47 protein-coding genes and 9 pseudogenes are annotated in these 54,316 nt (G+C 41.5%); 29 read left to right on the forward strand and 27 right to left on the reverse strand.

The features are described 5' to 3' along the window. Positions 1–177: 177 nt before the first annotated feature. Both FTV29_RS12975 and FTV29_RS12980 read right to left on the reverse strand, forming a co-directional pair. A complete protein-coding gene (locus FTV29_RS12975) occupies positions 178–720 on the reverse strand; it encodes a cysteine hydrolase family protein (protein WP_180075587.1) in 543 nt (180 codons plus the stop codon). An 84-nt stretch (positions 721–804) separates the two neighbouring features. Next, positions 805–1,689 (reverse strand): MBL fold metallo-hydrolase, encoded by an 885-nt coding sequence (locus FTV29_RS12980; protein WP_180075588.1) that lies wholly within the window; start codon positions 1,687–1,689, stop codon positions 805–807. A 132-nt stretch (positions 1,690–1,821) separates the two neighbouring features. Here FTV29_RS12980 and FTV29_RS12985 point away from each other — a divergent pair, with 132 nt between their 5' ends. The 8 genes and pseudogenes from FTV29_RS12985 (at position 1,822) to FTV29_RS13020 (ending at position 7,782) form a co-directional block, all read left to right on the forward strand. Then, positions 1,822–2,799 (forward strand): GlxA family transcriptional regulator, encoded by a 978-nt coding sequence (locus tag FTV29_RS12985; RefSeq protein ID WP_180075589.1) that lies wholly within the window; start codon positions 1,822–1,824, stop codon positions 2,797–2,799. A 127-nt stretch (positions 2,800–2,926) separates the two neighbouring features. After that, positions 2,927–3,208 (forward strand): annotated as a pseudogene (locus tag FTV29_RS12990) (helix-turn-helix domain-containing protein); the annotation flags it as partial. After that, positions 3,202–3,565, forward strand: a pseudogene (locus tag FTV29_RS12995) (IS3 family transposase); the annotation flags it as partial. The pseudogenes FTV29_RS12990 and FTV29_RS12995, both read left to right, overlap by 7 nt. 195 nt (positions 3,566–3,760) lie before the next feature. Next, on the forward strand, positions 3,761–4,222 hold the full coding sequence (locus FTV29_RS13000) for a DIP1984 family protein (RefSeq protein WP_004733111.1): 462 nt from the start codon (positions 3,761–3,763) through the stop codon (positions 4,220–4,222). A gap of 728 nt (positions 4,223–4,950) precedes the next feature. Further along, the gene (locus tag FTV29_RS13005) at positions 4,951–5,334 is read left to right on the forward strand and encodes a transposase (protein WP_004762545.1); all 384 of its coding nucleotides are present in this window, start codon (positions 4,951–4,953) and stop codon (positions 5,332–5,334) included. After that, on the forward strand, positions 5,331–5,666 hold the full coding sequence (tnpB, locus tag FTV29_RS13010; RefSeq protein ID WP_004691519.1) for an IS66 family insertion sequence element accessory protein TnpB: 336 nt from the start codon (positions 5,331–5,333) through the stop codon (positions 5,664–5,666). Before FTV29_RS13005 ends, tnpB begins: the two co-directional genes overlap by 4 nt. 74 nt (positions 5,667–5,740) lie before the next feature. Next, complete coding sequence (locus FTV29_RS13015; RefSeq protein WP_180075590.1) at positions 5,741–7,345, forward strand: IS66 family transposase; 1,605 nt, start codon at positions 5,741–5,743, stop codon at positions 7,343–7,345. A 101-nt stretch (positions 7,346–7,446) separates the two neighbouring features. After that, positions 7,447–7,782, forward strand: coding sequence for a LysR substrate-binding domain-containing protein (locus FTV29_RS13020; protein ID WP_282549714.1), 336 nt, complete (start codon positions 7,447–7,449; stop codon positions 7,780–7,782). Between the two features lie 40 nt (positions 7,783–7,822). On the opposite strand, the gene FTV29_RS13025 is transcribed toward FTV29_RS13020, so the two are convergent. From FTV29_RS13025 to FTV29_RS13040, 4 genes are all read right to left on the reverse strand, one after another. Then, complete coding sequence (locus FTV29_RS13025) at positions 7,823–8,623, reverse strand: sulfite exporter TauE/SafE family protein (protein ID WP_159138862.1); 801 nt, start codon at positions 8,621–8,623, stop codon at positions 7,823–7,825. 41 nt (positions 8,624–8,664) lie between these two features. After that, the gene (locus FTV29_RS13030) at positions 8,665–9,159 is read right to left on the reverse strand and encodes a flavin reductase (RefSeq protein WP_005093807.1); all 495 of its coding nucleotides are present in this window, start codon (positions 9,157–9,159) and stop codon (positions 8,665–8,667) included. Between the two features lie 98 nt (positions 9,160–9,257). Then, positions 9,258–10,301, reverse strand: coding sequence for a methionine synthase (locus FTV29_RS13035; protein ID WP_004733166.1), 1,044 nt, complete (start codon positions 10,299–10,301; stop codon positions 9,258–9,260). Between the two features lie 50 nt (positions 10,302–10,351). Further along, on the reverse strand, positions 10,352–11,335 hold the full coding sequence (locus tag FTV29_RS13040) for a putative oxygenase MesX (protein ID WP_159138861.1): 984 nt from the start codon (positions 11,333–11,335) through the stop codon (positions 10,352–10,354). A gap of 522 nt (positions 11,336–11,857) precedes the next feature. On the opposite strand from FTV29_RS13040, the pseudogene FTV29_RS13045 reads away from it, so the two are divergent. The 6 genes and pseudogenes from FTV29_RS13045 to FTV29_RS15245 all read left to right on the forward strand — a co-directional run. Continuing rightward, positions 11,858–12,148: pseudogene (locus tag FTV29_RS13045) on the forward strand (IS481 family transposase); the annotation flags it as partial. A 312-nt stretch (positions 12,149–12,460) separates the two neighbouring features. Beyond that, the gene (locus FTV29_RS13050; protein ID WP_159138860.1) at positions 12,461–14,617 is read left to right on the forward strand and encodes a TonB-dependent siderophore receptor; all 2,157 of its coding nucleotides are present in this window, start codon (positions 12,461–12,463) and stop codon (positions 14,615–14,617) included. Between the two features lie 71 nt (positions 14,618–14,688). Beyond that, a complete protein-coding gene (locus FTV29_RS13055; RefSeq protein ID WP_005093768.1) occupies positions 14,689–15,300 on the forward strand; it encodes a DUF4198 domain-containing protein in 612 nt (203 codons plus the stop codon). A gap of 42 nt (positions 15,301–15,342) precedes the next feature. Then, positions 15,343–15,624 carry a hypothetical protein gene (locus FTV29_RS13060; protein WP_004281957.1) on the forward strand — a complete coding sequence of 94 codons (282 nt, stop codon included), beginning with the start codon at positions 15,343–15,345 and terminating at the stop codon, positions 15,622–15,624. 3 nt (positions 15,625–15,627) lie between these two features. Beyond that, positions 15,628–17,187, forward strand: coding sequence for a PepSY domain-containing protein (locus FTV29_RS13065; RefSeq protein WP_004733135.1), 1,560 nt, complete (start codon positions 15,628–15,630; stop codon positions 17,185–17,187). Continuing rightward, on the forward strand, positions 17,184–17,456 hold the full coding sequence (locus FTV29_RS15245; RefSeq protein ID WP_100358270.1) for a hypothetical protein: 273 nt from the start codon (positions 17,184–17,186) through the stop codon (positions 17,454–17,456). The genes FTV29_RS13065 and FTV29_RS15245 overlap by 4 nt, the downstream gene beginning before the upstream one ends. Before the next feature lie 13 nt (positions 17,457–17,469). On the opposite strand, the pseudogene FTV29_RS13070 reads toward FTV29_RS15245, so the two are convergent. Both FTV29_RS13070 and FTV29_RS13075 read right to left on the reverse strand, forming a co-directional pair. Then, a pseudogene (locus tag FTV29_RS13070) lies at positions 17,470–17,880 on the reverse strand (transposase family protein); the annotation flags it as partial. 37 nt (positions 17,881–17,917) lie between these two features. Continuing rightward, positions 17,918–18,322, reverse strand: a complete 405-nt coding sequence (locus FTV29_RS13075) for a transposase family protein (protein WP_152872730.1) — start codon at positions 18,320–18,322, stop codon at positions 17,918–17,920. A 341-nt stretch (positions 18,323–18,663) separates the two neighbouring features. On the opposite strand from FTV29_RS13075, the gene FTV29_RS13080 reads away from it, so the two are divergent. After that, complete coding sequence (locus tag FTV29_RS13080; protein ID WP_004733137.1) at positions 18,664–19,836, forward strand: iron-containing alcohol dehydrogenase; 1,173 nt, start codon at positions 18,664–18,666, stop codon at positions 19,834–19,836. Between the two features lie 505 nt (positions 19,837–20,341). Here the strand turns inward: FTV29_RS13080 and FTV29_RS13085 are convergent. Continuing rightward, positions 20,342–21,523, reverse strand: a complete 1,182-nt coding sequence (locus FTV29_RS13085) for a hypothetical protein (protein WP_004647792.1) — start codon at positions 21,521–21,523, stop codon at positions 20,342–20,344. Between the two features lie 201 nt (positions 21,524–21,724). On the opposite strand from FTV29_RS13085, the gene FTV29_RS13090 reads away from it, so the two are divergent. Continuing rightward, positions 21,725–23,236, forward strand: coding sequence for an aldehyde dehydrogenase family protein (locus FTV29_RS13090; protein ID WP_005093765.1), 1,512 nt, complete (start codon positions 21,725–21,727; stop codon positions 23,234–23,236). A gap of 177 nt (positions 23,237–23,413) precedes the next feature. Here FTV29_RS13090 and pnuC read toward each other — a convergent pair whose 3' ends face one another. The 11 genes from pnuC to FTV29_RS13145 form a co-directional block, all read right to left on the reverse strand. Then, a complete protein-coding gene (gene pnuC, locus FTV29_RS13095) occupies positions 23,414–23,983 on the reverse strand; it encodes a nicotinamide riboside transporter PnuC (protein ID WP_074382699.1) in 570 nt (189 codons plus the stop codon). A gap of 28 nt (positions 23,984–24,011) precedes the next feature. Further along, complete coding sequence (locus FTV29_RS13100) at positions 24,012–26,201, reverse strand: TonB-dependent siderophore receptor (RefSeq protein WP_180075591.1); 2,190 nt, start codon at positions 26,199–26,201, stop codon at positions 24,012–24,014. A gap of 51 nt (positions 26,202–26,252) precedes the next feature. Next, complete coding sequence (locus FTV29_RS13105) at positions 26,253–27,446, reverse strand: phosphotransferase enzyme family protein (RefSeq protein WP_180075592.1); 1,194 nt, start codon at positions 27,444–27,446, stop codon at positions 26,253–26,255. 258 nt (positions 27,447–27,704) lie between these two features. Further along, positions 27,705–28,394: a GntR family transcriptional regulator gene (locus FTV29_RS13110; protein ID WP_005093757.1), complete on the reverse strand. Its 690-nt coding sequence runs from the start codon at positions 28,392–28,394 to the stop codon at positions 27,705–27,707. 207 nt (positions 28,395–28,601) lie between these two features. Then, positions 28,602–29,222: a class I SAM-dependent methyltransferase gene (locus tag FTV29_RS13115; RefSeq protein ID WP_005093755.1), complete on the reverse strand. Its 621-nt coding sequence runs from the start codon at positions 29,220–29,222 to the stop codon at positions 28,602–28,604. Positions 29,223–29,250: 28 nt separating this feature from the next. Continuing rightward, a complete protein-coding gene (locus FTV29_RS13120) occupies positions 29,251–29,586 on the reverse strand; it encodes a carboxymuconolactone decarboxylase family protein (protein ID WP_005093752.1) in 336 nt (111 codons plus the stop codon). 49 nt (positions 29,587–29,635) lie between these two features. Beyond that, positions 29,636–30,031 (reverse strand): rhodanese-like domain-containing protein, encoded by a 396-nt coding sequence (locus tag FTV29_RS13125; protein ID WP_035337430.1) that lies wholly within the window; start codon positions 30,029–30,031, stop codon positions 29,636–29,638. A 99-nt stretch (positions 30,032–30,130) separates the two neighbouring features. Continuing rightward, positions 30,131–30,913 (reverse strand): sulfite exporter TauE/SafE family protein, encoded by a 783-nt coding sequence (locus FTV29_RS13130; RefSeq protein WP_074382697.1) that lies wholly within the window; start codon positions 30,911–30,913, stop codon positions 30,131–30,133. Between the two features lie 68 nt (positions 30,914–30,981). After that, a complete protein-coding gene (locus FTV29_RS13135) occupies positions 30,982–31,854 on the reverse strand; it encodes an MBL fold metallo-hydrolase (RefSeq protein WP_053579072.1) in 873 nt (290 codons plus the stop codon). Between the two features lie 2 nt (positions 31,855–31,856). Next, the gene (locus tag FTV29_RS13140) at positions 31,857–32,273 is read right to left on the reverse strand and encodes a DUF6691 family protein (RefSeq protein ID WP_053579073.1); all 417 of its coding nucleotides are present in this window, start codon (positions 32,271–32,273) and stop codon (positions 31,857–31,859) included. A 1-nt stretch (position 32,274) separates the two neighbouring features. Next, positions 32,275–32,691: a YeeE/YedE family protein gene (locus tag FTV29_RS13145; protein ID WP_016659403.1), complete on the reverse strand. Its 417-nt coding sequence runs from the start codon at positions 32,689–32,691 to the stop codon at positions 32,275–32,277. A 120-nt stretch (positions 32,692–32,811) separates the two neighbouring features. Between FTV29_RS13145 and FTV29_RS13150 the strand changes: the two genes are divergently transcribed. Then, the gene (locus FTV29_RS13150; RefSeq protein WP_005247061.1) at positions 32,812–33,120 is read left to right on the forward strand and encodes a metalloregulator ArsR/SmtB family transcription factor; all 309 of its coding nucleotides are present in this window, start codon (positions 32,812–32,814) and stop codon (positions 33,118–33,120) included. A gap of 8 nt (positions 33,121–33,128) precedes the next feature. Here the strand turns inward: FTV29_RS13150 and FTV29_RS15250 are convergent. The 4 genes and pseudogenes from FTV29_RS15250 to dsbD form a co-directional block, all read right to left on the reverse strand. After that, positions 33,129–33,440 (reverse strand): annotated as a pseudogene (locus FTV29_RS15250) (DUF202 domain-containing protein). A 64-nt stretch (positions 33,441–33,504) separates the two neighbouring features. Continuing rightward, positions 33,505–34,245, reverse strand: coding sequence for a thiol:disulfide interchange protein DsbG (gene dsbG / locus FTV29_RS13160; RefSeq protein ID WP_016659404.1), 741 nt, complete (start codon positions 34,243–34,245; stop codon positions 33,505–33,507). A gap of 19 nt (positions 34,246–34,264) precedes the next feature. After that, on the reverse strand, positions 34,265–35,113 hold the full coding sequence (locus FTV29_RS13165; RefSeq protein WP_180075593.1) for a TlpA disulfide reductase family protein: 849 nt from the start codon (positions 35,111–35,113) through the stop codon (positions 34,265–34,267). Continuing rightward, the gene (gene dsbD, locus FTV29_RS13170) at positions 35,110–37,047 is read right to left on the reverse strand and encodes a protein-disulfide reductase DsbD (protein WP_074382695.1); all 1,938 of its coding nucleotides are present in this window, start codon (positions 37,045–37,047) and stop codon (positions 35,110–35,112) included. The genes FTV29_RS13165 and dsbD overlap by 4 nt, the downstream gene beginning before the upstream one ends. A gap of 108 nt (positions 37,048–37,155) precedes the next feature. Here dsbD and FTV29_RS13175 point away from each other — a divergent pair, with 108 nt between their 5' ends. Together FTV29_RS13175 and FTV29_RS13180 are read left to right on the forward strand one after the other, a co-directional pair. After that, complete coding sequence (locus FTV29_RS13175) at positions 37,156–37,830, forward strand: response regulator transcription factor (protein WP_005093734.1); 675 nt, start codon at positions 37,156–37,158, stop codon at positions 37,828–37,830. After that, a complete protein-coding gene (locus FTV29_RS13180; protein ID WP_074382694.1) occupies positions 37,823–39,205 on the forward strand; it encodes an ATP-binding protein in 1,383 nt (460 codons plus the stop codon). The genes FTV29_RS13175 and FTV29_RS13180 overlap by 8 nt, the downstream gene beginning before the upstream one ends. Here the strand turns inward: FTV29_RS13180 and bioD are convergent. From bioD to FTV29_RS13190, 3 genes and pseudogenes are all read right to left on the reverse strand, one after another. After that, positions 39,183–39,629, reverse strand: a pseudogene (gene bioD, locus FTV29_RS13185) (dethiobiotin synthase); the annotation flags it as partial. The gene FTV29_RS13180 and the pseudogene bioD overlap by 23 nt on opposite strands. A gap of 452 nt (positions 39,630–40,081) precedes the next feature. Continuing rightward, positions 40,082–40,270: pseudogene (locus FTV29_RS15185) on the reverse strand (hypothetical protein); the annotation flags it as partial. A gap of 444 nt (positions 40,271–40,714) precedes the next feature. Continuing rightward, positions 40,715–41,884 (reverse strand): replication initiation protein, encoded by a 1,170-nt coding sequence (locus tag FTV29_RS13190; RefSeq protein ID WP_005093725.1) that lies wholly within the window; start codon positions 41,882–41,884, stop codon positions 40,715–40,717. Between the two features lie 903 nt (positions 41,885–42,787). Here FTV29_RS13190 and FTV29_RS13195 point away from each other — a divergent pair. The 10 genes and pseudogenes from FTV29_RS13195 to FTV29_RS13235 all read left to right on the forward strand — a co-directional run bounded on the left by FTV29_RS13195 (position 42,788) and on the right by FTV29_RS13235 (position 54,199). Continuing rightward, entirely contained in the window at positions 42,788–43,573 is a 786-nt protein-coding gene (locus FTV29_RS13195; protein WP_035337428.1) for a ParA family protein, read from the forward strand. A gap of 18 nt (positions 43,574–43,591) precedes the next feature. Beyond that, positions 43,592–44,491 (forward strand): ParB/RepB/Spo0J family partition protein, encoded by a 900-nt coding sequence (locus FTV29_RS13200; RefSeq protein WP_005093722.1) that lies wholly within the window; start codon positions 43,592–43,594, stop codon positions 44,489–44,491. Between the two features lie 109 nt (positions 44,492–44,600). Next, on the forward strand, positions 44,601–46,187 hold the full coding sequence (locus FTV29_RS13205; protein ID WP_180075594.1) for a sensor domain-containing diguanylate cyclase: 1,587 nt from the start codon (positions 44,601–44,603) through the stop codon (positions 46,185–46,187). A gap of 289 nt (positions 46,188–46,476) precedes the next feature. Further along, a complete protein-coding gene (locus FTV29_RS13210; RefSeq protein WP_180075595.1) occupies positions 46,477–48,045 on the forward strand; it encodes a type I restriction-modification system subunit M in 1,569 nt (522 codons plus the stop codon). Next, a pseudogene (locus tag FTV29_RS15315) lies at positions 48,045–48,542 on the forward strand (restriction endonuclease subunit S); the annotation flags it as partial. The gene FTV29_RS13210 and the pseudogene FTV29_RS15315, both read left to right, overlap by 1 nt. 36 nt (positions 48,543–48,578) lie before the next feature. Beyond that, positions 48,579–49,274: pseudogene (locus FTV29_RS15320) on the forward strand (restriction endonuclease subunit S); the annotation flags it as partial. Positions 49,275–49,284: 10 nt separating this feature from the next. Further along, on the forward strand, positions 49,285–50,196 hold the full coding sequence (locus FTV29_RS13220) for a DUF5655 domain-containing protein (protein ID WP_180075597.1): 912 nt from the start codon (positions 49,285–49,287) through the stop codon (positions 50,194–50,196). Positions 50,197–50,224: 28 nt separating this feature from the next. Beyond that, entirely contained in the window at positions 50,225–53,101 is a 2,877-nt protein-coding gene (locus FTV29_RS13225; protein ID WP_180075598.1) for a type I restriction endonuclease subunit R, read from the forward strand. A 179-nt stretch (positions 53,102–53,280) separates the two neighbouring features. Further along, positions 53,281–53,715 (forward strand): arsenate reductase (glutaredoxin), encoded by a 435-nt coding sequence (gene arsC, locus FTV29_RS13230; RefSeq protein ID WP_005093706.1) that lies wholly within the window; start codon positions 53,281–53,283, stop codon positions 53,713–53,715. A gap of 286 nt (positions 53,716–54,001) precedes the next feature. Continuing rightward, positions 54,002–54,199, forward strand: a complete 198-nt coding sequence (locus FTV29_RS13235; RefSeq protein WP_257223556.1) for a hypothetical protein — start codon at positions 54,002–54,004, stop codon at positions 54,197–54,199. Positions 54,200–54,316: the final 117 nt, after the last annotated feature.

Consider the following 54,316-nt stretch of genomic DNA (forward strand, 5'->3'; position numbering starts at 1 on the left):
GTTGAATTTCTTTGTCAGACATAGTGATCAGCATCTATATTTTATATCCAGTCCATGGTGATAAAAACCATCATAAACCAGACATTTTTATTGGTGAGAATATAGACACTTTAAATGGGTTCTAACACAAGTATTTCGTATAAGGTGTATTATGTTAATTTTAGAAAATCTTAATCTTTAACTAACATAATCTTCAGTTGATATCACTTGAGCATATGCAAATTCAAAAGCGGCCATTAATGTTGCATGGACATGACCAGCAGGTACTTTAACGCCATTAAATTCCAAGTCTAGTGTTGCACAAGCATCATGAATAACTTTTACCTTATAACCAAAATCAGAAGCAGCACGAACAGCAGCATCAATACACATATGGCTCATAGCACCAATCACGACTAACTCAGTCACTTGATTGCTATCTAAAATTTCTTTGAGATTCGTGTTTAAGAACGCATTGATGTGATTTTTAATGATCACAGATTCATCTTCTTGCGGCTTAACTGTGTCCTGAAATTCAATACCATTTGAGCTAGGTTCAAATATAGGAGATTCAGCATCAGCAATATGTTGGACATGAATCACTTGAGTACCCTGTTTACGGGCCTTCGCAATTACTTTCACTGCATTAGCAGCAGCTTGTTCAATATTTACCAATGGTAATTTACCTGTAGGTAGATATTCATTTTGTAAGTCGATAACTAATAAAGCTGATTTTGACATATCTATTCCTTTACTTAACTAATATTTGTTTTGTTCTGCTTAGGATTTTAAAGAAGTGGAATGCTTCCACTTCTTTAAGTTACTTTAGAAAGAAAGCGTTTCACCATCGATAGGAATTAAAACCTTATCTTGAATCCCTTTGTCTTCTACATATTCTGCAAGTTGAGCACGTGTTACCGACATATGATTAATGGCATCCATATGAACCGCGACAATTTTAGCATTAGGTGCTTTTTGGGTTGCGTGATAAGTATCTTCTTTCCCCATAATGATGGACTCTTTATATCCATCCATTAATGCATTACCTGTATTTAATACAATTACATCAGGTTTAAATGTTTGAATTGCCTGATCAACTTCAGGACGCCAAATGGTATCTCCTGCAACATAAACTGTTTCATGGCCTGCTGCTTCAAAAACCATACCCATCGCTTCACCTAAGCCAGCTTTAAGTTCAGCATTACGATACATTTCGTCAGTACCATGTTGACCACCAGTTTTAGTTAACTTAACACCTTGGAAAGTAGTTACAGTTAATACACGAACATCTTTGAAGCCTTGTGCTTGGATGATTTTTTGATCTGCTTTATTCTGTACAAACAAAGGCATATTTTTTGGAATAGCCGCTTGGGCTGCATCATCCCAATGATCTAAATGGGTATGTGTCACAATTACCGCATCTACACCTTCTAAAACCGTTTCAGGCTTGATAGGTAAATCAACTAATGGATTGCGTAAATAACTGCGATGACTATTAGGGAAACCCTCATAAAAGCCTTTTTTCGCAAACATTGGGTCAATTAAAAAAGTTGTATCCGCATAGGTTACTTTAATCGTTGCATTGCGAATTTCTTGTATATGCGTCACTTTAGAGGTATCTCGCTGAACTACTTTATCATTCGCATATAAATGGACTGAAGCCATTGCCAGAGAGAGTGCAATAACAGAGCTACTTAAAATTTTATTCATGTTCTAGATCCAATCATTTAGTCATACTTGAATCATGATAGAAATCATCAAACAAAAAAATTGTCCTTAAGGACAATCATCGAAACTATTGGGACAATATGCTATATTTATTATTTTAGAGAGGTAGATCGAATGGCTATACCAGTGATTGGATTGTTCGTTTACCCCAATATAAATCCATTTCACTTCTCTATCCCCCATATCATTTTCAATATCAAGATTGAAGATAAACGCCTATTTGATCTGAAAATTTTTTCTATAGATGGCCAACCCGTAAAAACAGAACAGTCTATGATGATTATCCCTGATGGTGGGATTGAACTCATTAAAGAGTCGGATCTTATTATTATTCCTGGATGGGATGATTTTAATCATGAGCCTGAACAAGTACTTATCGATGCCCTAAATTGTGCATATCAGACTGGAATTAGAATTGTAGGGTTATGCTATGGAACTTATGCATTAGCATATGCTGGTTTACTTGACCATAAAAAAGCAGCTACGCACTGGATGGCTGAACAAGATTTCAGTGAGCGATTTCCACAGGTTCAGCTTGATCATGATGCCTTGTATGTAGAAGACCAAAGGATCGTAACCTCTGCTGGAACAGGCGCAGCGTTAGACTGCTGTTTGTACTTGGTACGTGAAATCTATAATGCACAAATTGCGAATAAAGTCTCTAGAGTAATGGTAATTCCGCCTCACCGTGAAGGTGGGCAAGCTCAGTTTATTGAACAGCCAGTAGCAGAATCGAGCCAAGATTCACAAATTAACCTATTACTTGATTTTTTAAGAACGAATTTAGCTGTACAACATAATATTGAAAGCCTAGCTGAACGGACACATATGACACGCAGGACATTCACACGGCATTTTAAGAAAGCGACAGGCATGACCCTGGTTGATTGGCTGAATACTGAAAGAATCAGATTAAGTTGTGAACTCTTAGAAACAACAAACTTGTCTATCGAAAAGATAACCGAGCTTTCAGGTTTTAATAATACAGTGTCATTTAGAAAAAATTTTCGTGAAAAATATGGTACAAGTCCTCAAGCGTGGAGAAAATCTTTTGGGATCATTAATGAGAATAATCCGCCTCATTTAACATAATGGATATTATACGAAATTGAAATGTTAGAACCCATTTAAAGTGTCTATATTCTCACCAATAAAAATGTCTAGTTTATGATGGTTTTTATCACCATGGACTGGATATAAAATATAGATGCTGATCACTATGTCGGATAAAGAACTTAAACGATTGTCGGTCTTGCAGGAAATCTGCGATCAACGCATAACTCAATCCCAGGCTGCTCAGCTACTTCTACTTCATATTTCAGAATGTCAGGTCAGACGCTTACTGCAGAAATACAAAGTTCAAGGTCCAGCTGCATTAGCCCATACGGGTCGTGGCCAAACCAGCAATTCCAGGCTTTCTTAAGAACTCAGACTCAAGTGCCTCAATATTGTTTCTGATCAACTGCGTGGTTTCGGACCAACCTTGGCGCATGAAAAGCTTATTCAACAGGAGTTATGGTTCATTCTGACCAAGGCAGTCAGTACTGTAGTCGTGCTTTTAGAGCACTATTATTGACGAATAACTGTATTCAAAGTATGTCACGCAGTCTTGCGCAGTACACTGCTCATGTTGGGACAATGCAGTGACTGAAAGCTTCTTTCATACATTGAAAGGTCATGTAATCCATGGCGTGTGTTTGCCACTCGAAAAGAAGCGAATGCTGTCTTGTTTGACTATATCGAGATTTATTACAATCGAATCAGAAGACATTCTGCAAATGGCTGGTTAAGTCCTGAAGCCTTTGAACAAAAATATTGTAAGAATTTAGAGGGATCGACTGTCCACAATACTGTCTAGGATCAGATAAAGGATTCTGCATCTGAAAAAGGCCTTTAGCTTAATTCTGAGCTTCGACTAATGACAAAATATAAGACTTCTACCTCTGAAAATTATAAAAAATCAATTGTTTTGATCTTTAAAGAATGAGGATATAGTATTTGTGAAATTACTTAGCTGCTTAAAACTTAATTCTAATTGGTTAATAGGTGAAAAATGAAATTAGCAGAAGCTCTCTTACTTCGAAGTGATCAACAAAAAAAAATTATTTCACTAAAACAACGTATCAATGCAAATGTATTGGTACAAGATGGTGATAAACCATCTGAAGATCCTAATGAACTATTAAAACAAGTATTTTCTTTAATTCAAGAATTTCAAAAATTAAGTTATGCAATTCATGAAACTAATGCTTTAACAAAATTAAATGATGGTCGTTCTCTACTTGCTTTATTGTCTTTGCGTGATGAATTTGTAGAACAGCACAAAACCCTAACTGCAGCAATAAGTAATACATCTCGTGAATCTGATCGTTATAGTACGCGGGAAATAAAGTGGCATAAAGTTATTCCAGTTTCATCATTACAAAAACAAGCTGATGATATTAGTCTTAAATTACGTGATTTAAATGTGTTAATTCAGTCGAATAATTGGAAAATTGATTTGATTGAAGCCTAATAGTCCTTTAGATATAATCAAGTTGAACATACTGGGCGAGTACAAGATCCCTTACTTCCACAACATAGGATTGTAAATAAAGTGTAGTGGCTTGCAAAGCAAGTGGATAAGCTTAAAATTTTAAGTACAAATCAATCCATCACTTGGCAGAACTCAAATCTTTGTGCAAACAAAGTTACACGTTACTTATAACTACCATGTACTGACAGTATGTTCACCTCAATTACTAAAAATAAAGAAATGAGCAAGCATCAGCTGAAGCACATTCCTATTTTTAATTCGGTTCGGCTTTGTTGCATAACGAGCTGAAAGACAGATTTTGAAAATAGCGGATTCAAATCACAAGTGCGACACATTTGTAGTTAGGTGAAAAAGTTAGGTGTATTCGTAGAATCATTAGACTTTTTCAACTCGCAATTGGAAAGCACGCAATGAAGAAATACACCCAACTCTCTCAAGATGAAAGTAAGCATCCGCTGAGCCCCACTTTTCCTCACTCATGAATACCACGATAGTGTCCACTAAACTTTAAGTGGACACCTATTTATGGATTTAAAGACAGTTATAGACAGCACACCAATGCTAAAAAAGCCCCGTCGAACCTTCACGGCTGAATTTAAACATCAACTTATTCAGCAATGCGTAAGCGTCCGCTGAACACACCTTATGAATTCATCCTATAAGCCTTAATTTAGTCCCCACTTAAAAACAAGTGGGGACTAAAATTTATGACTACAAATCACCAGACATCCATCGCATCTCTTGCGAAAAAACGAAGAACATACAGTGCTGAATTTAAACAGCAGATCGTTCAGGCTTGTAAAGCACCGGACGTTTCAATTGCTTCGGTCGCTTTGCAACATGGATTGAATACAAATCTTGTATCCAAATGGATTCGCTTAATTGATGGTAAGCCAGGGAATGATCGCTCACCACTACCGAATAAACCTGCATTTATTGCCTTATCTTGCTCTGCACCATTAGATCCTACTCCTACTGACATGTTAACGGTTCAAATTACTTTACCCCACTCAAAAGCAGAAATTGGCTTGAAATGGCAAGTATCAGAAATATCTGCTTTAGCAGAATTACTCAAGGCACTTGCAACATGATCCGCATTGATGAAATCTGGCTTTCTACCCAACCACTGGATATGCGAGCAGGGATGGATACTATCATGGCTCAGGTGGTGAGAGCCTTTGGCTACATTAAACCGCATTGTGCTTACCTGTTCTGTAATAAACGTGGCCATCGCATGAAAGTGCTGGTACATGATGGACTGGGCATCTGGCTGTGTGCCCGGCGGCTGGAACAGGGAAAATTCCACTGGGCGCAGGTTCACCAGGGTGAAAGCATGGCGATCAGTCCGGAACAGTTACAGGCACTGATCCAGGGTTTACCTTGGCAGCGCATTGGACGACAGCAAGTGGTCACAATGCTCTAAACTAGCTTGGTCCATTCTGCTATTCTCCAAACGTTCTATTTCCTCTGCGTCATGACCTCAGGCATACTGCGGTCATGAATACGCTGCCAGACTTAAGCCAACTGACCCATGAACAACTGCTGGAATTTACCAGACAGTTGGCAATGCAGCATCAGTCTCTGGCACAATCAAATCAAGAATTAGAAAAATCAAACCAGCAATTGGATGCCAAAGTTCAACATCTTTCCATTCTCACGCAAAAATACGAGCATGAGCTCGCACTATTTAAACAGCACAAATTTGGCAGTAAAAACGAACATCTCACCGCAAAACAAATCCATCTGTGGGACGAAGCGGTTGAAGAGGATATCGCAGCAGTTGATTTGGAACTGGAGCGGCTGAATGCAGATAAAACCGATGCAGCGACAGAGAAAGCCACAGTCAACAAACCTAAACGTCGACTGCTGCCGGATCATCTACACACCATCCGTATTGAGCATGAACCTGCATCAACCCAATGCAGTTGTGGCTGCCAGTTACGTCGTATCGGCGAAGATATCAGTGAAAAACTGCATTTCAGACCGGCACAGTTCTATAAGGAACAGCATGTGCGTGGCAAATGGGTCTGTGATCAGTGTGACACCCTGACTCAGCAAGCGATGCCCGCCTATGTGATTGATAAAGGCATTGCTTCACCTGAACTGCTCAGCCATGTGCTGGTATCGAAGTATGCCGATCATTTGCCGCTGTACCGTCAGCGCCTGATCTATCAGCGGGCGGGCATTGATCTGTCCAGATCTACTTTATCTGACTGGATAGGTCGCTGCGGTGTAGAACTGGAGCCTCTGGCCAATGCCTTAAAAGAGGTGGTGCTGCAACAGCGGGTGATCCATGCCGATGAAACGCCGGTCACCATCATGCGGATGGGTGATGATGAGAAAAAACCGAAGAAAGGTTATGTCTGGGCCTATGCCACTACACAGTACAATCCAGTTCAAGCGGTGATCTATGACTTTCAGGATAGCCGTTCAGGTCAGCATGCTGCAGAGTTCTTGAAAGGCTGGCAGGGCCATCTGGTCTGTGATGATTACAGTGGTTATAAAGCACGCTTTAAATCAGGCGATGTCATTGAGGTGGGCTGCATGGCGCATGCACGTCGTAAATTCCATGAGCTACATGTGACTGGGAAAAGTCAGATCGCTGAACAGGCATTACTGATGATTCAGAAACTGTATGCGATAGAAGCAGAACTCAGGAAAAAGACCGATAGTACAGCAGAACACCGCCGCGAATACCGACAACAGCACAGCCAACCGGTGATGCAACAACTGTATGAATGGCTCAACCAACATTATCTGACGGTGCCATCGAGTTCTCCAACCGCCAAGGCCATCAATTACAGTCTGAAGCGTTGGCCAGCCTTAAGCCGCTATCTGGATGATGGCAATCTACCCATTGACAATAACTGGGCAGAGAACTCAATGCGCCCCTGGGCATTGGGCCGTAAGAACTGGTTGTTTGCAGGTTCGCTGCGCAGTGGACAGCGAGCGGCAAATATCATGACTTTAATCCAGTCAGCAAAGCTGAATGGGTTGGATCCGTATGCCTATCTCAGTGATGTGCTGAAAAGGCTGCCGACGCATAAAGCGACCCAAATAGAAGAATTACTACCACATCGCTGGAAATCCAACTCAAATTAAAAAATAGGCATGGGGTTCAGCGGACGCTTACAGCAATGCCAGCAGCCAGATACATCAGTGGCTAACTTAATCGCTGCACTGGTAAACCGAATGAACTTGTAATAACGACTTTCGCAAGAGGTCTATTTTATACAGATGATTTCAGTTTAACCCCCATCATATTAAGTGAAGCTCAAAAAGCAGGATTTGAACCTAATATTGTCTGTAAAAGTAGCCAATGGGATTTCATAGTAAAAATGGTAGAGGCAAATATGGGCATAGCTATTCTTCCAGAAATTTACTGTAGAAAATTTAGTAACTTAAAAAAAATATACTTCAATAGTGATGATATGACCTGGCAATTACATATGGCTTGGCATAAAGGATTAGAGATCTCTCATGCAACAAAAGCCTGGTTAAATTTAGTAAATAAATATAGTCATGAAATAAGTCTTTAAAATTACATTTAGCATAAAATCTCTTATGCGAAGTCCAATATTAAATTAATCCCTTCACAAGGAAGAAGCTTGCTACAATGACCAATAAAACTGCAAAGCATTTCTTTAACATTGCTGGTGATAAAGCATGTGCCGCCTTCGCACCAAACTTAGCCGTAATGAAACTCATGATGCTAATGCCAATAAATGCATAAATATGCACATAACCAATGGTATTAGGTACATTAATCTCAGCATTTATACCAAAAATAATAAAACCTAATGCACCAGCAACAGCAATGGGGAGTCCACATGCCGCAGATGTTCCAACCGCCTTCTGCATGACCACACCATAGCGATTCAGGTACGGAACCGTCAGGCTACCGCCACCAATCCCAAAGATTGCTGATGCAACTCCAATCACACTACCAGCAGCAATTTGTTGACCTGATGAAGGTAAATTTTTCGTTGGATCAATTACTTTTTTGGCACCTGTAAACATGGTATAGGCAACCCAAATCAGAAATAAGCCAACAATGATTTGTAGATGTAATCCTGATATCAAACCTGCAATACCCGCCCCAAAAAAGCAACCAATCGCCATGGGTGGTGCTAGATTTTTAAATACCGACCAAATCACAGCCCCATTTTTATGATGCGCCATCAATGAGCTAATCGAAGTAACAACAATGGTTGCTAAAGATGTGCCTAATGCGAGGTGCATAACCACATCGGGGTCATAACCCACTTGAGTAAAGACAATAAAAAGCAGTGGCACAATAATCGTACCACCGCCGACACCAAACAGCCCTGCTGCAAAACCAGCAAAAGCACCGATGACTAAAAAGGTTATAAGTTCCACAATAGACTAACTTTAAAAAATGAAAGGATTAAGGCGTTGAATTAAGCGTGTTCCAACTGACCCACTTGATGATAAGCACGGTTAAAATACACCAGGCTTTCTTCTTGATCGCTTTGTTGAACTTGAAGCACACGACACATGAAAATACTGTGTGTACCCACTTGCTGAATGTCCTGAATTTCACAGTCAAAACTGACCAAGGCATCTTGCAAAATAGGTGAACCAGTTTCCAACGCACTCCACTCACCTAAGTTGAAACGCTCTTCAGAACTGAATTTACTTGAAGCAAAAGCATTTGAAAGCTGTTCATGCTGAGTACTTAGTACGTTTACAGCCAAGACTTTATTTTCAACAAAATGGGCATGTGAACGGGAGGATTGATTCATACAGACCAATAACGTTGGCGGTGTATCCGTCACGCTACATACGGCAGATGCAGTAAATCCATGCATACCTGCTTTACTCGCAGTCGTAATAACATTCACTGCTGTGGTGAGTAAAGACATTGCATTTCTAAAGTCTGTTGCTTCAATCATCTCTTTCATCTCAAATGTACATATCACGTGCTCGTGCTTTAAGTAGAACAAATCATCTTGCAATAATTTGCCCCTGCTTCGCACGAGACTACGTTTGATTAAGCTTCTAGCTCTTTACGAACAATGGCAGCACCTGCGCTTAAAGCCTCAAGCTTGCCACGTGCAACTTGGCGAGAAAGTGGTGTCATACCACAGTTGGTTGAAGGATAGAGTTTATCTGCATCAACAAATTGAAGTGCTTTACGTAAGGTATTCGCCACTTCTTCTGCAGTTTCAACTTTGCTAGTTGCTACATCAATGGCACCCACCATCACTTTCTTACCACGGATCAATTCAATCAAATCCATTGGTACACGTGAGTTTTGGCATTCAAGTGAAATAATATCGAGCTTAGATTGTTGTAGTTTCGGGAATGACTCTTCGTATTGACGCCATTCATTACCTAAAGTTTGTTTCCAATCTGTATTGGCTTTAATGCCGTAACCATAGCAAATATGAACTGCAGTTTCACATTTTAGACCTTCAAGTGCACGTTCTAAGGTTGGTACACCCCAGTCATTCACTTCATCAAAGAATACGTTAAACGCAGGTTCATCAAATTGGATAATGTCTACGCCTGCTGCTTCAAGTTCTAAAGCTTCTTGGTTCAAAATTTTGGCAAATTCCCAAGCCAGTTTTTCACGGCTCTTGTAGTGTCCGTCAAAAAGTGTATCAATCATGGTCATTGGACCAGGCAACGCCCATTTAATTGGCTGACTGGTTTGGCTGCGTAAAAATTTCGCATCGTCTACAAACACTGCTTTTTTACGAGAAACTTCACCCACAACTGAAGGTACACTTGCATCATAACGATTACGAATACGCATGGTTTCACGCTTTTCGAAATCTACACCTTCAAGATGTTCAATAAACGTGGTTACAAAGTGCTGACGGGTTTGCTCACCATCACTCACGATATCGATACCTGCAGTGACTTGCTCATGTAATGATAATTTCAAAGCATCACGTTTAGCTTCTAATAATTCTTCGCCTTCAAGCTTCCATGCAGACCATAATTTTTCAGGTTCAGCTAACCAAGACGGTTTTGGCAAGCTACCCGCAGTTGAAGTTGGGAGTAAAAGTTTCGGTTGTGTAAGCGCCATGTCTAATCTTCTTTGTCTAAATTCGTAAATCTGTTTATCAATTTAATGGATTAAGCAGCTGTTTCGACTTCGAAATTTGCAGCCCATTCATTTAAAATGTCTTGATAAGGCTTAATGAAGTTTTCTTCCGTCCATTTACCTTGTTTAACTGCAAGCTCACCACGTTCCACACGGTCATAGACCACACGTGTAAGTGAATAATCGCCATAGCTTAGACTTGGTTGATACACCACACCTGCAGGAGAGTTGGTGTTGTAAATTTCAGGACGATAGATCCGTTGGAAACTTTCCATGGTCGCAATAGCACTGATCAATTCAAAATCAGTATAATCACGGACTAAATCGCCAGCGAAATAGAATGCTAATGGTGCATTACCACCTTCTGGTTTAAAGTAGCGTACACGTAAACCCATTTTGGCAAAATATTCATCGGTACGTGAATATTCATCATTTTTGTATTCCACACCCAAAATAGGATGTACGTTGGCTGTACGGAAATACGTTTTAGAGGTTGAAACGCTTAAGCAAATGACAGGTTGTTTTTTAAATTCTGCTTTAAATACATCTGAATTGACTAAATGTTGATAAAGCTTGCCATGTAGATTGCCAAAATCTTCAGGTTTTTCACCTACACCACAACCCAATTGTGGCAATACCACGCTGAAGTCGTAATCACGCACATAAGATGAGAAGCTATTGCCGATCATGCCTTCAATACGCTCACCTGTTTGATGGTCAATCACAACACTTTTAAGTGTTTCAATAAATGGGAAAGTTTGACCATTACCTTCAATATCAATTTCCGCAGAAATAATGTCAATCTCAAGTGAATAGCGATCACCTTTCGGGTTATCAACGGTTGCCAAGCTATTAAAACGGTTGTTGATCATCGCAAGGGTACGACGCAAGTTTTCTTCACGGCTTTCCCCACGTGCCAAATTGGCAAAGTTTGTGGTTAAACGTGTGTTTTCTGCTGGTGTATAATTCTCATCAAAACGGATACGTTTAATTGAACACTCAAATGCTGTACTCATGGAGATTGCCACCTAAAAATTTTATAAAAAGTTAAATTTCTGAATGGCTATATTTAAACGTGAATAAGAAAGTGAGTAAAACGATATAAATTCAGCTTAAGATGAGAAATACTCATCTTAATAAATTAAAGATGCTGAGGATTTTTAGTTATTCAGTAAGCTAAGCGGCTATCTAAAATCTTTATCTGAAATTGGTAATGTTTTTTGCAACTCTACCATTTGTACGTGTTACGTCAAAAAGCAAAACAGAAACCGTAGCCCCAGGCAACACCCCTCTCATCATAAAATTATACCAGTCAGTAAAATACCTTTAGATTAAGCATGTGTATGTTGGTTATTATTGTTGATTATCACAATAAATTAGTGACCAAAAATCAAATTACCCCACCCTACATTAAATTACACCACACAAAATAAAAACTCTATATAACTGTTATATATAGAGTTTACTAACATACCAATTATGTTATTTAGTGTATCTTATGTTGGTGACTCTTACCAAGGTTGGTTTATCTTACAACCGGGCCAAAGAATCCTCGCTCAAGCGTGTTATCGCCTGAAGATGAGACGGCAATTGTTGCTTTTCAAAAACGCACTTTGTTGCCGCTAGACGATTGCCTTTATGCATTGCAGCCAAGTATTCCTTATCTGACACGCTCGTCGTTATACCGCTGCTTGCAGCGGCATGGTATTTCACGACTGCCTAAGGTACAAGGTGATCGCCCTGACAGGAAGCGCTTCAATGGTTACTTTCATATCGACATCGCTGAGATGCAAACAGCACAGGGTAAGCTTTATCTCTTCGTGGCTTTATTGCATAAATATTTTGCAAGATACTGATTTTTAAGGGGTTTTATAAAATTTTAATAAAAAATAAATATAATTAAATCATAGTGTTAGGTATTCGTGCAGCAAAGCCGTTCAGGAACACAAAGGTAAGGTAATAACATCTTTTTTAATAGGGATATTTTATTGTCCTCCCTACTCCGTACATCAAAGTTTTATTTGTAGATTTACCTATCATTAACCCATTTTTCATTCATATTTCCTGTTAAATTTAAGATTGCTTTAAAAATATTTAAACAATAACATTAGTGATAATTATTATCATTTACATCAACTAAAATGTCTTCTACCGTTCCTTCATCATTTAAACTATCTTTACTCAGTTTTTCGATTTTAGTTACACAACAAAGTTTTGCCGATGATACTCAGCAATTACCGACGATTACCGTTACAGCGGAATCAGAACAGAGTGAGCTCAGCTCTGAACAGAGTAAAGCCTATATCATCCAAAACTCGTCAACCGCCTCAAAACTGAATATTCCACTTAAGGAAACGCCGCAAACAGTCAATGTCCTTACCCGCCAGCAGCTGGATGACTTTGCTTTGGATAATACACGGGATGTACTGCGCAATACCCCTGGCATTATCGTCAGCAATCAGGAAACGGAACGGACCTCCTACCTTGCCCGAGGTTTCGAGATTTCAAATGTTTTAGTCGATGGCGTTGGTATTCCACTCGAAGGCTATAATTATAATAATGATAATCCAGACAGTTTTTTGTTTGACCGTGTAGAAGTGGTCAAAGGCGCGAATGCCTTAAATAATGGAATTGGCGATCCCGGCGCAACTATTAATATGATTCGCAAACGCCCGACATCCGACCTTCAAACAGCCTTTAATGCCAGTTATGGCTCATGGAATACGCAGCGCTATGAAGTAGATGTATCCTCTCCTCTCACCCAAGATGGAAAAGTCAGAGGTCGTGTATTTGGCTATCAACAAACAGGCGACAGTTATCTGGATCGTTATGAACTGGAAAAGAACGGCATAGGTGCTGTTGTGGAGGCAGATGTAACTGACACAACTCTATTGACTGCTGGCTATACCGAAACCAATCACAAGCCGAATGGTGTCAATTGGGGTTCTAATCCACTGATCAATACTGAAGGCGAGCAGCTCAGTTACTCACGGAATTATAATTACAGTCCAAGCTGGGCCCACTGGGATAGCAATATTAAAAGCTACTTTGCCGAGCTTGAACAAAAACTGGGTGGCGACTGGACAGCCAAACTGACCTATGATGAAAAACGTACACAACGCGATTCAAAGCTCTTGTTTCTGTCCGGCAAACCTGGCGCAAATGGCACTTCAGGCATCTTCCTCTACCCAGGCATGTATATTGATGACAATAAAGAACAACAAGCCAGCCTGAGTTTTAGCGGCACCTATCCGCTTTGGGGACAACGCCATGAAGCCTCATTGGGCTATGTCTGGGCCAAAAATCGTCTGGATGAATTGGGTTATGCTGGCAGCTTTGTCAATCCGCTGACCACAGATTTAGCCAGTTTTACACCCGAAGAACCAAGCTGGGATATGTCGAAAACCAGTGGTGAAATGCATATCCGGCAGAAGAACCAGAGCCTTTATGCTGCGACCCGACTGCATCTGAATGATGATCTGAAACTGCTTTTAGGTGCGAACTATGTTCAGGCTGAAAGCAGTGGTAGCAGTTATGGGACCGACACCATTTATGATGAAGATAAAGTTTTACCCTATGCCGGTCTGACCTATAACTTTAGCCCTGAATATACAGGCTATCTGAGTTATACCTCGATTTTCCGTCCGCAAACCACCAGAGCAGATGATGGCAGCATTAACAAACCGATCGAAGGTGAAAGCTATGAAGTCGGAGTCAAAGGTTCTTGGCTAGATGACAAGCTTACCGCCACCATGGCTGTGTTCAGAACGGAGCAAAGTAATTATCCGCTTCGTGATTCTGATGGTATTCCGACTTTACGCACAACTCAGGTCAGTAACCTGCGTTCCCAAGGCTACGAGTTTGGCTTGGCGGGACAACTGACCGACCATTTTAACTTAAGCTTTGGTTATACCCAGTTTAGCCTGAAAGATCTGATCAATGGCGGTGATGCGCGTACCTTCAATCCAACCCAGTCTTTTAATCTTTTAACTACCTATCAGGTGCCGCAACTTCCAAAACTGAAACTGGGCCTTGGTGTGCAGTGGCAAGATCAGACCTATCTAGATGTGCCTGAAGCAACCGCCAATGGAGTGATTACCCAGAAAGCTGGAATCATTGAGCAGGATGCTTATGCGCTCGTGAACTTAATGGCCAGCTATGAGCTGAATGAGCATATGACCTTGCAAGCCAATGGTAATAACCTGACCAATGAAAAATATCTGTTCAATTTCCCGAATCAGCAAGGTTTTTATGGTGCACCAGCAAATTACAGCGTTGCTGTGAAATTTAAATACTGATTTTCAAACTTAGCCTTGACGACATGTTCAGGGCTAAATCATCACTACATACACAAAAACAGGTAAAACAAATGAAAAAAATGATCGCTCTGACCCTCGGACTGTCTATGACACTTTCAGCTCAGGCGCATATGCTTTGGCTGGAACGTGATACAGATAAGCAGACTCATGCGTTCTTTGGTGAATATAGTGAACAGCTTAAAGAAACGCAGCAAGGTGCCTTGAAGTCTTTTAATCAAGCAAAGGCCGTTCAGTCTAGAAAAAGCTTTAGTCCTCAAATGCAACAAGATCATTTGCTTTATGCGACCCAAGGCCAGACAGATGTCCAGCTCAGTCATGAATTGATCTATGGAGAATCATTGTTGAGCTATCATGCCAAATCCGGCAGACAAAACTTGAAAGCAGAGTCAGAACTAGATATTGTCCCGACCCAGATCAACAGCAATACATTTACGGTACTGTATCAGGGTAAAGCTGCTGCGGATGTTGAAGTCACAGTCTTTTCCCCGCAATTCTGGCTAAAAAAATACACCACCAACGGCCAAGGCCAGATTACGATCGCCACGCCATGGAAAGGTCAATATGTCATTGAAGTTGGCAAAGAAGCAGACAAGGCAGGAAAATTGAATCAGCAGGCCTATAAAAAACAGTATCTGGTAACGACTTTAAGTTTTGTTTATTAAGTTTTTAGATTTTCATCAGTATAGATTTATTCAAGGCCAAATATGATGTCTGTTGTAGTGCAGCCACTTGCCATTCTCTATCGCTTAGGCATGACCTTTGGCATTGGCTACTTGTGCAGTTATTTAATCGCACTCGATCTGGCTTACTTTCTACAGGCTTTTCTGCCTAAAGCTGAGTCTGTCTATTTGGCTGCATTTACTGCCCTGATTTTTTATGTTTGTTTTGTGATTGGAATCTTCTGTATCCAAAGTTTAAAAAAGCTTTCTATCTATAGCCTGATTCCTTTACTTATTTTATTTCTCTTCTCCCGCTTCATAGGTTAAACCATGCATAAATCTGTCCGTCAATCCATGGCATGTTTACATTCATGGCTGGGTTTAAGCTTTGGCTGGTTACTCTTTGCGATCTTTTTAACAGGCGCGGTCACCTATTACCGACATGAAATCAGTCTATGGATGCAGCCTGAATTTGCCACAATGCAAGTCAATCAGGAAACTGCCTTAAAATCTGCTTACAGCTATTTACAGCAGCATGCACCGGACGCCCAAAACTGGTATATTGGAGTCGCCAATCAAGACTCACCGGTGAATAAAGTCTACTGGCAAAAAGCGGATGGTGGCTATGAAGTCAAAACCCTGAATGCTTCGACAGGAAAAGAATTACAGCTTTCAGCCACACAAGGGGGAGATTTTTTCTATAATTTTCATTTTCAGCTCTATGGTATGCCCTACACCATTGGTCGGCTGATTGTGACGATTGCTGCCTTTATCATGTTATTGACTCTGATTTCAGGAATCATTACCCATAAAAAAATCCTGACAGACTTTTTTACCCTAAGAGCCTTTAAAGGACAGCGCTCTTATCTGGATTTTCATAATGTCAGTTCAGTGATTGCCCTGCCGTTCTTTTTGACCATGACATTTACCGGGTTGGCGATTTTCTTTTATATCGTGCTGCCTTCCGGTATGAAAAAACTTTATCCAGACAATCCCTTTCAATATTTTGAAGAAATTCGCACAATCAATACATCAGCCACCCACTCAGTTCCTGTGAAAACCCAGATGCTGCCAATTCAACATTTTATCACCACGGCACAGCAACACTGGGGATATGCGGAATTTGACAATATCACGGTCAAGCAGCCCAATACCCAGCTGGCACACATAACCTTAACTCAGCTCAAAGATCATTCCATTACACGAAATCAGGCACAGCTTATTTTAAATGCTGCTACCGGAAAATTGCTTGAAAATACACGAAATGAAAGTGCAATTGCCACACTAAATGCCAGCATGTATGGTTTACATATGGCACGTTTTGCCGAACCTGTTTTACGTTTAGGGTTATTTTTCTCCGGCATATTAGGCTGCGCAATGATTGCATCCGGATTGCTGCTGTGGAGCCTGAAACGCCAGATGCAGAAAAAATCAGTGCGGTTTCATCTCGGACACTATTTAGTGAACCGCTTGAATATCACCATAATTATTGGCTTGCCGCTTGCCATGCTGGGATATCTCTATGCGAATCGTTTTATCAGTATTCCTGTAGGTGCACCAAATTATGAAATTTATAGTTTTTTCTCTATCTGGCTTGGCAGTTTTATCCTGGCATGTGTAACCCCACAGCAAGATATATGGAGAATGCAGCTTAAACTTCTGATTTGTGCTGCCTTTATAATTCCCCTGATTGATATTTATTATTTAGTTTCCCAGCAATATGTTGATTCTTTTGCGACTTATTGGCCTTTTTTGCGTATTGATCTGATGTTATGGACCTTGGCACTGCTTGCCCTATTGTTACACCAGAAAATTACGCCCATTCAGCAAAAGGCTATTAAGAAAATCCAGACCAAACTGAAAGCCGTACAGCAGGAGTCTTCCATATGATATGGATCGCAATCATGGGGCTTTTATGGCTAAGCTGTTTTGGTTTTTATGCGGTAAGTGCAAAGCAGATCCTAAAAACCCGAAAATCTCGGTACGCTTTTTTAGCGAATTTTCCTACGTACACTAAATTCGCTGCAGGTATTTTCTTATTCGTCGTAATGGTTTTATTACGGACCCGGTTTAGCTACAGTATCAGCTTTGTGGCTCTATGGGTATTTCTAAGCCCCGTACTTTTTATCTTTATCTTAAAAATGAATAAAGCATTTTAGTATTAGACTTCCTTCATAAATCATTTTTCAACCAATTTAATTGTTTATCTTTCACCCAATCTAAATTGTATATGCCAGCAAGTAAATTAAACCGCAGGTTTAATCGTTTACGACGATTTCTATATACACAAGATAAAATCTTAAAACATTTCATCCTTCCAAATACATGCTCTACTTGAATTCGTCTACGACCAATCTCTTTATTTAACTTTTTTAATTCAGAATCTAGTTTTTCAGTTTTCTTTGCTTTAGATGGCATGAGGCATCCAAAACCCAATTTCTTTATCCCTAAATACCCCTTATCAACGATAAAAAAGGGCTTAAATTTTAATTTCCTCATGCTTTTTTTAAATATTTTAAAATCATGCATGCTTCCATGACTTCCACATACACTCAGTATTTCACCTGTTGTATAGTGCATAGATAGCTGAAATTTAAAGGTATGTCGCTTTTTTTTACCGCTATACCATTTCTTCTGTTTTTTTTGGACGTTGAACTAATATTTCAGTTGCATCAATCACAACAACTTCCCAATCCACTTCATCTCGATTAGGAAGTTGTTTTGGCAAGTTAAATTTTCCAGAACGGATTAAGGTATCTTCAATAACGCGTGTGATACGAATTGCACTCGTTTCAGATACACCGTAACTCATACCAAGATGGAAAAATGTTCGATATTCTCTCCAATATTCTATACATAAGAGCAAACGATCTTCCAACGGTAATTTATGTGGTCGTCCTTTACCAATATGACAAGGTAACTCCTTATTTAGCTCGGCCAACATGAGGTTAAATGTAGCCCAACTAACACCGGTAAGCCTACGAAACTTAACGTCTGATAATTTTTGAATATCTTTGAATTTCATCCAAGGATTATCCCTTGGATTAAATAATTTTGCTGATTAATTTAAGATCAAATAAATTGTACGTTTTTTGATTTATGACGGAAGTCTATTTATTTAAAATCAGAAAGTAGTAAACAGCCTAGTGTGCTATTCACACGCCCTTTATTAAACCAATCTACCCAGTATCTGCTAAACCTTGCCAATCTGCTTTTAAATACCTCAAATGCATTATTTTGGCTAGAATCAGAAATTTAAATTGGTAGGTATTTGGTAGGTAGGATTCTTTTTAGCTTCATCCAATACTCATATTACGGTGAGGGTCACCGATAAAATAATCAATCAATGGTAGAAGGAATCACCCCATGGCTTTTAAAAATATTGCAGATCAAACTAACGGTTTTTATATTCCCTGCGTTTCACTTTTTGGTCCGGGCTGTGCTAAAGAAATCGGGATAAAAGCACAAAATTTAGGCGCCAAGAAAGCACTGATTGTAACTGATGCTGGCCTGTTTAAATTTGGTGTTGCAGATGATATTGCAGATTATTTGAAAGAGGCAGGTGTTGACAGTTATATTTTCCCAGGTGCGGAACCCAATCCAACTGATATTAACGTGCATCATGGAGTTGAAGCTTATAATGAAAATGCCTGTGATTTTATTGTATCGTTAGGTGGGGGCTCATCACATGACTGTGCCAAAGGCATCGGTCTGGTCACTGCAGGTGGCGGACATATCCGTGATTATGAAGGGATTGATAAAAGTACCGTTCCGATGACACCACTGATTGCAATCAATACCACGGCAGGGACGGCTTCGGAGATGACACGTTTCTGTATCATTACCAATACCGATACCCATGTGAAAATGGCGATTGTAGATTGGCGTTGCACACCACTCATTGCGATTGATGACCCTAAACTGATGTTGGCCAAACCTGCCGGCCTGACTGCGGCAACAGGGATGGATGCTCTGACACATGCGGTCGAGGCCTATGTATCTACGGCTGCTAATCCCATCACTGATGCCTGTGCAGAAAAGGCGATCACCATGATCAGTGAATGGCTCAGTCCCGCAGTGGCGAATGGGGATAATCTAGAAGCACGGGATGCCATGAGCTATGCTCAATATCTTGCCGGAATGGCCTTTAATAACGCCTCTTTAGGATATGTGCATGCGATGGCACATCAGCTCGGAGGCTTCTACAACTTGCCGCATGGTGTTTGTAATGCAATTCTGCTCCCCCATGTTTGTGAATTTAACCTGATTGCTTGTCCTGAACGTTATGCCAAAATTGCCCAATTGATGGGGGTGAATACAGAAGGCTTAACCGTAACTGAAGCAGCTTATGAAGCGATTGGCGCCATTCGTCAGCTTTCGGCTTCAATTGGTATTCCATCTGGGCTGACGGAATTGAATGTAAAAGAAGCTGACTTGGCCATCATGGCGGAAAATGCACAAAAAGATGCCTGCATGCTGACCAATCCACGTAAAGCCAGCCATGCCCAAGTGGTAGATATTTTTAAAGCGGCGATGTAGTGCCTCAATGTAAGTCTTCTCTCCAAGCATCTGACTTACATTTTTAACAGCCCCTGTTTCACTTCCTGAGGAAGTGTGCCAAGAGCAGACATGCATTTTCCTGTTCCTGGCTGATCCTTTTGCCTTCATAAGAGGATAAAAGCGGGGGGTGTTTCTTTTTTATGAAGTCCCCTTCATTATGAATATCGACATTAATCCCATGGTAGAAAAATGCCACTATTTTTTTAGCCCGTTCTAGCCACAAATAAAATTTCATAGCGTATTATCTTACGATTATATTTGATCCCTGAGGAATAAACTGCGCGTCCTTCAAATGACATGAAGGTGAGCGTAGCTGATATCAAGCATCTAGGCAAACGGCAAACTGGGTAGCCACTGATAAAAATTTTAGGATCAGGTTCAGTCTAAATTAATAAGTAAACTCACAGTAAGCAAGGATAATACTTAATATTCCAGAATATTCCTATTTTAACTATTTAGCTTTGTACCGACAGTTACATCAGCTTTAAAGATTTTTATATTTTAACAGAGTCTGATGAACGGGATGGTTTTTGGGCATCAGTTCAATCAGGCGTTCTACAGCATCAATCGCTTCAGGAAAATGTGCCACATGTTTCAGCAAGACATCGGTTTCATTAGCCTTGAAAATGGCATCGCTCAGGCGTGATTCCAGACAATCTCTCCAGGCGCATAGAAATGGACTTTCTGTTTTGGCCAGAAATACGCCGGTACATAATTTCAAGGCTGAATCGATATACCCAGCATCTAAAGATTGCTCTGTCATTAAAAAATCAGCCTCTACATGCGCCAATAAACGATAGGGTCTGGAACCCAGCATACCACCTAATAAATCGCGTAATTGTGACATTTCTGCTTTTAAAGTCCCCATACTGACCTTGCGCTCGCCATATAAGGCTTGATGCAATGTATCTAGACTCAGACCCTGCGGACATAAGGCTAGAATGGTCAGAATTTCAATCTGTCGAGGAGTCAGAACCAGCATCTTGCCATTAAACAGCACTTGAGGTACTGAAAAAGCTCGAATAAACAGGCGCTGCTTCTGGCATTCTAGTAGAGCCGACTGGATGATCGTAGCACAGCGCTCCGCAGCTAGTAGTGCTAAACTGTTATGCTTTGGCCAGGTAGTCGACAGATCAATGACACCTAAGACCTGTTTTGAATAGGGATCAATAATCGGGGCAGCGTAACAAACCCAATCATGAATGGAGGACATGTAATGTTCACTGGAAAAGACACAGCTGGATTGTTGAGTTTTTAAGGATAATGCCAATGCATTGGTTCCGACTAGCTCTTCGCGCCATTGCCCACCTTCAATAAAATGTACACTTTCTGCGGCACTTTGCATTTGTGGGCTAGAAGCTGCCCAAATGATGGTGCTGCCGATATCTCCGACCGCCAGCACCATAGAAGATTGCTCGGCAATATGTTTTAAATCCTGAGCACAATGTTGCAGGGCTTGGGCTAAAGTTGAGGAAGAAGTGGTCTTTTTTAAATCCGTCAGCGGTGCTGCTAAACGATTCTTCGGGATTTCAGCCGAGGATGAACGTTGCCAGGAGCTGGCAATACTCTGTCCCAGCTGTTCTGCATGTAAGGGAGACAAACTGCTGTTTTGCCGAAGCTGATCAGTATTGTGCCTTTTTTCCATCAAATCTTGTTTTGTCATCATTCCTTATTCTCACAACAATTCATGATTTACATCGGCTGTAATCGTTATTTTTTTAAAATGGATGAAAATATCGTGAACATGCTAGCTCCAACCTTTTTCCAACCTTATACCAGTTATATTAATCAAATAAGATGCAGAAGTCCCTTATACCAAAGCTGTAGAAGCGGTTTTGCCATACGAAAATAAGCAAAGGAAATACATATGCGTTACGTCGATCCTAATCAACCTGATTCAAAAGTTCATTTTAAAGCACAATACGAGAATTTTATTGGCGGCGAATGGGTCGCTCCGGTCAAAGGTGAATACTTTGACAACATCTCTCCGGTAGATGGCAAAGTCTTTACCAAGGTTCCGCGTTCTTCTGTAGAAGACATTGAATTGGCCCTGGATGCAGCGCACAAAGCCAAAGAACAATGGAACAGAGCATCGCCGACCACCCGCTCCAATATTCTGTTGAAAATTGCCGATCGTCTGGAACAAAATCTGGAACTGCTGGCAGTGGCAGAAACCTGGGATAACGGCAAACCGATCCGTGAAACGCTGGCTGCCGATATTCCGCTGGCGATTGATCATTTCCGTTATTTTGCCGGCTGTATTCGTGCGCAGGAAGGCGGCATTTCCGAAATTGATGAAGATACGATTGCTTATCATTTTCATGAGCCGTTGGGCGTCGTGGGTCAGATTATCCCGTGGAACTTTCCGATTCTGATGGCTGTCTGGAAACTGGCACCTGCCCTGGCTGCGGGCAACTGCATTGTGTTGAAACCTGCAGAACAGACTCCGGTCAGCATTCTGGTGCTGGCTGAACTGATTCAGGATATTTTGCCACCGGGCGTGTTGAACATCGTCAATGGCTACGGGGTCGAAGTCGGCCGTCCACTGGCGACCAATCCCCGTATTTCCAAGATTGCCTTTACCGGTTCCACCGCAGTGGGTCAGATGATCATGCAATATGCGACTGAAAATATTATTCCGGTGACTCTGGAACTTGGCGGTAAATCACCAAACTTGTTCTTTGCCGACATTATGGATCAGGAAGACGATTATCTGGACAAAGCGCTGGAAGGTTTTGCCATGTTTGCCCTGAACCAGGGTGAAATCTGCACCTGTCCATCGCGTGCGCTGATCCAGGAAAGTATTGCTGACGAATTTCTGGCGCGTGCCGTTGAACGGGTGAAACGGATTAAAACCGGGCATCCGCTGGATACTGACACCATGATTGGCGCGCAAGCCTCACAGGAACAGCAGGACAAGATTCTGGGCTGTATTGCCACTGGTCGTGAAGAAGGCGCACAGATCCTGACTGGTGGTGAAGCACGTCAGGAAGTGGGTCAAGGTTTCTATATTGAGCCGACTATCTTTAAAGGCACCAATGACATGAAGACCTTCCAGGATGAAATCTTCGGGCCTGTATTGGCTGTGACCACCTTTAAAGACTTTGATGATGCGATCAAGATCGCCAATGATACGATTTATGGACTCGGTGCCGGTGTCTGGTCACGCTCAGCGCATACCTCTTACCGTGCAGGCCGTGCTATTCAGGCAGGTCGGGTCTGGACTAACTGTTATCACATCTACCCTGCCCATGCGGCTTTCGGTGGTTATAAAAAATCAGGGATTGGGCGTGAGAATCATAGAATGATGCTGGATCATTATCAGCAGACTAAAAACTTGCTAGTCAGCTATTCGACCAAACCAGCCGGGTTCTTTTAAGAAGTGAAATACATTCAAAGCGAACTTCGGTTCGCTTTGAATGTATGGTAGCTAGCTTTCACAAAATATCAGCAACATCTTCAAGCTGCGGCCAATTCAAATAAAGTTTTTAGTCTATAAATACTTTTTTTAAAGGAAAGAGCATCACCTCAAATTTCTATTTGCAATAGTGTCATTTCAAGATAATTTCACTCTATAAAGATTTCGCCACATTCTCCAGCCATTGAGTGCCAGAAGAATAAAAATAAAATAAAGCACGGCGGTTAAATACAATGACTTATAGCTATACATGCCGACATAAATCACATCTAACACACACCATAATCCCCAGCTTTCAATATATTTTTTTGCCGCCCAATAACTTGCCACCAAGCTAAAAGAGGCTAACATGGAGTCCAACCAAGGTAGTGACGCTGCGGTGAAATGAGCAAATAAGGCACCAATCACCAGACCAGCGACAATACCCACAATCAGGCTATATACCCAGATTTTTTTATTCAAATAGCCAATCTGTACAGTCAGATCCTGGTCTTGATCTTTCTTCGACCAGCTATACCAGCCATAGAGTTGCATCAAGATAAATACGGCTTGTAATGCTGCGTCTGCAAATAAATTGACACGATAAAAAATAATGATATACAGAAATACAGCGACAATATTCACTACCCAGCAGGCTTTATATTGTTTAGACGTCAACCAGACACCTAAAACATTTAAAATGAACGCTGCAATTTCTATATTTTCCATAGCAATATAACCTGATTAAGCAGCCAATTTAGAAGTTCAGATTGAATGACAAGGTTGCTGTACGCGGCGAACCCAAGAATAAATAATCGTCACCCAAAAATTCACCTGCATCACGCCAGTATTTCTTGTTGAACAGATTATTAATATTCAAGCGTAGCAATGCATCGGTCGTATTTAGCTTAAATTGATAAGCAGCGCCTAAATCAACCACACTATAACCTGCGACTTTCGCAGCACCCTCTTTGTTAGCATATTTGCTGGAACTGTATTGACCACCTGCCAGAACAGTGAAACCTGCAATGCTCGGTACGTTATAGCGAAGATGTGTTGCGAAACGAACTTTTGGCACGTTTTGCGCCTGATGATTGCCATATTCAACCGCTTCTACATTTTCTAAACGGGCTTTAGTCAAGGCTAAAGATGAAGTTAAGCCCAGATGATCGGTTAATGCACCATTCAGTCCGAGCTCCAGACCCTGACTATGTTGTTCGCCTTCCGCAACAAAATAGCGAAGTCCTGAAATCGGCTTGCTATATTGGTTGTCTTGGCGTAAATCAAATAGCGAGGCAGTCAATAAAAACTGCTTGATCTGTTGTTTTAGGCCAATTTCATATTGCTCTGAATAGATCGGCGCTAGAGTTTCAGCCGCATTCTCTGCAAACAAAGGTGCTGTCTTTCCATCTGACAAGCCTTTGGCATAAGAGGCATACAGAGTTGTTGACTCTACCGGGCTATAACTCACTGCAAACTGTGGTAAAAATTTGCCTAAATCCGTATCACGAACTTTTATTACCTGCTTACCCTCTGCATCATAAGCATGTGCTTGTTCATCAAGCTCGATCCATTTTCCGCCAATCAAAGTAGACCACTGTTTATTCCATTCAATACGGTCTAATGCTGTAAATGCAGTTTGTTTACTTTTAAGTACTTGATATTTTGGTCCAGCATTCGCTGTTACTGGGGAAAAATCTATGGTTTCTGTATAAATATTACCTACACCAATCCATTTCCATTCATTGACACCAGCAAAACGATCTCGCGATTTATTGGTTTGTGTAATATCAAAATGTAGATAATGTTGCGCCCAATTGGTATCAATCACCCCATCTAGTTTGACTTTAAATTGGTTGGTTTTAAAGGTTTCATCTGGATTCTGATAATCGTAAATATCATACTCGCCAGCTTTACCAAACGTGTTACAGGAATACTCTTCCAGACAGCCTTCCCGATAATAACCATAAGCAAAGCTTGAATAGTCATCAACTCTGGATTTACTGTGGGCTGCGACGAGTCCCAAGTTCCAGTCATCATTCAAGGCATAACTATATTTTAAACTGCTATTCAGACTATCGATCGTGACCGGTTTGCCCCAAGTCTGGTAACCAAGCAATCGGTCCCATTTCACATTTTCTGGGACTTTACCATCCAGTAATTGATAACCTGGCACTGATTTTTGTTCGGAACGCTGTGCTTCAAGATCAAATTCCAATTTAGATTGCTCAGATGTTTTCCAGTCTAAGGCCAATGCCGCTAAATAGCGCTCACCATCCACGTGATCGACATAAGACTCAATCTGCTCATTCACCAGATTGATGCGATATCCGAATTGCTGCTCATCACCCAAAAAACCACCGAGATCAGTTGCCACTGAAAACTGGCCGTGTTGATCGGCAGAGAATGTCAGGGCCTGGATATCTTTGGGTCGCTTGGTGACATAATTGACCACACCACCCGGGGTCGACATACCACTTTGAATCGCGGAAATGCCTTTTAAAATTTCCACACGTTCTTTGTTTTCAAGTGCAACGTTTTGTTCACCACGAATCACATTGCCATTAATGAGGTAGCTTGATGCCAAATCGAGTTCAAAGCCACGCGAGACAAAGTTTGGATAATAGCCAATTGCAGCATAGCCATCACCGATGGCTGCATCATTTTTTACCACATCGCTCAGCACGCGAGCATGTTGTTCAGCAATGAGATCGGCAGTCACGATAAAGACCGATGCAGGTATTTTTTGCAGACTGTCCGTAGCAAATCCCTCGACATTCACTTTGGCACTCGAGTAAGGGATGCTTTGATCGGCTGTAATGACAATCGTGTCAAGCTGTTGAACATCGTCTTCAGCATAAGTCAGCGGGGCTAAACAAAGCTGCGACAGAATGATCATATTTAAAGATCGGGTTAATACATTCTGTTTGAGTTGACGATTGTTCATACGAAACCTTATGTATTTGAAGTGGGTGATGATGCCGGGTTTAGAGAGCAACTAAGAAGAGTGCAATTCGTGTTGAATGAGCCGGGTTAAAGTCTGGGTAAATTGTTGGCCTTGTTCGCCAAAGAACCAGTCCACATGACCGATAATCCAGTCGTAATAAGCCGCATCTGCATGGTTGAGGTTGTGGGTAATGCCCACAAAATACTCCAGCTCTGAAAAAGCGAAATCCAGATGCACGATTTTCAGCAGTTCTGGCAAAATACTAAAATCTTCTTGTGGATGTATCTCGGAAAAATAAGCATGGAGAAAAGCGGTTAAACCGGCTTCATCAATCGGAATATGTGGGTTCTGCTTTAATTCCAACCAATCAATGAAATTACGTTCAATCGTCACAGCCAGATCATAAAGTGCCGAATTTCGGTCAGATAAACCAAAATCAATTACGGCAGTAATCTCCGCTTTGGCATCCGGTGCTGACCAAAATAGATTAGAAGCGTGTAAATCGTTATGGGTCCAAATTCTGCTTGCCTGTTGCAATACAGGCTGAATACGCTGGTGAACCTGTAAGATTTGATCTAAAAAGTAAGGATCTAAATTTTTGTCGGCACAGTAACGGCTTAATTCTGGACTGTTTACAATGCGCCGTTGAATGGCTGTAACGATATTTTCACTGTTTAAAAGCTGCTGATTGGACAATAAATAAGATGCTGATCGGCCTTGCCGCTCAGGAAAATCCTGCATGGCCATATGTAAGCTTGCCAGTAATTGCCCCGCTTTCGCAGCATGTTCAGCATAGAAAAAAGGTTTCCAGGATTGCTGATCTGCATACAGATCTAAGCCGGCTGCTTTTGCATAGACTTCATAGGTCCAGTCACCTAGCTCTAAAGCGGTCAGACCTTGATTTGAGCTAATCAATGCTGCAACAGGAATTTCTTTGCTAGCTAAATGCTGAAGAACGGCATGCTCCTGTAAAATATCGCGGGCACGACGAAAGGAACAATGGCTGCGCTTAATCAAATACTGATGCGCGACTATTTCATCCCTGCTCACAAGATCCTGCTCTACTTTAACCAATACTGCAGATGAAAATGGCCGTGGACTACACCACAAAATCTGAATATGACCTTGTAAACAGGAATACTGCTGCTGCAGGCTTTGTAATTCTGGATCAGAAATATGTGCCCAGTCTTTATGTTCCCAGGCATTGCCCATACCATGACCTAAATCATCAGTCATTGTGGTCATTATCAATATTCCTGAGCCAGATCATCATGTGGTAATGGAGAGTCATCATTTAAGCAAACATCTACACAGTATTTTCAAATACATTTAATATTTAAGGTTTGTCCCAAAATTAAGTGGTACATACCAGTATTAAATTGGAGGCAAGTTTAGCCTTTTAAATATAAAAATAGAATGCTTAATAATTAAAATTATTTTAAAAAAAAATCCTAAAAACACAGAAGTTTTTAGGATTTGAATGGATTGGAGATAAATATAAGCTTATGCGTGAATATCTAGGGTCATTTCAATTTTGTCCTGAGACCAGATTTCGATGTCATATTCAATCACCAGATCGTTTGATTTTGAAATACGTTCAATGTAAGTTGCTGTTTGGCTTATAGGAATTCCTAAATATTGGCTCTCAAAATGAGAGACACCGGTATTTTTAATTTTTAACTGACTACTCGTATAATCATAATCAAAGTGATTTTTAATGACATCTTGGACCGAAGTAATCACGTCATAATTCAGCACATCTGGAAATAGCGCAACAGGCAGATAATTGTATTCAAGGAGTACCGGGACATCATCAGCATAACGTAAACGGATAATTTCAATAAAGCCGAGTCTTCTCGTTGCTTCACTAAAAACATCACTGTGATCAAATCGCTCCAGCTGTCTGGTCGAGATCAGTTCTGTTCTGGCATTAAAACCCTGTGCCTTCATATAAGAACGAAAATTTTCAATTGAGTTTGGATAGTATTGAATTTTTTTATTACTCACAAACCAGCCGAGATTTTGCCGTTTGTAAATTTTATCTTCGGCACGAAGCTGTTCATAAGCCTTACGCACTGTTTCCCTTGAACAGTTAAACTTTAATGCCAAGTAACGTTCCGATGGAATCATTTGATTAGAACTGTATTTTTTCAATTCAGCCTCAATCAAATCTCTGATTTCCATATACTTCATTCAGTGAATCCAGCTCGTCAGCGTAAGTTATATTGATGGTACTAAATTAAAGAACAGAGGAAAATTAAAAAAGGTACAGATCAGTAAAAAGATACATTCCCTAGTCTTAATGAGAATTTTTACGGTAATGGTAATCCCCCCTAAAAATATTGATGATGAGAATGCAGGACCTTATCGTCAGCAAAATGTATTAAATTCACTTATGCTCTACTTCCTCACTTGTATCGCAAATTGAATAACATGGCATTTACCACAATGTAATTTTCCCTCCTGCCTTTCTTGCTCCCCGACATAAAAGTGATGGATGTGGTCCTGTCCGAAGACTTCTAGAATGCAACGAGGATCGTATAAATATTCGACATTTGAAGGACCACCGGTTTTATAGTCGATCTGTTCCTTTGAATATAGCTCACCAATAAACCATCCACCGTTGAGCAAGGATTTTCTTATGCCTTCTAAAACCTGTTTTTGTGTTTCTATATCGAAATGACCAAATACACAGATCACATTTTGATAAAACTCCGATGGCCATTGAGCTACTGTTAAATCAACATGTTTAAGTTCAACTTTTATCCCTTGGGCTTCAGCCTTGCTGGACAGATGCGTCAAAGCAACATCAGAATAATCCCAGACTTCCGCTGAAAAAGGGTAACCCTGCTGTCTTGCCCGCTCAGCCAGGTATAAGATATTCCGTCCTTCACCTTCAGCAATTGCCAGTGTTTTACCCTCTATTCGGATTTTGTCCGAAATTTGCTGAATGAAAAGATTTGCTGCTGTGCCATACAGATCTTGCGTCCGGGCATACAATTCATTCCAGTGCTGACTCATTTCAGCCTCCATTTACTAAACGATTCAATCAGCTGGAAAACTCTTTAAATGCCTCTAGGGCATTTGCGGCATACATCAATGAAGGTCCTCCACCCATATAGACGGCAACGCCTAAAACTTCTTCCAGTTCCCGTAGGGTCATGCCCATTTTGACTAAGGTTCGAACATGAAAACCGATACAACCATCACAACGTGCCGCCACACCAATCGCCAAGGCAATTAACTCCTTGGTTTTCGGATCAATCACGCCATCACGCATAGCAGTCTGTGACAATTGGTTAAAACTTTTCATTAAATCAGGCGAATCCTGACTTAAAGTTCTTAAACTGCCCGAAATGTTCTGGGTTAATTCTTTGTATTTCATTGCTTCACCTCAAATAAAGAAATCAGCATTCATTTATATATTCAATAGCTTATTTTTCTACCGGATAGCCCTGTTCCAGCCAGGCCTGGTAACCACCCTGAACCGACTTGACCTGGGTAAAACCCATATTCTGTAAGGTATCGGTTGCCAGTGCTGAACGTCCACCCGTACCACAAATCAAATAAATCGGCTGATCTTTAAGATGTTCCAGTGCCTGCTGGGTATCACAATGATGACTGGCTAAGGGATGCTGGTGAATTCGCATTTCCAAAATACCACGTGGATAATTCACCGCCCGGTCTATCGCTGCTGCTTGGAATTCATCTGGTTCCCGAACATCAATCAGTATGGTTTTATGGTTTTGCATCGCCTCAAACAATTCATTTACGCTGACTTCCTGAATCCGGCTTTTTGCATTCCGGATCAATTGCTCTGCAGTTTTCATCATTTTCATTCTTCCTCGGCCATTAAAACGATATTCACATTGCATAAACGATGCTCAGGGAGATTAAAGCGCTTTAGTTTAGGTACTTAATCGTCTGTTTTAGCCCATGAGCGCTGAATAGATTAAATACATAGCTACCCCAACCACGGTTGTGGCAAATATTTTCTGTACCTTGTTACTGTCAATCCGATGCATCAGACTGCGTCCAATGAACATCCCGACAATACAGGCCAGGACAAAGGCCAGTGTGACCGAAACAGGATATTGAAAGCCCTCCAGTACGTGTGCAGAAATGCTGACCCCACCAATCAGGAAAATAATCATGAGAGAGGTCGCCACGATGCTGCGCATATCGAGATCGGTGAATTTACGCAGGGCTGGAACAATAACAAAACCACCCCCAACGCCAAGCAGACCCGTTAATAAACCTGCCACTACACCAATACCAGCCAGAAAGGAGGCCGTTTTCACATTCCAGATCAGACGACCGGTCGTTTGATTGACCTTGCACGGTGCATTACCATGATCATGGACTTTATTAAAGAAGATCCGGTAAGCAACAATCAGCATGACCAGACTGAAAGCCAGCGTCAGCCAGACTGGAGAAACGATATCAGCCAGATGCACGCCATAACGGGCTGAAGGAATACTGATCAGCGCGATCCAGAGCGCAGCGCGATAACGTACAATACGCTTGAATAAACCTTCGAACGTTCCAACCAAGGCCGACAGCGTGACTGCCAGCAAGCCCACCGGCGCAGCCTGAGCTACCGTCCAACCCTGACTCGCCATCAGTGCCGGTACAGCCAGAATGCCGCCACCAGCACCGGTTAGACCCAGCAAGCCACCAATCGCCAATCCTTCCAGTATTAATGCCCACATCGCCCTCTCCCTTATCCACAAAAATGATTCAATAAAGGTTGAACTTTTTGTTGAATCACGACACAAGCTTATTTGAAGTAGTTAAGAGGAAGCTTGAGGTAAGAAACACCATTTTGCTCTGGCTCAGGAAACTGCCCTGCTTTCATATTGATCTGAATCGCCGGTAGAATCAGTTTAGGCATACTCAGTCCTGAATCCCGCTGGTTGCGCATCTGAGCAAATTCAGCTTTACTGATTCCCTGATGAATATGAATATTCTGTGTCTTTTGTGTCTGTATATCAGATTCACACACATAGGATTCACGTGTTTCAGGCAAATAGTCATGACATAAAAAGACCCGGGTATCTTCTGGCAACTGAAACAGGCTTTGTACCGAATCATAAAGCTGTTCTGCACTGCCACGCGGAAAGTCACAACGTGCTGTACCATAATCTGGCATAAACAGGGTATCACCCACAAAAACCGCATCACCAATCACATAACTCAGGCAAGCAGGCGTATGTCCCGGTGTTGGAATGTTATAGGCTTTCAATGTTCCGATTTGGAACGACTCATGATCTTCAAATAAATAATCAAAGAGCTGCTGGGCATTCCATTGTTTAATATCCAGATGATAAATCGCGCCAAAAGTTTGCTGAACAATACCAATTTTCTGGCTCATGGCAATCTTGCCACCTAACTCAGCTTTGAGGTATTGCGCTGCAGTCAGATGATCAGCATGGACATGGGTTTCCAGAATCCACTCGACCGTTAAACCCTGCTCTTTAATATAGGCAATAATTTTATCGGCATGAATAGTTGAGGTACTTGCTGATGCCGGATCGTAATCCAGAACGCTATCAATAATGGCGCAGGCTTTGGTTGCAGGATCACGTACAACATAACTGAAGGTATTGGTATCTTCGTGAAAAAAATCTTTTACTATAGGTAAGTTTGACATCGTTAAGCTCCTGACCATTTACGGTGAATCCATACACCCACCAGCATTGCTACAATAAAATAGAGCACTTGATAGTGGCCCAAACCGATCAAGGTGAAACTTGGCGCCGGACAGATGCCGGCAATGCCCCAACCTGCACCAAATAAAACCGCACCTGTGATCAGTTTTTTATCTATCTGATTATTTTTAGGTAAATCAATAGGGTCATTAAATACTGTTTTCGGTTGCGCCGTACGTAATGCTTTCTGGAAGGGAATAAAGGCCACCGCAATCGCGCCCATCATGACAAAGGCCAGACTGGCATCCCAATCGCCAAACAGATCCAGGAAATCGAGTACTTTTTCCGGATTGGACATGCCTGATACCATCAATCCCACAGAGAACAGCGCACCAAATAAAAAGGCAAACACATTTTTCATTTTAGAATGCTCCTGTGATATGACGGATAATATAAACAGCGACAAAACCTGCAAACATGAAAGTCATGGTCGCAATGATAGAACGCTTAGACAGGCGACTGATGCCACAAATTCCGTGACCACTGGTACAGCCCGAACCTAAGCGTGTCCCAAAGCCCACTAGCAGACCTGCCACAATCATCATCAGTGGGCTGGCATTCAATTCGATTTCAGGTTGTACAAACAGACCATAAATAAACGGTGTGAGGATCAAGCCTAATAAAAACCAGATTGCAGGCGTTTTAAACATGGTTTTTGAGTTTAATACTTGCCCAATCAAACCACTGATTCCTGCAATACGGCCATTGACGTAAAGATAACCAACTACGGAAAGCCCGAGCATTAAGCCGCCAATAAATGCGATGAGGAAGTCATGCATGATGAATTAATCCCTATACAATATACTTTTTTATATTATATAATAAAAAATATTAATCAAGCAGTTTTATGGTAAATTATGTAAACTGCACGGGCTACATCAAAAGTTGTGAGGACATTTATGGATATGATTGCTGAAAATGCCAAAATTGATTTTTCTCAAGTCGATTTCGTCAGCCAATGCCTAAAAGTTTTGGCCAATCCTGATCGTCTGAAAATCTTATGTGTCCTGGTCGATGGGGAAATGAATGTTCAGGAAATTGAAGAATCTACTGACATTCATCAACCTACACTTTCACAACAGCTGACTGTATTGCGTAAGGCCAACATGGTTGGCACCCGACGTGAGGGCAAGCAGATTTTCTATCGTCTGAGTGATCCCAAGGTCTTGAGCCTGATGCAAAAGCTGTACGAGCTGTATTGCGCCTAGCCCTCCTCTTAATGCAACCAAAAAGAAATGATCAGAAGCAGCCCGCTAAAAGCAGTAAACAGGTTTAGCCATACAGGATGCTGGGTATAATAACCTTCAATAAATTCCGGCGGTCCCAGTGATGTCCATCCCCCTCGATATTGCAGGATTGAGGCGATATTCACCAACATGCAAAACACAATCACCGCAATCCCCATCCACTGTGCATAGGCTATTTTTTATGCATAACGTTCATGATCGACTAATTACAATAGCCGGTTGGATTTTTCAATCACAAAACCAAATGCAATTAATGTCAGACCATTCCGGTTCCCTGCCAGAGCGGTTCATTCCAAAGCAAACAATACCCGTGGATGATCCAAAGTGGACATATCTCATCCGATCTTATTGTTCAAAAATTTCTTTGACGTCCATCGCCAGGCCTTGAGTAGATTTAAATTCACCCTGGTTATTTTTCCAGGCCATCGACGGTGTGGAGAAAAAGCCGTATTTCCCCATTAGGGCCTGGTTGGCATCAATTTTTGCAGCAATTTCTGCAGGAATCTTTGCCATTTTCTTGAGCTGCTTTTTGCCTTTATTCTTGTTTATATCATTAAAAACTGCTGCTGGATTTTTCGACATTAACAATGTTGCCACCTGACCACGGCTTTCTTCACGGATCACACCGACCTGAATATGACGCAGCTGTACCTTGCCTGATTCGACCCAAGGCCGAGCCGCCTGCCAGAATTTATAGCAATATGGACAATTCGGATCGGAAAAGACATAAACCACTCGTGGTGCATCCGGCTTGCCATCCTGAATCCAGGTCGATTTTTCCAGGGTTTTCCAGACATCATCCAATACCGCTTTTTTCATATGCTTTTCAATCTGCTCATTGGACAGGCTTTTCCCTTGCGCATCAAACAGTTCGCCCTTGATATAATATTTGTCATCGTTGGAGATAAATACTGTATTGGAGTACTGGTCTTCATGCCCCACCCAACCGGTCATTCCTTGCGGTGCCGGAATCTGTTTTACAAACACAAAACCCTGTTTTTCAATATTCTGTTTAATATTCGCCTGCGTGTGCATGCTCATGATCAGGAACATGCCTGCACCCAGTACCCGGTAAATTCTGTTCATACTAAGTCCTTCCGTTTTTTTAAGGTTGATCTGAAATTCTGTTTAAATATTGCTGCAACATGGCCGGACTGAGTTCCCCCATATGCCGCTCGACCAGCTGGCCTTGAGCATTAAAAAACAGCGTCGTTGGCAGGCCAAAACTATTCAGCTGCTGTGGCAGTTCACCATATGGGTCCAGCAGGACATGTTTAAATTGAAACTGATGTTTTCTTAAATAGGCATTTACGGTGGCTACCTCCTCACCCTGATTCAGCATGACAAAATTCACTTGAGGATGCTGCTTGGCTGCTTTGGCCAATACCGGCATTTCGCGATGACACGGCGGACACCAGCTCGCCCACAAATTAATTACCGTGGGCTGGCCAATGAATTGGCTGAGTGGAATCTTATCTGTACCCAGACGTTCCTGTTCTAGTCCAGCAAAGGCTAGATCAGGAAACGCTGCTTCAGTTTTTAGACTGGATTTGAACGCGAGCCCAAGCCCGACCCAGAGTACAAAGATGATCAGCAAGATGGCTTTGAATCGGGTCTGCAACTGTCTGTTGCGAATGACATACCATAAAGTACCTATCAGCACCCCGCCCCATAAATGAAAACCTTTGTCCTGGATTTTCAGTATGTCGATGGGGGCTACAAAATACAGCTCGGCATTGAGTAGAACGAAAACAAGACGTGCACCCAGCATCCCTAGCAGAAAACTGCTCCAGAGCAAATCCTGACTTTGTCCAAGCAGCTGTTTAGACCATGAATACTTTCTGGCTAATCCAAACAGGATGGCAGATAACAGCATCAAGCCAGTGGCAACAATCATGAGTGTCCAGGGCAACATCAAAGGTCCCAGATGCAGCGCATCACTGGAAATCATCATAGTTGCTCCCCTTGTAGTTGCTGCAATGTGCCTAGTAAATGTGCCGCACTAAAGCTTCCGGTCAAGCGCAACTCACGCTGCTCCTGATGCGCTGCATTTAAAAATATAAAGGTGGGTGGACCGAGGATTTGCCATTCTTTTAGCAGCTCATCCTGACTTGGATGATAGTGGGTCAGGTCTAATTTGATACGAACCACATTTTGTAAAGCCGTCTGGACATCACTACGTGGAATCACTTCCTTTTCAATCGGTTGACAGGCCACACACCAGTCCGCATACACATCAATTACCACTGGCTGTGCAGGATGTTTGGCTAAAACCTGTTGCAATTCTGCGGCTGTACTGACCTTCTGCCATTCAAGCCGTGATTCCACATGGGCGACCTGTACCTGACTCCAGACATGATAGAGCTGCATGCCTCCTGCAAAGACCAGTAAACCACTGAGCAGCATCAGGACTATTTTCGATACAGACCGATGCACATGGGGCAGCATCTTGAACAAGAAGTAGCCTGAACAGGTGATCAGTACTACACCCAAAAGGCTCAGGTATAAAATGCCGGGCAATAGGGGGCGGGCAAAATACAAGGCCAGGGCCAGCATGACAAAGCCAAAACTAAACTTCAGGCGATCCATCCAGATGCCAGGTTTGGGTAAAAGATGGGACCCAAATACAGCTGCGATAAATAGTGGCAAGCCCAGCCCAAGGCCTAAGACAAACAGATAGCTGGCACCCAAAATCGGTTGATTAAGCTGAGACACATAGATTAAGGCACCGGCCAACGGTGCACTCATACATGGCCCGACAATCAGTGCCGCGATCATGCCCATGAGACCAGCACCAATCAGCGTGCCACCCTTCTGCTTTTGCTGCCATTGATCCAGCCGCTGTAACATGCCTTGAGGTAAGGACAGCTGAAATACTCCGAACAGATTAAGCGCGAACAAAACAAACAGAATGCTGAAAATACTGATGAATATCGGACTTTGAAACCAGCGCTGAAAACTGTAACCGAGCTGTGCCACAGCAAGTCCTATGACCGCATAGACCAGTGCCATACCCAAAACAAAGACCAGCGCAATCAGTGCAGCACGGTAGCCCCGGTGCTGCTGAACCAGAATTCCCGTTAAAATTGGAATTAAAGGTAAAGAACACGGTAAAAATGCCAGCAGAATGCCAAGCCCGAGAAAAATCAGAGCATTAATCAACAGACCTTGTTTCGACAGCAAACTTAAAAAATACTGGTCATTGTTCCACTGGTCATTCATGCCTGCTGATGAAGTTTGATTTTTAGGGTCTGTAATAAGCTGGTCGTTTTTCTCTGTTAATTCCACCTCAGGCTGCACGACAGGGTCGGAAACTGCAGCGACTTGCACTTTCTCCACCTTTTCTTCAGCCAGTGCTTGATCTGTACTTTGAGTTTGCCCTATAGCTTGGAGCTCATCTTTCTGAGTAGTCAAAATCTTTTCGTTTGCTTCTGGCTGTGTAGTGCTGGCCAGCAGCTTTTGAGGCTTGCTCAAGTTTTGCGCTGGAAATAAACCATCTGCATCAGTTTTTACTGTGGTGCGTTGCACCGGATAACATAAACCGCTTTCTGCACAGCCCTGCCACTGCACCGCAAACTGCTGGTTGGGCTGGACATTCATATTGGTTTTGACTTGCCCATAATGCACCTGAGTCAAACCGAAATTGGGATCATCTTTGTCTTCAGGTTTGGGCAATGCCAACTTGACTGGGGTCTGCTGATGAGACACTTTAAGCTGGTCATGATACAGATAATAACCCTCTGCGATTTTCCAGCTAAGCTCTGCCTGATCCTGACTTGTAGAAACCACCTGAAACTGAAAAGCCTGATCCGGTGGTAAAAAGTCTGCATGTGCAGTTCCCGTCATGATTCCACCGCCGATCACGGCACCCAATATCCACTTCAACATCCAGCTGATCTCCTCCTGTTAGGACTGCATTATTGAAAAACTAAAATTAAGACAACATTAACAGCCCAAATCATTTATAAAATAATGGCAGTTTGATCAGGATGTTCTATGTTTATTGTATTGGTTGAGGATGATCCCTATATCGCACAGAGCATTTGTGCTGCTCTGAACTATCTGAATATTTCAGTGGAGCATGTCAGTCACGCACGTGCTGCAGATTATTTTATCCGGCATAGTGCTGTCGATTTGTGTTTACTGGATTTAGGCCTGCCGGATCAGGATGGCCTGGACTTGCTGCACAGCTGGCGACGCGACCAGATTGATCTCCCGGTACTGGTATTGACGGCACGGCTGCGGACCGATCAGTGTGTTCAGGCCCTGAATGCCGGTGCCGATGACTACCTGACCAAACCCTTTGAGCTGGAGGAACTGATTGCCCGGATTCATGCCCTCACCCGTCGCCACCGCGGCTTTGCCTCGAATACACTGCAATTTGATGACCTGGTTCTGAATCGGGATACCCAGACTGTGACCTACCAAGACCAGGCCGTGAGTTTATCTCGCCGTGAATTCAGCCTGCTGGAAACCCTGATGAGCCACCCCAACCAGATCCTGAAAAATGAACAGCTTATTGACAAGCTCTATGGTTTTCAGGACGCTATCGAGAGCAATGCCCTGAATGTACACATTTATCACCTGAGACAAAAACTACATCCAGACTTGATTCAGACCGTTCGTGGTGTGGGCTATATTTTCAAACCGTTTGAGCATCGTCATGTTTAAGCACAGCTTGAAATGGCGTTTGGCCATGAGTCTTTTGGCCGTGTTTATTGTGCTGTGGAGTGCGGTATTTTCATGGCTGTATATTGACCTGAAACAACGTTTACAAGACACGCTGGATCAACGCCTATCGGCATCTGCGCAAATGGTTGCCCGGCTGATTCAGCAGCTACCGCTGGATAGTCTGGGGGATGCAACCTTATCCAAATTAGCCAAGAATGATGATGCAAACCAGTTAATTGCCTGTGAAGTCTCTCTTTTTAGCTCTGACATCTCGTTAGATAATCAGGTCATTGCCAAAACACGCGGTGCCCCCCAAAATTTAAGCCAGCGACCAGAAGGATTCAGCACCTGGCAGCAGGGTGATACGGAATGGCGCAGTTATGTCCTGCGTCGTGGTGATATTCAGGTGGTGGCGGCAGAACGTATGTTCTTGAGGGATACCTTACTACAGCAGATTCTACAGTCCGTACTGGTTCCCTTGGTCTTCTCACTGCTAATCTGTATTGCCCTGATCATCTTTATTATCCGCAGACAGTTCCGGTCTTTGGATCAGCTCAGTCAATACCTGAACCAGAAAAACCTTAGCTATTCAGAGGCGGCAGATTTTTTAATGCAGCTCAAGCCTGCAAGCATTCCCCAAGAAGTACAGCCTTTTGTCAACAATTCCACGCAGTTGATTCAGAAACTCAATGACAGTCTGCAACAGGAGAAAGCCTTTAGTGCCTATGCTGCACATGAATTACGCAGTCCCCTGACCGCAATTAAAACCCATGTACAACTGGCACAGCTGATCGGTCAGCAGCAGAACCTGCCTGAATCCATTCAGCACAATTTGCAGCAGGCCAATGAGAGTATCCGGCGTTATACACTATTACTCGAGCAGCTTTTATTGCTGACCCAATCAGAAAACAGTCTCCAGGAAATGACTGAGGCCATCTGGCTTCGCCCCACACTTGAGAAAGTTCTTGCAGACTTAGGTACACGCTATCCAGAAATGAACAAAAAAATACAGGTGAAATGGGAAAGTCTAGGCGAAATTCAGCTACCTGAATTTGTGCTGTATACCGTACTGAAAAATCTGCTTGAGAATGCACTGCTGCATGCACAGGCTGAACAGATTTGGATTTCCATGCAGTCTGGTTGCCTGGTGATTGAAGATAATGGCCAGCAACTTACAGCAGAAGATATTCAACATTTAGGACAACGCTTCTGGCGCAAATCTGCTCAGCAGCATGGCCATGGTTTAGGACTGGCATTAACTGCTAACCTGTTAAAACAATATGGCTATCAGCTCTCTTTCAATGCCCGTCGACCCTATGGTGGGCTCAGCATTGAAATAAAGTACGGCGTGTCTAAGCGTGACATGCAAGCTTAGGGATATCCAGCCATACGGCTGTTGGAAAATACCGGGTCAGATACTCCTTTAAATATTGAATGGTATCCATCGCAATCGTTTGATCCTGGTGGTCATCAGCATGGTTAAATGCCACAGCATAAAGCGTGACTTCACGTTGTTTGAGTAGCTCCAGACTCAGTAGAGTATGATTAATACTGCCCAGACGGCCTGAAGTCACCAGAATGACAGGGTAGTGATGCGCTGCAATATAATTGATCGTCAGCATGTCCCGGGTCAGCGGCACCATTAATCCACCCGCTCCTTCAAGCAGAACCCGGTCATAACGCTCGGCCAGTATAGTGGCTGCCTGCTGAATTTTTTCGAAATCGATTGAACGCCGATCCAGTTCAGATGCCAGATGCGGTGAGGCCGGATAGCTAAAGATTTCTGGCATGGTCAGCTTGCCACCTGAGTGCAACTTAATTTAAAAAATAATTGAGGATGTTGTTAAATAAGCTCAAAAAAATAGAAGTGATTACTGGTACGCTTTCACAAGTCCCTTTTTGCTCCGTTCTATATGATAAATCCCGGTCATTGCACTGAATCACTGCTAAAATCTTTTCTTCTATTTGAGTAATGGCCTGTCATACTTAGGCTATTTAGCATACAAAATAAATAAGGAGGCATCATGCCTCTTTGAGCTGTTACTATTTACTTTCTTTTTCCGTTGGCATAAGTCAATCGATTGCTTTTAGACACTATATGGCTGGCAAAATTCCTGTAAATCGAAGGAGTCTTTCAACTGACATAAGCGCTGATACCTTCAGTTAAATCCATGAACTGAGATGCCTCCAGATAATCATTCACTGCTGTAACATGATCCCATCCTGTCCCGGATCACATCACGGGCTGTTTTTAAAACTCCACATAAAACTTTTCAATCAACTGCTGTGTTCTAATCAGCAGATGTTTAAACACATTATCCCGTTCAAATAGCTTCACCTTATAATTTGGCGAGTCTTTAAGTTCTTCCTTACGCAACAAATGCTTGGAGAACTCGTAATATTCCAGTACATTTTTTATCGTCTCTGGCTTCAAATTCTCCCTCTATGATGCCAGTCAAGGTATTGGCAATATTCCAGACTTTTTGTAGCTGTTGCACCTGGGCATGATTATGACAGTCCAAATCACGAACTCATTAATCCAGTGATTTCGCCTAAAATTTTCAATCATGCCATCGTAAGAAGGTGGCAAAAGACATAGTTTTTCGTGGGATTATGGCGTGAATAATAGTAAGTTTTTGACCCCAAGAAAAAAGTGTAGCAACTTACTACACTTTTTAGATATTCAGAATTTAGGTATTTTCACTTGTATTTTAGACAAGATGTAGCAAGTCCGAACTGCGACATTTTCCCAATGAGCGCCCGCTAATCTCACTAAAAAGATGTACCAGAAATATTCTAGTTATTTGCGAAAAATGTCAGACATGCAAAAAAAAATCATTCACCCGGAATATTTTCAATGCGCTGTAGCAATTTGCTACACTTTTTAAATAATTTCTTTACCAAAAATCTCATTCAAACGCTCGCGATTTTCCTGAACAAAAGTCGGATCATTTTTGAGCTTATATTTCATCTCTTTCTTGAAATCATTCATGGATGCACCGGCCACAGCAAAATCCATTTGAAACATAATATCGTTCACAATAACATTCGCCTGAGAATCGGTTAAACAGCCTTCGATCTTAAACCACTTGCTGAACTGCGTATAATTCGGATCATTGGCATAGATATACCAGGAACGTACGGTCATATCAAACTTTGCCCCCAACTCTTTCACGATGGCATTATCATCAAAATCTACATCCAAATAGATTTGAGTCTTTTCGTTAAATTGCGGGAGAGCCGCTTCAGTATCTCCACTCATAATTTTAAACCGCACACCCACAATAGGACGGCCTTTCTTAATAGTGTCATATTCTAGCTGCAAACTGGTTTTAGTATTAATTTCTTCAACAATTTTATCCAGAATATAACGCCTAAAATCTACCCAACGGTCATATTTTTTTTCACCGATGTCAATCAACGCTTTTAAATTCTCTAAGGTGAGTTCAACTTCATAGGTGTCGAGATTCGCATACTTAAATTCATTTTTAACAATATAAGAATATAGACTCATACTTGTGACAGAGTCTAAAGCAAATAAATCTTTCAACTGGTAAGTGGTAAAATTCCCACTGGCCAGACGGGTGAAATAAGGCAGCACTTCACTGGTAAAGCGAATCTGCAAGGCATTTTTGGCATCATCTTCCCAGCGCAGTTCCCGGATAATCGGTACCACAGAATGGACTTTTTTTACTTTACGCTTGACGTCATCTACAGGCTCTTCAATTACAAAATGAGCAACCCGAGATGAAAGTTCCCTATAAATCCGGTCAATAGCCACATTAATGGAATTCTTCTTATTGAGTCCTAACAATTCCCCCAAATCTTCTTTATGCAGATAGATATAGGTTTTCTCGGTAATTTCACGATCTTGGTTATTTTTTTCACCATAGTTTGCAACCGCCATTGCATAAAGCAGTGCCTTATATTCATTAGAAGACAATTCAATAGGGCGAATTAAGCGGTTACTGGTACTCACCACTCCATTCTGTCGAATATTGCCGATACAATAAGGTAAATATTCTATTTCTTGTTTTTCGTTAAAATCGCTCATAAGTGAAAAATTAAAAGTTATTCCCCCTATTTATACATAAAAGTGGAATAACATTCAACATCTTCACCTTACAGATTCACTTTAAGTGCTTATCCCTTTAAAAGGATGTGCTAAAGATCAAGAGTGGAAAGCATGTCATCATTTTTTTAGATTTAGCCTAATCCTTAACCCAAAGGTGGAAACTTTGAAAAAATTTCCACTTATTAGTGACAAGCTTTCCACTTTTATCAACTGAGAAGAGCTTAAATCGTTTTCTTTGCATTTTTTTGTGGCCAAAAATACCGTTATAAGTGAAAAAATCATTTGGTTTAGCACTTTTCAGTGACAAAGCTTCCACCTTTAGAGAGAATCAAGTACTAAATCGGACTTTTTTTTGCAATTTTTAAAGGGAAAACATAACTTATCCACAAGTATAAAAATAAGCGTGACAAGTCTTCCACCTTTAAAGTCAGATCATGATACTTATCAACAGATTAAAGTTTTGAATTTAAATATTTTTATAACTTAATTTCATGTTTTTTTTTAAACCAGTGACAAGTCTTCCACCATAGTGACAAGTCTTCCACCTTTCAGTGACAGCTCTTCCACCTTTCAGTGACAAGTCTTCCACCTTTCAGTGACAAGTCTTCCACCTTTCAGTGACAAACCTTCCACTTTTCGGTGACAAACCCTCCACCTTTAAAGACGTAAGGTATTGTTTTAAAAAGGGAAAAATTGCCCTAATTATAATTACTTAATTATATTAATTAATACTAATTATAATTAGCTAGCTATATTTTATATAAAACTTTAATTTGTTTTCTTTGTTAGCCGATATTGATTCGTACTTTAATATCATTCAAATAAAGTGTAGCAAGTTGCTACAAGTTCCACTATATTAGGATCATTCGAATGGGGTCTGATATGACAAATAAATCGACTAAAATTATTGCTGTAGCAAACCATAAAGGTGGTTGCGGGAAGACCACCACGGTTGTTCATCTGGCTGCAGAGCTAGCAGACTTGGGGCATAAAGTATTGGTGATTGATTTAGATCCACAAGCCAATGCAAGTTTACATATCGGATTAAGACATCCGAGTGAGGTTGAAACCACTTCTGCTGAATTACTGGTAGGTGATTTGAACCTATTGTCTGATGCCTTACAAGAAGAAACCAATTTTAAAAATGTTTCTTTAATTTATGGTTCACTTACTTTAGGTAAAACAGAAGACCAACTTAAAGATGATGCCCCAAGACCCTCTGAAGAGCTCTCTAACAAGTTGGAATTATTAAACGGATTATATGATTTCATCCTGATTGACTGTCCTCCAAGCCTAAAACTTCTGACCAGTAATGCCTTGGCTGCATCTACCCATGTTATGGTGCCGATTGAATCCGGTTCACAATATGGCCTATATGGTGTCACTGACTTAATTAACCATTTAAGTAAAATAAGACGGGTCAATCCCGAATTGAAACTGTTAGGTGCTTTGCTGATTAAACATGATGAACGTCAAAACGTCTGTAAACTGATACGAGATGAAGCTTTAAGCCAGGTCGGCGAATTGTTAAAAACGACCATTCCAATGAGTACGAAAGTCAATCAAGCAGCAATTTTACAACAGCCATTGTTGCGCGTAGATAAAAATTCTAAAGTTCGTAAAGCGTTCCAAGATTTAGCGAAAGAAATCATCAATCGTGTTGAATAAAGGCACTCTGAGAATCCTATGGTAAGTACAAAAGAATTGTTGGCACAACGTCTTCAGCAAAATACTCAAAAGCATCAACAAGCTCAGCAAGAGCATGTCAACGATGTGAAAGAATTACGTCGTAATGTCCAAATTACAGACATTCAACCTAGTCCCAATCAGCCACGAAAAATATTCAATCAGCAAGATATTGAAGATTTAGCAGCCTCGATTGAGGAGATTGGATTATTGCAGCCGATTGCAGTTCGGCGAGTACAGGACAAATATGAGTTAATTGCAGGTGAACGACGCTTGAAAGCGCATCAAATTCTCAATAAAAACACCATTGAAGTGATTGTCATCGATGCATCAGATGAAGAAGTCGCACTGTTAACCTTGGCAGAGAATTTAAAACGGGAAGACTTAACAGATTATGAAATTTATGTCGGTCTGAGTTCTCTGGATGAGAAATTAAAAAAGAACAAGCAAAAGTTGGCAAAATCCTTAGGCATGAATCGAGAGGATATGTATAAATATCTATCTTTCGAAAAATTACCGAAAGAACTGATTGCCGATTTAGAACAACAACCGACATTGTTGGCACGCACTGCCGCCACAGCTGTGAAAAAGTTTCTTTCAGATTACGAAGAGAATTACAGTAATGCTAAAAAAGCACTGTTAGAAGCTTGGGCGAAATTGCTGAAAAAAGAAGTTGAGCAAACAAAACTGGCCTTATTGGCAGAAAAAATTTTAAAGTCGAAAGAAAACAAAGAGCCAATTAAAACGTCAATCGTGCATAAAATTGAATATGATGGAAAAGTCGCAGGGAATATCAAGTTTGATCACAACATTTTAAAAGTGTCATTAAAAATGAGTGAATTTGATGAGCAAAATTTACAAGAGCTGGAAAATTTGCTGAAAAAAATGCTGAAAAAATAAAATTAAAGCGCTGTAGCAACTTGCTACAGCGCTTTTTTCAATTTAGGTCGGAGAGGATTTCAAGTTACATTAAATAGAGTAATACAACCTAAGGTACCTGGGGGCTCAGTTGTTATATAAAATACTTTTATCTTTGAATCTGAATTTACGCAAGCTGATTCTGATTTCAACGATCCTCAGCGTTTCCTTTTTATTTGTGATTAGCCTGTTTATTCTGAATTATGTGGTTAAACAGCAACTAATTCAGAATTCACTCTCTATAAATGAAAAATACGCAGCCAAGATTGCGATGGGGGTGAATCGTGATGTCAGTAATATGTTGCAGGAGTTGCAGTATAGTGCTCAGCAATTAGGGCAAAACTTTTACAATACGCCACTGCGACAGGCTGAAGTCAAACGGCTCAAAAACCAGTCGAATAACTTTAACAGTGTTTTTATGGTGGGCCAGCAAAATCAGATACTTGCTTATGCACCAGTATCATTAGACCTAAAATTCCACACGCCCTATAATACAGCGGGTATTGTTGGATCACTTAAAAGCAAAAAGGCGTATATTTCGGCACCCTATTGGTCAAGCAAAAAAAATCTGGTTGTGTTGATATCACAGCCTATTTACGATGTGAATCAAAATTATAAGGGCTTTATCAGCGGTACGATTTATCTGCAGAAGAATAATTTAATCAGTGAAATGCTGTTCAATCAATTTGATTTCAAAAAAAGTTATATGTATGTGATTGATCAGCAGAACCGTATTATCTTCCATCCAGATTCGAGTCGGATTGGCGAAAAAATTGTAAATAATACTGGTCTTGACTATATCAATGAAAACAAGAAAGGATCCGTCCGTCTAACGAATAGCTTGGGGATTGATAACCTGGCCGGTTTTGCACATGTTCCCAGTGTGAACTGGATTGTGGTTTCACAGCAACCTACGGATGAACTTCTTAAACAGGCCAATGAATTAATTTTAAAAGTTTCTATTGGCATATTTATCTTTTATCTGTTTATTTTCTTTATCGTCTGGCGGATGTCGCTATTTATTTCTTCGCCGCTGAATCGTTTGGCGAAAATGGCCAGTATGTTAAATCGAAATGATATTCAGGATAAAATCAGTCAGGTTGATCCCTGGTATTTTGAGGTATTCAAGTTTAGGGCCTCGCTACTTTTGAGCTCCAAAACATTTAATAACAAGATCTCAGAATTACGCCAACATATCAATATTGACCCCTTGACTGGCCTTTATAACCGTCGTGGCATGCAATATCTTCTGGATGAATTAATCAGTACGGGTACTCATTTTGCGGTACTCGCTATCGATATTGATTTCTTTAAAAAGATCAACGATAGCTATGGACATGACCGCGGAGATGAGGTTTTAAAGCGATTGGCTTTTTTAATGCAGAAAAATTTCAGAAGCCATGATCTCTGCTGTCGCACTGGTGGGGAAGAGTTTATCGTACTGATGATGACCTCCGATATTCGGGTTGCTTTCAATGCTGCCGAACGTCTCAGAACGAGTATGCAAGCAAGTCAAATTGAAGGAGTTGAAGAAATCACCATTTCCGTGGGTATCGCATTCTGTCCGAGTGATTCAGTAAGCGTCAAACAGGTTTTTAAAATGGCAGACAATAAGCTGTATGAAGCGAAAAATAATGGGCGGAACTGTGTTCGTATGACGCAAAAATTAGCCAAGTAAAATGTCGGCACAAACAGGCTGATTTTTTTAAATCTTTTTCTGCTCAAGCATATTCAGCACAGCGACCTTGCGGAGTTACATGAGCTTTAATCGAGATCAGCTTCAGTCTGTGCCCGAGCATGCACTGGTAAAATTTGGTATATGGGTCTGTCTGGGGAGCTTTAATGGATAAATAAAGTGAATTAAGCACGACAATTCATGTCCTTTTCCACCTTTTTACTGCTGCATGTTTTAGAATTTTAGGTAAAATCATTTTATTAATGATTTACTTATTTGGAATTCTATAACAATGACCCAGGTGCAACTGCAACAGCTACAAAAACAACTCTGGAATATTGCCAATACGTTACGTGGCACCATGGGGGCAGATGAATTCCGTGATTACATTCTGGGTTTTATTTTCTTTAAGTATTTGTCGGAAAAGTCGGTTAATTTTGCTAATGAATTGCTGGATGGCGAAGATATCAGCTTTTTAGAGCTGGATGAAAACAATCCTGAGCATGTGCCTTATATCGAAGAAATCAAAAAGAATGCCATTGCAGAAGTCGGTTATGCACTCACGCCAAAACAACTATTCCATACCTTAGCTGAGCGTGGCCGTCAGGGCGAATTCATTCTGGATGATTTAACTGCAACCTTAAAATCGATTGAGCAAAGTACCTTAGGTACCGATTCTGCCGATGACTTTGCCAATCTGTTTGAAGATCTGGATCTGAATTCGACCAAGCTCGGCAACAATGCCAGCGACCGTAATGCACTGGTGGCGAAAGTCCTCAGTCATCTGGATGATATTGATTTTGATATTAGTAATACCGAAGCCGATGTACTGGGTGATGCTTACGAATACCTGATTGGTGAGTTTGCATCAGGTGCGGGCAAAAAAGCGGGGGAATTCTATACACCGCAAACCGTATCGACCTTACTGGCGAAGATTGTCACCCAAGGCAAAGAACGTTTACGTTCAGTCTATGACCCGACTTGCGGTTCGGGTTCGTTGTTACTACGTGTAAAACGTGAAGTTAAAGATGTCGATATGATTTACGGTCAGGAGATGAACCGTACTACTTACAACTTGGCGCGGATGAACATGATTCTGCATGACGTGCATTTTGCCAAGTTCGACATCAAACAGGAAAACACTTTAACCCGTCCGCAGCATCTGGATAAAAAGTTTGATGCGGTTGTGGCCAATCCGCCATTTTCAGCCAACTGGTCAGCCGATCCGTTATTTCTACAGGATGAACGCTTTGCCGCTTATGGCAAACTGGCACCAAGCTCCAAAGCGGATATGGCTTTTGTACAGCACATGCTGTATCAACTGGATGATCACGGCACCATGGCGGTGGTATTACCACATGGCGTATTGTTCCGTGGTTCCAGTGAGGGTGTGATTCGTCAGTACCTGATTGAACAGTTGAATGTGGTGGATACGATTATTGGTCTGCCGGCCAATATTTTCTACGGTACCTCGATTCCGACCTGTATTTTCGTGTTGAAGAAAAACCGTGAGCATACGGGCAATATTCTGTTTATTGATGCCAGCAATGATTTTGAAAAGCAGAAGAACCAAAACAAGCTGTTGCCTGAGCATCTGGAAAATATCATTGCAGCCGTTGAAAACCGTCAGGATATTGAAAAATACGCGCATGTCGCAACTTTACAGGAAGTCAAAGACAACGATTACAACCTGAATATTCCGCGTTATGTGGATACCTTTGAAGCCGAAGTAGAAATTGACCTAGATGCAATTGCCCAGCAGCTGCAAGATTTGGAACAAAGCAGTCAAAAGACCGATGCTGTGATTGCAGATTTCTGCAAAGAGCTTGGGATTGCTTCACCTTTTGCGGAGGTGAAGTAATGGCTGCGCCAAAGTTAAGATTTAAAGAGTTTGATGGGGATTTAGCAGAATCAAAACTTGTTGATTCAACTTCATGGGCTTCAGGTGGTACGCCAGCAAAAAATATTCCTGAATATTGGGGTGATGATATTCCATTGATTAGTGGTGCTTCCATGCACACAAATCAGCTTTATGAATCTGATGTAAAGATTACTAAGTTAGGTCTACAGAAAGGTTCCAAATTAGCACCAAAGGATTCAATTTTAATTTTGGTGAGAGGAAGCATGTTGTTTAATAAAATTCCTATGGGAATTACATTAGGCGATGTCGCTTTTAATCAGGATGTAAAATGCATTCGCCCGAAACAGGAACTTGCCCCACTATTTTTGTTCCAATGGTTATATGCTAAAGAAAATACTATTCAAAATAAGGTAACTGCTACAGGTATTGGTGCTGGAAAACTGGATACTGCTGACCTACAAAACCTTAAGTTATATAAACCATCCTCAGAAGAACAAACCAAAATCGCATCTTTTCTTTCTGCCATGGATGAAAAAATCAGCCAACTCACGCAAAAACATGCGCTGCTGAGCCAATACAAACAAGGCATGATGCAAAAGCTGTTTAGTCAGCAGATTCGTTTTAAAGCGGATGATGGGAGTGAGTTTGGGGAGTGGGAGGAAAAGCTTTTATCTGAAATTGGCTCTTTCAAAAATGGCTTAAACAAAGATAAAGAATCTTTTGGTTTTGGTTACCCTTTTGTGAACTTAATGGATGTCTTTGGAAAGCAGATTATTGAAACTGAAAATTTAGGATTAGTTGATGCAACATCAAAAGACTTAGAAAACTATGATCTAAGGAAAGGAGATGTATTGTTTATACGATCTTCAGTAAAAGCTGAAGGTGTAGGACAAACAGCCCTAGTGATTAATGATATAGAAAAAGTTGTTTATAGTGGATTTCTAATAAGGTTTAGAGATAGTTACGGGCTAGATTTAGGATTCAAAAAATATTGTTTTATGAATAATGAATTTAGGCTAAGACTTTTAGCAAAGAGCACAACGAGTGCGAATACAAATATTAATCAAGAATCTTTGTCAGCCTTATCTATTAAAGTTCCATGCCTAGAAGAACAAACCAAAATCGCTAATTTACTATCTGCCATTGACCAAAAAATTGAAGTGGTTGCCCAGCAAATTGAACAGGCCAAAACTTGGAAAAAAGGCTTGTTGCAACAGATGTTTGTGTAGGGGGAACCGAATGCAACTTTATCAAACCCAAGCACAGACATTACTAGAACTCACCGAAGATCCTTTTCGTTTGGAAAGAGAAATTCAAAGCCTGTTTGAAAGCAATCTTTACAGTTTTACAGGTCTGGAATTCATCAAGTCCGAGTTCACGATCAAGAATAATCGTATAGATACACTGGCTTTCGATCCCGAAAGTCAGGCGTTTGTAATTATCGAATACAAGCGTGAACGCAATTATAGCGTGATTGATCAAGGTGTTTCCTACCTGAATCTGATGCTCGACTACAAGGCAGATTTCATCGTTGAGTACAACGAGAACCAGAGTAAACAGCTTAAACGTCAGGATGTGGATTGGTCACAGAGCCGAATCATCTTTGTTTCACCGAGCTTTACCGACTTTCAAAAGCAGTCTACCAACTTTAAAGATTTAGGCATTGAGCTGTGGGAAATCAAACGTTATCAAGGCGGAATTGTTTCAGTCAATCCATTGCAGAAAGCCAAATCAGCGCCTTCAATCAAGCAAGTGCAAAAGGTTGAGTCTGAAGATATTCAAAAGATTGCCAAAGAAATCCAGCAATATGATGAAGCCTATCACTTGGCGGAGAAGTCCGATGACATCAAAGAGCTATATGAGCAATTCAGGGACTCAATTCTGGGCTTAACCACCGATTTAGATATTCATCCCAAGAAAATGTATATCGCCTTCCGTAAGGGTAAGCGTAACTATGTCTATATGAGTATTGGGACAAAGCAAATTCGCATCTGGCTGAATATGCCTTTTAATCAACTGGATGACCCGAAACAGCTCGCGAAAGATGTGACCAATATTGGACATTGGGGAAATGGTGATTGTGAGGTGATCGTCTCAGATACAGAAAATTTAGAATATATCTTGAGTTTAATTAAACAAACATTGAAGTGAATAATTTAAGATTTTAGAGGGGAAGGAAATGACAGTACAAAGCGAATATCAACTTGAAAATGAACTGATCGGCCAACTGCAACAATTAGGTTATGCCTCAGTCACGCTCAAGGACGAACGCCAGCTACTGTCTAACCTGAAAACTCAAATTGAACGCGCTAATGGACTTGCACCACTGTCTGAAACTGAATGGAAACAGGTCATCAGCTTTTTGAATACCGGAACGGTATTTGAACGGGCCAAGAATTTGCGTGATCTGTTCCCGGTCAAATTTGATGACGGTTCAAGTAAGCACATCTTTTTCCTGTCAGATGACCCCAGCAAAAACATCTATCAGGTGACCAATCAAATCACCATTGATCACCGCGACTATAATGGCAGAACCAGCCGTTTTGATGTGACTCTGTTGGTCAATGGTCTGCCACTGGTTCAGATCGAGCTGAAAAAGCGTGGCATGGAAATTGCCGAAGCCTTTAACCAAACCCAACGTTATATCCGTGAAGCGTATTGGGCTGGACAAGGTCTGTTTGGTTTTATCCAGCTTTTTGTCATCAGTAATGGCGCCAATACCCGTTATTATTCTAACGGCACCACAGGCATCGAGTTTGCCTTTCCATGGGCCGATGTCAATAACAAACACATCAATGAAATTGTCGACTTTGCCGAAGCTTTTCTCAATCAGCAGCATCTGACCCAAATGCTGACCCAATACATGGTGCTGCTAGAAACCACGAAAAGCCTGATGGTGCTACGTCCCTATCAGATTTATGCAGTGCAGAAAATCGTGCAGCATGTGCAAAACTCCGATCAGAACGGCTATATCTGGCATACCACCGGTTCAGGCAAAACCCTGACCTCGTTTAAAGCCAGCCAGATCATCATGCAAATGCCGGATGTGGAAAAAGTCCTGTTTGTAGTGGATCGTAATGATCTGGACACGCAAACCTCACGCGAATTTAATGCCTTTAAAGCCGAAAGTGTCGACAGCACCGATAGCACGCATACTCTGGTCAAGCAGCTGGATCAACGCCATGACAAACTGATTGTCACCACCATCCAGAAGCTAAACCGGGCCATCAGCACGGATCGCTATCTGGAATACATTGATTATCTCAAAGACCAGAAAGTGGTGTTTATCTTTGATGAATGTCATCGCAGTCAATTTGGTGAGACCCATCAGAACATCAAAAAATTCTTCAGCAATGCACAAATGTTTGGTTTTACCGGTACGCCTATTTTTGAAAAGAATAGCCAAAGCAAAGCAGGTTTAAAACTGACAACAGATTACCTGTTTAATGAATGCCTGCACCAATATGTGATCGTGGATGCCATCCGTGATCGTAACGTACTGCAATTCCAGATTGATTACCGGGGTAAATATACGGCTAAGGGTATGCAGCACAACCTCGACTATGATGATGAGGTCGAAGGCATTGATACCCGGGAACTCTACGACAATCCACAGCGCCTGGAAATGATTGCCCGCTATATTGTCGAGACGCATGATACCAAAACCCGTAATCGTGAATTCACGGCGATGTTCTGTGTCAGTTCGGTCGATATGTTGACCCAGTACTATGAACTGTTTGAAAAGGTTCAGGCCGAGAAACAGCAACAGGATGAAGAGCAGGGCCGACTGTTCAAACCGCTGACGATTGCGACGATTTTCTCCTATGCCGCCAATGAAGCAGTCCCAGTAGATGAGCAAAACGGGCTGATCCATGAAGAAGCAGCCGATATTCCCAGCCAGATCAATCCGTCCAGTCGCGACAAGCTGGACCGTTATATCGCCAAGTACAACCAGCAGTTTAAGACCAACTACAATTCTGGCGACCAGTTCTATGCCTATTACCGCGACATTGCCGATCGGGTCAAAAAGAAACAGATTGATATCCTGCTTGTGGTGAATATGTTTCTGACCGGTTTTGATTCCAAGCCCTTAAATACCCTGTATGTCGACAAGAACCTGAAATACCATGGCCTGATTCAGGCCTTCTCGCGAACCAACCGCGTCTTTAACGACAAAAAACCTTTCGGCAACATCATCTGTTTCCGTAACCTGAAACGCGCCACTGATGAAGCACTGGCATTATTTTCCAATAAAGAAGCGCAAAAAGTGGTACTGGTGCCAAGTTATGAAGAAATTCAGCAGGACTATGAAGTGGCAGTACAGAAGCTACTAAATATTACCCCTGATTATCAAAGTGTCGACGAACTCATCACTGAAGATCAGCAGCTGGCGTTCATTAAAGCCTTTCGAGAAGTGATGCGTTACAACGCCCAGCTGCAAACCTTTATTGAATATGATCAGGACCAGACTGCACTGGATAAACAGCATTTTGCCAACTTTGCGTCCAAGTATGCCGATCTATGTCGTGATGTACGCAAGACCACTAAAAAAGAAAAAGTATCGGTACTGGACGATGTCGATTTTCAGCTGGACTTACTGCACAGTGACCGGATCAATGTTGGTTATATCATCAACCTGCTACAACTGGCTGTGAATAGTGATGATGAAGACAAACGTAAGAAGTATGAAGCTCAGGTCTATGACCTGATTGGCAATGAAATCACCCTGTATGACAAGCAGGCGCTGATCCAGAAGTTTATTGAAGAAAACCTGCCCAAGATGATCAATGGCCAGAGCGTACAAACGGCCTTTGCTCAGTTCTGGGATGCTGAAAAAGAACAGGCCTATCAGTACCTCTGTACAGAAGAAAACCTGAAACCAGAAGCAATGAAGCAAGTTCTGGAACATTACGAGTTCACCAAACGTTTACCACGTAAGGAAGAATTGAAAGACTTGCTGAACTTTAAAGTGAAGCTGTTTGAACGGGAAAATGTGTTGAGTAATCTGCTGGTCAAGACCCGAAAGCTGATTGAAAAGTTTTATGTGGGGTTTTAACAGCAGCCCGTGAAGTGATCCAATAATCTAGAGCTAGAAGAGACTATTCATTTTGAAACTGCTTCAAATGATTTTGGACTTCTCATATCAGGTTACATCTGAAAAACACATATATTTTATATTGCGAATATGCGTATATTCATATATAAAGCTATGATTCATTGATAAGAGTAAAGCTCATGGATCAAATGCCAAAAGTCCAAATTTATCATAATCCAGCCTGTGGTACCTCACGCAATACGCTGGCTTTAATTCGCAATGCGGGAATTGAGCCTGAAGTGATCGAATATCTAGTTACGCCTCCTTCTCGTGATGAGCTGATTCAACTGATTTCTGATGCAGGTTTATCGGTAAGAGATGCGCTCCGTAAAAATGTCGATCCCTATACCGAGCTGAATCTAGATGATGCCGGCTGGAGCGATGAGAAACTGCTTGATGCCATGCTGCAACATCCGATCCTGATCAACCGCCCGTTGGTGGTTACCGAGCTTGGAACCCGATTATGCCGCCCATCGGAAGTGGTACTGGATATTCTGCCTTCGCCACAATTAAAAGCCTTTGCCAAAGAAGACGGTGAAATCATCGTGGATCAACAGGGCAATCGGGTAAAATAAAGTGTCCCCCCTACGAAAAAGCTTCAACTTGATTGGAGCTTTTTTATCTGAAAAACACATGGACGATGATCCATATCATTTACATACTGAATGAAATAGGTTCTTGAAGGATAAAGGAATTGGATCATCAGCAGGCAGTTTCCCCGTATCAGGTTTTGACAGAGAGTACCATTTTTCAAATCTTACACAGGCTACCGACTGGAAACTGTTGCGCAGGTCAATGGTTCAAAAATCTGCCGATGAGTGCATCGACCTGATCTCATCCCCCTAAAACCAGGAGCTTTAAATGGAAAGCATAATCGCGATTTTTGCCTGGCTGAATGATGTGCTGCTTAAAATGACCTGGCTCTCGGAAGGCGTGCGCTGGCTGGTCGAAAATGTCTTCGGTTTATCGGTGGTGACCCGGCTCGGTGGCAGTATTCACTTCTTTATTTATGATGTTTTTAAGATCTTTATTCTGCTCTCAGTCCTGATCTATCTGTAAGTGAAAGAGGACTCCACCCGACAGTCAGGGTGGAGGTGAATTTCACAGATTTTAACCTTGTTGGTTTTGAATGTATTTCTTAATAATATCTAAGGGCGCACCACCGCACGACCCTGC

Origin of the sequence: Acinetobacter sp. YH12254, from assembly GCF_013417415.1 — a bacterium.
GTDB classification, from domain to species: domain Bacteria; phylum Pseudomonadota; class Gammaproteobacteria; order Pseudomonadales; family Moraxellaceae; genus Acinetobacter; species Acinetobacter pseudolwoffii.

Bases quoted from the DNA above. Each gene is read 5' to 3' on its own strand.
- FTV29_RS13145 (WP_016659403.1), bottom strand. From the start codon at position 32,691: ATGCATGACTTCCTCATCGCATTTATTGGCGGCTTAATGCTCGGGCTT.
- pnuC (WP_074382699.1), bottom strand. From the start codon at position 23,983: ATGGAAAATATAGAAATTGCAGCGTTCATTTTAAATGTTTTAGGTGTC.
- FTV29_RS13000 (WP_004733111.1), top strand. From the start codon at position 3,761: ATGAAATTAGCAGAAGCTCTCTTACTTCGAAGTGATCAACAAAAAAAA.
- FTV29_RS13105 (WP_180075592.1), bottom strand. From the start codon at position 27,446: ATGACCACAATGACTGATGATTTAGGTCATGGTATGGGCAATGCCTGG.
- FTV29_RS13055 (WP_005093768.1), top strand. From the start codon at position 14,689: ATGAAAAAAATGATCGCTCTGACCCTCGGACTGTCTATGACACTTTCA.
- FTV29_RS15245 (WP_100358270.1), top strand. From the start codon at position 17,184: ATGATATGGATCGCAATCATGGGGCTTTTATGGCTAAGCTGTTTTGGT.
- FTV29_RS13005 (WP_004762545.1), top strand. From the start codon at position 4,951: ATGACTACAAATCACCAGACATCCATCGCATCTCTTGCGAAAAAACGA.
- arsC (WP_005093706.1), top strand. From the start codon at position 53,281: ATGGATCAAATGCCAAAAGTCCAAATTTATCATAATCCAGCCTGTGGT.
- FTV29_RS13085 (WP_004647792.1), bottom strand. From the start codon at position 21,523: ATGATGACAAAACAAGATTTGATGGAAAAAAGGCACAATACTGATCAG.
- FTV29_RS13200 (WP_005093722.1), top strand. From the start codon at position 43,592: ATGGTAAGTACAAAAGAATTGTTGGCACAACGTCTTCAGCAAAATACT.
- FTV29_RS13015 (WP_180075590.1), top strand. From the start codon at position 5,741: ATGAATACGCTGCCAGACTTAAGCCAACTGACCCATGAACAACTGCTG.
- FTV29_RS13125 (WP_035337430.1), bottom strand. From the start codon at position 30,031: ATGAAAACTGCAGAGCAATTGATCCGGAATGCAAAAAGCCGGATTCAG.
- FTV29_RS13115 (WP_005093755.1), bottom strand. From the start codon at position 29,222: ATGAGTCAGCACTGGAATGAATTGTATGCCCGGACGCAAGATCTGTAT.
- FTV29_RS13060 (WP_004281957.1), top strand. From the start codon at position 15,343: ATGATGTCTGTTGTAGTGCAGCCACTTGCCATTCTCTATCGCTTAGGC.
- FTV29_RS13165 (WP_180075593.1), bottom strand. From the start codon at position 35,113: ATGATGATTTCCAGTGATGCGCTGCATCTGGGACCTTTGATGTTGCCC.
- FTV29_RS13150 (WP_005247061.1), top strand. From the start codon at position 32,812: ATGGATATGATTGCTGAAAATGCCAAAATTGATTTTTCTCAAGTCGAT.
- FTV29_RS13130 (WP_074382697.1), bottom strand. From the start codon at position 30,913: ATGTGGGCATTAATACTGGAAGGATTGGCGATTGGTGGCTTGCTGGGT.
- FTV29_RS12985 (WP_180075589.1), top strand. From the start codon at position 1,822: ATGGCTATACCAGTGATTGGATTGTTCGTTTACCCCAATATAAATCCA.
- FTV29_RS13030 (WP_005093807.1), bottom strand. From the start codon at position 9,159: ATGATTGAAGCAACAGACTTTAGAAATGCAATGTCTTTACTCACCACA.
- FTV29_RS13075 (WP_152872730.1), bottom strand. From the start codon at position 18,322: ATGAAATTCAAAGATATTCAAAAATTATCAGACGTTAAGTTTCGTAGG.
- FTV29_RS13035 (WP_004733166.1), bottom strand. From the start codon at position 10,301: ATGGCGCTTACACAACCGAAACTTTTACTCCCAACTTCAACTGCGGGT.
- FTV29_RS13195 (WP_035337428.1), top strand. From the start codon at position 42,788: ATGACAAATAAATCGACTAAAATTATTGCTGTAGCAAACCATAAAGGT.
- tnpB (WP_004691519.1), top strand. From the start codon at position 5,331: ATGATCCGCATTGATGAAATCTGGCTTTCTACCCAACCACTGGATATG.
- FTV29_RS13220 (WP_180075597.1), top strand. From the start codon at position 49,285: ATGCAACTTTATCAAACCCAAGCACAGACATTACTAGAACTCACCGAA.
- FTV29_RS13040 (WP_159138861.1), bottom strand. From the start codon at position 11,335: ATGAGTACAGCATTTGAGTGTTCAATTAAACGTATCCGTTTTGATGAG.
- FTV29_RS13090 (WP_005093765.1), top strand. From the start codon at position 21,725: ATGCGTTACGTCGATCCTAATCAACCTGATTCAAAAGTTCATTTTAAA.
- FTV29_RS13210 (WP_180075595.1), top strand. From the start codon at position 46,477: ATGACCCAGGTGCAACTGCAACAGCTACAAAAACAACTCTGGAATATT.
- FTV29_RS13140 (WP_053579073.1), bottom strand. From the start codon at position 32,273: ATGAAAAATGTGTTTGCCTTTTTATTTGGTGCGCTGTTCTCTGTGGGA.
- FTV29_RS13110 (WP_005093757.1), bottom strand. From the start codon at position 28,394: ATGAAGTATATGGAAATCAGAGATTTGATTGAGGCTGAATTGAAAAAA.
- FTV29_RS13235 (WP_257223556.1), top strand. From the start codon at position 54,002: ATGGAAAGCATAATCGCGATTTTTGCCTGGCTGAATGATGTGCTGCTT.
- FTV29_RS13135 (WP_053579072.1), bottom strand. From the start codon at position 31,854: ATGTCAAACTTACCTATAGTAAAAGATTTTTTTCACGAAGATACCAAT.
- FTV29_RS13050 (WP_159138860.1), top strand. From the start codon at position 12,461: ATGTCTTCTACCGTTCCTTCATCATTTAAACTATCTTTACTCAGTTTT.
- FTV29_RS13180 (WP_074382694.1), top strand. From the start codon at position 37,823: ATGTTTAAGCACAGCTTGAAATGGCGTTTGGCCATGAGTCTTTTGGCC.
- FTV29_RS13175 (WP_005093734.1), top strand. From the start codon at position 37,156: ATGTTTATTGTATTGGTTGAGGATGATCCCTATATCGCACAGAGCATT.
- dsbG (WP_016659404.1), bottom strand. From the start codon at position 34,245: ATGAACAGAATTTACCGGGTACTGGGTGCAGGCATGTTCCTGATCATG.
- FTV29_RS13100 (WP_180075591.1), bottom strand. From the start codon at position 26,201: ATGAACAATCGTCAACTCAAACAGAATGTATTAACCCGATCTTTAAAT.
- FTV29_RS13190 (WP_005093725.1), bottom strand. From the start codon at position 41,884: ATGAGCGATTTTAACGAAAAACAAGAAATAGAATATTTACCTTATTGT.
- FTV29_RS13120 (WP_005093752.1), bottom strand. From the start codon at position 29,586: ATGAAATACAAAGAATTAACCCAGAACATTTCGGGCAGTTTAAGAACT.
- FTV29_RS13225 (WP_180075598.1), top strand. From the start codon at position 50,225: ATGACAGTACAAAGCGAATATCAACTTGAAAATGAACTGATCGGCCAA.
- FTV29_RS12980 (WP_180075588.1), bottom strand. From the start codon at position 1,689: ATGAATAAAATTTTAAGTAGCTCTGTTATTGCACTCTCTCTGGCAATG.
- FTV29_RS13065 (WP_004733135.1), top strand. From the start codon at position 15,628: ATGCATAAATCTGTCCGTCAATCCATGGCATGTTTACATTCATGGCTG.
- dsbD (WP_074382695.1), bottom strand. From the start codon at position 37,047: ATGTTGAAGTGGATATTGGGTGCCGTGATCGGCGGTGGAATCATGACG.
- FTV29_RS13080 (WP_004733137.1), top strand. From the start codon at position 18,664: ATGGCTTTTAAAAATATTGCAGATCAAACTAACGGTTTTTATATTCCC.
- FTV29_RS12975 (WP_180075587.1), bottom strand. From the start codon at position 720: ATGTCAAAATCAGCTTTATTAGTTATCGACTTACAAAATGAATATCTA.